Source organism: Curtobacterium sp. MCBD17_023 (assembly GCF_003224415.1).
Lineage (GTDB): Bacteria > Actinomycetota > Actinomycetes > Actinomycetales > Microbacteriaceae > Curtobacterium.
Genome location: NZ_QKLJ01000003.1, coordinates 397325 through 448079, shown reverse-complemented (window position 1 = coordinate 448079; position 50755 = coordinate 397325). Strand labels below are relative to the sequence as shown.

Below are 50755 nucleotides of genomic sequence, written 5' to 3'. Positions count from 1 at the left end.
AAGGGGTGGAGAACCAGCGATGTGCGGCTGGTGAGCGCTTGCGGGCCGTTCCCGGCTTGTGACAGTGATTCGGCACCGGTCCCGACATGGTTTGGGTGGGTTTCCCGTCGTTACCGTCCTGTTACATCCAGCCGGTGCGCCACGTTGGACAGGCCGATGCAGGCGGGGCACCCAACGGGGAGATTCGGCGGGACGAATCCTCCTGATCAGGCCTTTCCGGTCACGGAGGCTGCGATCGACGTGGCAGGATCGTCGGGTTCCGAGACGACGGTGTCTCCTCCGTCCGTCTCGAGAGGCACGACCCCATGTCGTTCTGGGCCCTGTTCCTGATCGCGATCGGCGTCTCCGCCGACGCCTTCGCCGTCGCGCTCGGCAAGGGCCTGCACATGAAGCGGTTCTCCGCGCGCCAGGCCGTCGTCATCGCACTCGTGTTCGGTGCTTTCCAGGCGCTCATGCCGCTGCTCGGGTGGCTGCTCGGCACCACCTTCGCCAGCGCCATCGCCGACGTCGACCACTGGGTCGCCTTCGGCCTGCTCGCGCTCGTCGGCGGGAAGATGCTGTGGGAGGCCTTCCACGGGCACGAGGACACCGACGAGGACACGGACCGGCTGAGCGTCCGGGAACTGCTCGTCCTCGCCGTCGCCACGAGCATCGACGCCCTCGCGGTCGGCATCACGCTGGCGTTCCTGCCCGTGTCGATCGGGTGGGCGGTGCTGCTCATCGGGGTCACGACCGCGGTGCTGAGCTACGTCGGCGTGGTGGTCGGCCGCCGGGTCGGTGCACGCTTCGGCAAGCCGGCGGAGATCGCCGGGGGCGTGGTGCTCATCCTCATCGGCGTGCAGATCGTGCTGGAGCACACCGGCGTCCTCGGCTGAGCCGTGTCCCCAGGGCGGACGGTGCCGAGAGCGGAGGAGGACGCTCAGACACCCAGCGGCGTCGGTGCGCCGAACCACAGTGCCAGCGGTGCGACCACGACGAGCAGTGCGCTGGCGAGCAGCACGGCGGTCGCTGCGGTCGGCGCCCGTCTCCCGCCGAGTGCGACGGCAGCGAGGACCAGCGCTGCCACCGAGCCGCACCACGGTCCGACGGCCAGGACCACGACGAGCGGCCACAGGAAGAGCGCCGTGTCCGCGCCGCGCAGCAGCACCGGCAGCCAGAGAGCTGCCCAGAGCACCAGGAACGCTCCGGCGGACACCGACGTCAGGACGGTCGCGACGACCAGCGCGGTTCCCCGAGCGCCGATCGGGCCGGTTGTCATGGACACAGCTGGAGCCTAGCGAGCCATCTCTCGGCGGCCGACGCCCTCACTGGTCGACGGAGCGACATCGCCGATGCTCCGCGCCGTCGGGGTACCGGCGGGGAGTGACCCGGCGCAGCTGGTCACCGGGTCTGGGCCGTCCGCCGGTGGAGCGCCCCGCTCCCGCCGACGAGCGGACCGCCCGGAGCGCCCCGGCGCACGGCCACCACCTCGGCCATGATCGCCAGTGCCATCTCCGCCGGTGTCTCCGCTCCGATGTCGAGCCCGATCGGGGAACGAAGCCGCGCGGTGTCGGGCGTCCCGAGGTCGTGCAGCACCGCCAGGCGCCGCTCGTGCGTCGCGCGGGACCCCATCGCCCCGACGTACCCGGCACCGCGGCGGAGGGCGAGGTCGAGCACCTCGGCGTCGAACCGGTCGTCGTGGGACAGCAGCACCACGACGGTGTCCGGCCCGATCGCGGTGTCGGCCAGCACCCGGGGCGGCCACCCCACGATCCGCTGCTGCGCCGCCGGGAACCGCTGGTCGGTGAGGAACACCGGCCGCGGGTCGACGACGGTGACCGCGTAGCCGAGCATGGCCGCGGTGTTCGTCACGGCGACGGCGAACTCGACGGCACCGACGACGATGCAGCGGGCGCGGCCGCCGGCGTACTCGGTGAAGACCCGCGTCCGGCACCCGTCCGCCGGACGCACGACCGCGCCGAGCGACGCGGGCTCCAGGGACACCGTGAGCGACGTCGGCGTCCCGGCGGCGGCGGCACGGAGCGCGTCGAGCACGACGGCATCGCTCGGCAGGACGCGGTGGACGAGGACTTCGACCCGCCCGCCGCACCGCAGCCCCGGCGCCCAGTCGGCAGCGGGGTCGGACGGGTCCTCGAACCCGAAGCGCTCGAGCACGGCGACACCGGTCGTCAGGACCTCCTCCGCCGTCAGGTACAGGGACCCCTCGACGCACCCGCCGGAGATCGTCCCGACGACCTCGCCACCGGGCAGCACCGCCATCGAGGTGCCGGTCCCGCTCGGCGAGCTGCCCTGCACGTCGACGGCGGTCGCGACGACGACGGGGTCGCCGGCGTCGAGGACGGCCAGGAGGCGCGGCGCCAGTTCGAACATCATGCACCTCCGGCATCGGCCGGGTCGGCGAGCAGCGCCCACACCCGGTCCCGGGTCATCGGGAGACGGTACGGCCGCACGCCGATGGCGTCCCGCACGGCGTTCGCGATGGCCGGGGCGACGGGGTTGTAGGGGGCTTCGCTCATGGACTTCGCCCCGAGGGGACCGAGCGGGTCGTGTGTGTCGGCGAACAGCACCTCGGTGCGTGGCACGTCGGACATCTTCGGCACCCGGTAGGACCGGAAGGCGTCGGTGGTGACCCGTCCGGTGTCGTCGAGCACGACCTCCTCGTACAGGGTCGAGCCGACCGCCTGCGCGGCACCGCCCTCGACCTGCCCCCGGAGCTGTTCCGGGTTGAGCACGGTGCCGGCGTCCACCGCCTGGACGCTCTGCAGGACCCGGACCTCACCGGTGGGGCGGTGCACGGCGACCCGGGCCCCGTGCACGGTGAACGCGAGTGACCGCGGTGTGCCGTCGTGGGTGCCGTGCGCGACGAGCGGACCGTCGACGAGCAGTTCCGCGTGCCCGACGAGTTCGTCGCCGACCCGCACACCCCCGGGCTCCACGGCGACCGCAGGCCCGAGCACGCCGGAGGCGGTCCGCGGGGTCCGGGCCGCCACGACCGCGAGTGCCCGCGTGGTCATGTCGTCGCGCAGTGCCTGCGCGGCCGCGTACAGGGCACGTCCGGCGACGACGACGCCTGCGGAGCCGAACGCACCGGTGTCGTACCGTGCGGCGTCGGTGTCGGACTGGTGCACCTCGACGCGGTCCGGGGTGGTGCCGAGCGCGGTGGCGACGAGCTGCGTGTGCACGGTCGTCGTGCCGTTGCCGAACTCGGCCGTGCCGACGCCGATCCGGTAGCGGCCGCCCGGCAGCAGCTCGACCGAGGTGTGCGCGTGGTGTCCCCGCGGCGGCATGGTCGCGATGGCCGCGAGCGCGACGCCGGTGCCGAACGCCCAGTCCGGGGAGCCGTCGGGCCCGGGACCGGTCAGGACCGGCCCGTCCGTCCGCGGGACCTCGGGCAGGGGACCGGCCAGGGCCTGTTCCACGAGGTCGAGGCACTGGTCGAGCCCGTAGCTGCCCTCCCACCGCAGGTCGGTCTCCTCGTGCGGGTCGGTCACGACGAGCGGGTCACCGGGCACGACGACGTTCCGCCGGCGGAGCTCGAGCGGGTCGATGCCGAGCTCCCGCGCCAGTTCGTCCATCGCGGACTCGATCGCGAACACCACCTGCCCGAGGCCGTACCCGCGGAACGCCCCCGATGGCAGGTTGTTCGTGTACACCGACTCCGCGTCCACCCGCTTGGCCGGGCACCGGTACACCGCGACGGACTCGCTGACCGAGTGGAACATGACGCCGATGCCGTGGTTGCCGTACGCCCCCGTGTCCATCGTCTGGTCGACGTGCATCGCGGTCAACCTGCCGTCGGTGTCGGCGCCGAGGCGGACCCGGACGCGCATGGGGTGCCGCGTCGGCGCGATCGTGAACTCGTCGCGTCGGCTGAACTCGTACTGCACGGTCCTGCCCGTGCGCAGCACGGCGAGCGTGACGAGGTCCTCGGTGAGCATCTCCTGTTTGCCGCCGAACCCGCCGCCGACCCGTTTCGTGACGACGCGCACCCGGGCCGGGTCGAGCGCGAAGACGCGGGCGATCTCGTCGCGGACCAGGAACGGGACCTGCGTGGCGGTCCGGAGCACGAGCCTCCCGTCCGGGTCCACCCACCCGCGGGTGGCGTGCGTCTCGAGGGCGGCGTGCGAGACCCGGCCGGTGCTCCAGGTGCCGTCGACGGTCGCGGCGGCGACCGCGAGGGCCGCTCCGACGTCGGCCGTCTCGCCGTGGAGGCTCGCCACGACGTTGCGCGTGGGCTCGGCGATCCGGTGCTCGGCCGACGTCTTGTCGCCGTGCAGGAGGGGTGCGCCCGGTCGGCGTGCGGCGTCCGGGTCGTGCACGCTCGGCAGGATCTGGTAGTCGACGCGGAGGAGCGCACACGCCAGCTCGGCGGTCCGGACGCTGTCGGCGACGACCGCGGCGACCCGTTGTCCGCGGAACCGCAGCACGCGGTCGAGGACCCGGGTGTCGTCCGGGTCGTCGAGTCGCGACTCGTGCCGTCCGGTGGAGAACAGGACGCCGGGGTCGTCCCGGTACGTCAACACCGCGTGCACCCCGGGGAGCGCCTCGGCCGCGGTGGTGTCGATCGCGGTGATGCGGGCGTGCGGGTGCGGGCTGCCGAGGACGGCGAGGTGCAGCAGGGCCTCGGTGGCCCGGACCGCGGGGGTGTCGGGGACGTCGAGCGTGTACTCCTCCTGTCCGGTGACGACGCGCATCGCGGCCGGGGCGCCGACGGACGTGCCGACCGCTGCGCCGGGGGTCGCGCACGCGGTGTTCACGACACCGTCGAGCGCGTCCTCGATCGCCCGGTACCCGGTGCAGCGGCAGAGGTTGCCCTTGAGCTTCCGGTGCCGGTCGGCGTGGTCGTCGTCGGTGAGCGTGGACGCGGTGACGACGAACCCGGCCGTGCAGAACCCGCACTGGAACCCCGGAGCCTCCGCGAACGCGCGCTGCACCGGGTGCGGGTGCTCCGGGGTGCCGAGGCCCGCTGCCGTCGTCACCGTCCGGCCGTCCATCCGGTGTGCGGGCGTGATGCAGGAGTGCACGGGCACTCCGTCGACGAGCACCGAGCAGGCACCGCAGTCACCGGCGTCGCACCCCTTCTTCACCGACGTCACGCCGTGCTGCCGGAGGAGCGTCCGGAGGACCTGACCGGGCTGCGGTGCGACCTCCATCGGGGTGCCGTCGACCTCGATCCTCATCGGGTCCCTCCCGCTGCGGCTTCGTCGCGGAGCTCGTGTGCGGAGCGGGTGCTGACCGCGCGGCGCCAGGCGGGGGACCCGTGCGGGTCGTCGTACCAGTGGTCGTCGGACCCGAGCGCGGCCGTGAGTGCGTCGTCGAGCCCGTCGGCCGTCGGGACCCCGGCGAACCGGAACACGATCGGGCGCGGGGTGGCCGCCGTGACCACGAGCACGAACTCCTGCGCGGACCACCGTGCGGTGACGAGGGACCCCGACCGGCCGTACGGGCTGAGCGACACGCGCCGGTACCCGGTCGTCGCTCGGAGAGCCGCCTCCGGGACCTCGAAGGACCGGATGACCTCGTCGTGGCGCAGGTCGAGCGTGCGCACGCCGAGGACGAGCCGCTCGACGGGCACCCGCCGCTCCCCGCCGTCGGGCGTCCAGATGACCGCGGTGGCGTCGAGCGTGACGAGCAGCGCCGTCATCGCACCCGCGGGCAGTCCCACGGCCACGTTCCCGCCGACGGTCGCGGCGTTCCAGACCTTGAACGACGCGAGCAGGGCGTTCGCGCACTGCTCGACGAGCGGCCATGCGCGCCACGACACATCCGGCCGCACGCGGAGCAGCGACGCGATCGTGCAGGTCGCGGCGACGGTCAGGGTGCCGGGCGCGCGTTCGACGTCCGGCCAGGCGAGCGTCGTCAGGTCGACGAGGCCGGTCAGGCCGGGCTGTTCCTCCGAGAACAGCCACGTGCCGCCACCGAGCGGGCGGTCACCGGGGGAGAACGCGAGGTCGTCGCGGTGCGACGGTGTCCGCACGGTGCGGACGGAGACGAGGTCCATGGACGGGTCCGATCAGGGCAGGGCGACGGGGGACGGTCAGCGCACCGACTCGTCGGCCGTGCGCGATCATGCCCCGGTTCCATGCCATGTCGGCAACCGTAGGGAACCGGTGTTTCAGCACCGTTTCGGGGAAGCAACAGCCGGTGGCGGTCGCCGCGCGGGAGCCGTGACCTGCTCGACCCCTGCCCGAAACACGGGGGTGCCATCCTCCGGGACATGACCGTTCCGCTGTCCACCCCCGTCGTCGTCCACGTGTTCGACCGACTCGACGACGCCGAGGCCCGTGCACTCGTGACGTCCTGGGCCGCCGTGCCCCGGTGGGTCGAGGCCGTGCTCGCCGGTCGTCCGTTCGGGACCGTCGGCGCCCTCACCGCGGCGGCCGACCGGCTCGCACGCACGTGGACCGACGCCGAGGTCGAGGCCGCGCTCGCCGAGCACCCGCGCATCGGTGACCGTCCCGTCGGTGACGGGGCGGCGGCAACGGCCTCCCGGCTCGAGCAGGCTGCGTCCGCCGGTGCCGACGCGGCCACCGCCGCGGCGCTCCGGCAGGGGAACGCGGACTACGAAGCGCGGTTCGACCGGGTGTTCCTGGTCCGGGCCGCCGGGCGGACCGCGGACCAGGTCCTCGCCGAACTCCGCCGACGACTCGGCAACGACGACGACACCGAACGCACCGAGGTCGCCGACCAGCTGCGGGAGATCGCCCTCCTCCGACTCGCCAGGAGCGTCGCATGAGCCACCTCACCACCCACGTGCTCGACACCACGCACGGTCGACCGGCCGCGGGCATCGCCGTCACGCTCGTCGACGCCGACGGGGTGCTCGTCGCGTCCGGCACCACCGACCCGGACGGCCGCATCGCCGCGCTCGGCCCGGACCGCCTGCCGCCGGGGGAGTGGACGCTGACGTTCGCCACCGGCGCGTACTGGGCCGGACTCGGCCTGCCGGCGTTCCACCCCCGCGTGGTCGTCGTGCTCACGGTGCCGGACGACGCCGGGCACCTGCACGTCCCCCTGCTGCTCAGTCCGTTCGCCCACTCCACCTACCGAGGGAGCTGACCCCGACCATGACCGACACCACCACGACCGGCACCACCACCAGCACGTCCGTCCCGACGACCGTGCACCTCGGCGCGAACCAGTACGGGAAGGCCGAGGTCCGCCTGGTCCGGGTCACCCGCGACACCGACCGGCACGAGATCGAGGACCTCACCGTCACCACGCAGCTGCGCGGCGCGGCGCTCGCCGACTCCTACACGGACGGCGACAACGCGAAGGTCGTCGCGACCGACACGCAGAAGAACACCGTGTACGCCTTCGCCCGCGAGCACGGCGTGCACAGTCCCGAGGAGTTCCTGCTCCGGCTCGCCCGACACTTCACCACGGCGTTCGACTGGTACGACGGCGCGACGCTCTCCGCCGAGCAGCACACGTGGGAACGCATCACCGTCGCGGGGCGCGAGCACGACCACGCCTTCGTCCGGGCCGGTGCCGGCACCCGGACCGCGGTCGTCCAGGTCGACGGCGACGACGTGCACGTCATCGCCGGCGTGACGGACCTGACAGTGCTCAAGTCCACCGGCAGCGAGTTCCACGGTTTCCCGCGGGACGGTTACACCACCCTGGCCGAGACCGACGACCGGATCCTCGCGACCTCGGTGACCGCCCGCTGGCGGTACCTGCCGGACGCGGTCGCGGCGGGCATCGACCACGACGCCGTTTACGCCGGCGTGCTCGAGACCATGCTCGCGACCTTCGCGGAACTGCACTCCCTCGCGCTGCAGCAGACGCTCTTCGCGATGGGCCGGGCGGCGATCGAGGCGTTCCCCGAGATCGCCGAGGTGCGCTTCTCGATGCCGAACAAGCACCACTTCCTCGTCGACCTCGCGCCGTTCGGGCTCGACAACCCGGGCGAGGTCTTCTTCGCCGCCGACCGCCCGTACGGCCTCATCTCCGGCTCGGTCGTCCGGGACGGCGTGGCCGAGGCGCCCGCTGCGTGGACAGCGCTGCCCGGGTTCGTGTGACCGGGGCAGTTCCCCGGTGAGCGACCGCGCCGGGGGCACCACGGGCCTCCTGCTGGCGGCGGGGGCGGGCACCCGCATGGGCGTGCCGAAGGCCCTGGTCCGCGACGCCGGCGGGCGACCGTGGGTCACCACGGCGGTCGACACGCTGCTCGCCGGCGGGTGCGACGCGGTCGTCGTCGTGCTCGGGGCGTCCGCCCGGGAGGCCCGTCCGCTGGTCCCGGACCGGCCGTCGGTCCGCACGGTGGTCGCCTCCGCGTGGGCGGAGGGGATGGGGGCGTCGCTCGCCGCCGGGCTCGCCGTCGTCAGGGAGGACGACGAGACCGCCTCCGTGCTGGTGTCCCTCGTCGACCTGCCGGACCTGCCGGTCGCGGCGGTCCGGCGCGTGCTCGACGTGCCGGGTGATCGTCGTAGGGCCCTACGCCGAGCCGTGCACGACGGACGCCCGGGGCACCCCGTCCTCGTGGGGCGGGTGCACTGGGGGCCGCTGGCGGCGGTGCTCCACGGGGACCTCGGAGCTGGCCCGTACCTGCGGTCCGCCGGCGCCGAGCGGGTCGAGTGCGGCGACCTGTGGGACGGCCACGACCACGACCGGCCGGGACCCGGCCGCCGGTGAGCCGGGCGTGGCACGCAGACGGGAAGCCCGGTACCACCGGTACCGGGCCTCCCGTCTGCGCAGGTGACGACTACGCGACCGACGCGCGCACCTCGGCGAGGGTCGGGTAGTCGGTGTAGCCCTCGGCGCCCTGACCGTAGAAGAGCTCCGGCCGCGGCTCGTTGAGCTCGGCGTCCTGTTCCCAGCGCTCGGCGAGGTCCGGGTTCGCGATGGCCGGGCGGCCGACGGCGATGGCGTCGGCGATGTCCTCGTCGACGACCATGACCGCCTCGTCGCGGGTGGTCATCGCGCTGAAGCCGGAGTTGACGACGAACGGCGCACCGGCGGTCCGACGGATGTGCTGCACCAGGTCACCGGCGGGGTCGGCGTGCAGGACGTCGATGAAGGCGAGGCCGAGCGGTGCGAGCCCCTCGGCGATCGCGCTGTAGACGGCGCGCACGTCGTCGGCGTCGTCCTCGACGACACCCTGGATGCCGTGCGCCGGGGACAGGCGGATGCCGGTGCGGTCGGCGCCGATGGCCTCGGCGACTGCCGTGGTGACCTCCACTGCGAAGCGCGCGCGGTTCTCCGGCGAGCCGCCGTACTGGTCGGTCCGGGTGTTCGAGTGGGTCGACATGAACTCGTGCACCAGGTAGCCGTTCGCCCCGTGCACCTCGACGCCGTCGATGCCGGCGGCGACGGCGTTGCGGGCGGCCTGCACGAAGCCCTGGACGGCCTCGGCGACCTCGTCGGTCGTGAGCTCGTGGGGGACGGGCATGTCGGCCTTCGAGCCGTCGGCCAGGTGGGTCTGACCGGGGGCTGCGACGGCGCTCGGGCCGACGATGCGCGGGGTCTGCGCGATCGCGGGGTGCGAGACGCGGCCGCCGTGCATGAGCTGCATGACGATGGTGCCGCCACGCGCGTGCACGGCGTCGGCCACGCGGCGCCAGCCGGCGATCTGCTCCTCGGTCTCGATGCCGGGCTGCCCGGGGTACGAGCGGCCCTCCTGGACGGGCCAGGTGCCCTCGGTGACGATCATGCCGAGGCTCGCGCGCTGCGCGTATTGCTCGACGAGCAGGTCGTTCGGGACGCCGTGCTCACCGGCGCGGGTGCGCGTGAGCGGTGCCATGACGATGCGGTTGCTGAGTCGGAGGGCGCCGAGGGCGGCGGGTTCGAAGAGCTTCACGTGAAGCGGGAACACGAGCGCCGTGTTGCGTATTCCGACTTCACGCGCCGCAGCGGTCCGTCGGCGTCAGCGGCGCGGGCAGACGAGGGTGGAGGAGCGCACCTGGCCCTCCGGCCGGATCACGGTGTGCAGGGACAGCGGCTGGTGACAGATCGGGCACTCGCGGTCGACGGTCCGGTCGTCGATCCCCTCGGGGTGGCCGGCACCGATCTGTGACGGGCCCATCTTGTCGATCAGCGTCGTGTTCCAGCGTTCGTACCACCGGGCGAAGCGTCCCATGGCTGCCTTCCGTTCGTACCCTGATCGTTAGTGTACTCGCTGTTCGCCTCAGACTGCGTCGACGACCTCCAGGAGTGCGGTGAGTTCGTCCTTGAGCGCCTCGAGCCGTGCGACCGGCCATCCCAGCCGTGCCGCGACGGTGACCGGGACTGCTTCGGCGCGGTCGCGGAGTGCGCGCCCCGCGGTCGTCAGCGACACCGCGAGCTGTCGTTCGTCCTCGGTGCTCCGGCCACGACGGACGTAGCCCGACGCTTCCAGCCGCTTCAGGAGCGGGCTCAAGGTCGCGGACTCCAGACGAAGCTCGGTCGCGATCTCCCGCACCGAGCGCGGGTCACGCTCCCACAGGGCGAGCATCACGAGGTACTGCGGGTGGGTGAGGCCCATCGGTTCGAGCAGCTCGCGGTAGAGCCCGACGACGCTCCGGCTCGTGGCCGCGAGGGCGAAGCAGAGCTGCCGGTCGAGGGAGAGCGGGTCCGTCGCGGTGTTCGCCATGCAGCCACCGTACCCTTCGTGCACGAAGAGACGCATGAGCGGTGCCCGCGACCGGACGCACAGGAGGCCCGGTGCCGGTCTCGTGGACCGGCACCGGGCCTCCAGGCGGTGGCGCTGCTGCCTACGCGCGGTGCGCCGGCGGGTGTCCCGAACCGTGCGTCGGCGCGTCCGGCTCCGCCGGAGCGGCGTGCGACCCGTGGTGGCCGCCGCCGGACTGCGCATCGCCGACGGGGTCCGTCGCTGCCTGTCCGGCGTCGGCCTGTCCCGTGGCGGCCGGGGTGCTGCCGTCCGCGACGGAGCGGTGCCCGGTGACCGGCTGCATGCGCTCGAGCTTCGCGCCCTCCACGTCCACGTCCGGCAGGATCCGGTCGAGCCACTTCGGGATCCACCAGGCGCTCCGACCGAGCAGGTGCATCACGGCCGGGATGAGCAGCATGCGGACGACGAACGCGTCGAGCAGGACACCGAACGCCAGACCGAACCCGATCGGCTTGATGGTCGAGGACTCCGAGAAGATGAAGCCCGCGAACACCGAGATCATGATGATCGCGGCCGCCGTGACCACCGCGCGGCCGGCGTGCAGCCCGCGCTGCACCGCGACCTTCGCGCTGGCCCCGTGGGCGTACGCCTCACGCATGCCGGAGACCAGGAAGAGCTGGTAGTCCATCGCGAGCCCGAACAGGATGCCGATCTCGATGATGGGCAGGAAGCTCAGGATCGGTGCCGGGTCGTGCACGCCGAACACGCTGCCGAGCCAGCCGAACTGGTAGATCGCGGTCAGGCCACCGAACGAGGCGAGCACGGACAGGATGAACCCCGCCGTCGCCGTGATCGGCACCAGGAACGACCGGAACACGATGATGAGGATGATCAGCGACAGGCCGACCACGACCGCCAGGTAGAGCGGCAGCACGTTCGCGAGCTTCTCGGACACGTCGATGTTCGCACTGGCGTTGCCCGCGACGCCGAGTTCCACCCGTCCGTCATCGGTCGAGACGCTCTGGGCGCGGAGGTCCTTGACGAGCTCCTCGGTCGAGACGCTGTCCGGGCCGCCGTTCGGCTTCACCTGGAAGGCGATGATCGTGCGGTCCTTCGACGCGCCGATCGGGAGCACGGCGTCGACGTCGTCGTTCTCCGCGAGCGCCTGGCCGATGGTGACCTCGGTCGCGGTGACGTCGTCCTCGCTGACCGCCTGCGGCAGTGTCGCGACGACGAGCAGCGGACCGTTCTGACCGGCGCCGAACTCCTGCTCGAGCGTCTTGTACGCCTTGTACTGGCTGGACTCGACCGCCTCGGACGACCCGGCGGGCAGACCGAGTCGCATCTGCGTGGCGGGGAGGGCGATCGTGCCGAGGACGGCGACGCCCGCGATGAGGGTGATGACCGCGCGCCAGGTCGACATCGGCTTGTTCGGCACCCGGACGGACCCGGTGTTGCCGATCTGCTGGCGCTCCTTCTTCCGCAGGATCCGGAGGCCGAGCAGCGACAGCAGTGCCGGCGTGAACGAGGTCGCGATGAGGATGGCGAACAGGACCGCCACCGCCCCGACCGTGCCCATCAGGCCGAGGAACGGGATGCCCGTGATGTTCAGCGCCAGGAGCGCGACGATGACCGTCGTGCCGGCGAAGACCACGGCGTTGCCCGAGGTGCCGTTCGCGAGCCCGATGGACTCGTGCACGCCCATGCCCTGCTTCAGCTGCGTCCGGTGCCGGTTGAGGATGAACAGCGAGTAGTCGATGCCGACGGCCAGGCCGAGCATCACCCCCAGGACCGGCGTGACCGAGATGAACTCGACGAGGTCCGAGAACGAGAGCGACGCGAGGGTGGCGACGCCGACGCCGAGCACCGCGCTGAGGAGCGGGATCGCGGCACCGATGACGGTGCGGAGCATGAGGAACAGCACGAGCGCCGCGATGACGACGCCGATGATCTCGCCCGGTCCGAGGATCGAGGGCACGCCCTGCGCGATGTCGTTGGACACGTACACGTCGACGCCGCTGATCGTCGCCGCCTCGGCGCGGTCGGAGATCTCCTGCTTGGTGGTCTGCGGGACCTCGTAGGTCGACTTCGTGAACTGCACCGTGCCGATGGCCGCGGAGTCGTCCGACGAGACGAAGCGGATCTCCTTCGACAGGTCGAGCAGGTCCGAGCCCTGTTCGAGGTCACGCTCGCTGTCCTCGAGTTTCTGCGTGTTCTGGTCGATGGTCTTCTGCGCGTCGGCGAGCTGCTGCTCGCCCGCGGTGAGCTGCTGCTGCTGGGCGTCGATCTGCGCCTGTGCCTGCTCGAGCTGCTGCTGGCCGGCCTGTGCCTGCGCCTGGGCGGCGGGGCTCGCAGCCGCGGCGGCACCGGCGGCGCTGGCCTGGGCCTCCGCCTGGGCCTTCTGCGCGTCGAGCTGGGCCTGGGCGTCCGCGATCTGCTGCTTGCCGGACTCCAGCTGCTCCTTCTGGGCGTCGAGCTGCGCCTGACCGTCTTCGAGCTCCTTCCGGCCGTCGCTGATCTCCTTGCGCCCGTCGACGATCTTCTGCCGCTGGTCGTCGAGTCGCTGCTGCGTCGCGAAACCGTCGGTCGTGCCCTTGACACCCGGCAGGTCCTCGAGGTCCGTCAGGAACGCCTGCACGTCGTCCCGCTGGGCGCTCGTGAAGGCCCCGCCGTCCTTCGTCTGGAAGACGATCGTCCCGTTGCCGCCGTTCGCGCTCGGGAACTTGTCGGCGAGTTCGTCCTGCACCTGGCTGGTCTTCGTGCCGGGGATCGAGATCGCGGAGGAGATCGTGCCCGAGAACAGGCTGAAGGTGACACCGGCGATCGCCATGAGCACGATCCAGGCGATGATCACCGTCCAGTGTCGGCGGGCCGCGAAGCGACCGAGGCGGTAGAGGAGACCGGCCATGCTGGGCGCCGTTCCTTTCGTGGTGGAGGGTTGTTGGTCGGAGTGGGGTGCGCCGGTGGACCCCGGGGGAGTGGTCGGTGGAGCAGGTCAGGATTCGGGGAGGTAGCCGCTGCGGACGCTGTGCACGAGCCGCCCGAGCAGTGCGTCCCAGGCGGCCCGGGCGTCGTCGTCGAGCCTCGGTCCGGTGGTCGTGAGCCAGTGGTCGGCGATCACGACGATGCCGCTCATCAACGAGTCCACCAGCAGGGCGGTGTCCAGGGCATCAGCTGCGGGATGGCGACGGGCGACCTCGCTGCGGAGGCGTCCCGTGACGCGCGCGAAGGCGGTCTGCGTCAGGGCGGTGGCCTTCGGGTCGTCGCCCTCCGGCTCGCCGAGGATCCGGTGCAGGCGGACGATGGCGCTCGGCAGGTCGGTGCCGCGGGCGGCCGACTCGAGCTCGTCGAACATCGCCGACCGTGAGCCGTCCCCGACCGGCGTGCTGGCGATCTCGGCCAGGAACCGGTCGATGATGACGGACAGTGCCTCCTCGCACACGGCCAGGCGTACCTCGTCGAGCGAGGCGAAGTGGTTGAAGACGGTGCGCCGGGCGACGTCGGCGCGTGCCGCGAGTTCGTCGACGCTGAACTCGCCGCCGCGGTCTTCGATGAGCTCGCGGGCAGCGCCGAGGATCGCCTCGCGGTGCCGTGCCTTGAGGGCAGCACGGCGATCGGGCGAGCGGGTCACGACGACGACGCTAGGTGCATCGATGCACTCGGTGCATCTTCGCCGGGCCGATCCACAGGAACGTCCCCCGGTCGACTCAGCGCGATGCGCGCCGGTGTCGTCCGTGTCGCTGCAGCAGTGCCACCCAGCGGGGGAGGCGGCGATCGCCGGCGACGACCGCCTCCGCGGTGGGGGACGGTGCGAACGCGAACCAGGGGCAGTTGGGGCAGACGTGCAGCCACTCGTGGACGGCGAGCCCGACGCCGTAGTACTGGTTCCGGGCGACGCGGAGCGGGCGTGAACACCGGGGACAGGACAGCTTGCCGCCGTCCCGGTCGATCGCGATCGATGGGGTGGTGTCTGCAGTGGTGCGTGCATCGTCGACAGCAGTCATGGCCCGAACCTCTCCGGTGTCCCGTCACGCTCCGTTGCGTGGCTGTGCGGAGAGGATACGACGCCTCCGGCCGCGTCGCACACCCGATCACCGCCGTGTCCGATGGACGCGGGGCCGGGCGTGCGGCGCTGCCGGTGCGGGTGGTGTCAGCGGAGCTGACGGAACGTCGCGCGGATGTCGGCGACGAGCAGTTCCGGCTGCTCGAGCAGGGCGAAGTGGCCGCCGCGGGCGACCTCGCTGAAGTGCACGAGGTGCGTGTACCGACGTTCGGCCCAGCGGCGGGAGCGTCGGACGTACTCGCCCGGCATGATGCTCAGGCCGACCGGGACGGTGAGCGGTGCCTCCACCGTGCCGGGGTTCGCCCACCCCGTCCGGTTCGCCTCCCAGTACATCCGCGCCGAGGAGGCCGCGGCGTTCGGGAGCCAGTAGAGCATCACGTCGTCGAGCACCTCGTCGCGGCTGAACAGCCGCTCGGCGTCGCCGTGTTCGTCGTGCGAGCCGCCGACGTCCTGGAACATCGCGTAGATCCACGCGGCGAGGCCGGCCGGGGAGTCGCTGAGTGCGTAGCCGATGGTCTGGGGGCGCGTCGCCATCTGCTGCGAGTACGCGGACAGTTCCTGCCAGTAGTGGCCGCTCTCCTGGAGCATCGCCTGCTCCTCCGGGGAGGCGTTCCGGACTTCGTCGTCGGTCGGCATGAAGAGCGCCATGTTGAGGTGGATGCCCGCGAGCCCGATCCCCTCGGCGGCTTCGAGCGCGGCGAGTCCGGCGGTCACGGTCGCGCCGAGGTCGCCGCCCTGTGCGAACCAGTCCGTGTACCCGAGACGGTGCATCAGCACCGACCACGCACGTGCGGTGCGCGCCAGGTCCCAGCCCGGGGTGGTCGGCTTCCCCGAGAACCCGAACCCGGGCAGGCTCGGGATGACGAGGTGGAACGCGTCCTCCGGCGCGCCGCCGTGGGAGACCGGGTCCGTGAGCGGCCCGATCGCGTGCCGGAACTCGAGGACGGAGCCGGGCCAGCCGTGAGTGAGGAGCAACGGCCGCGCTCCCGGCTCAGCCGATCGGACGTGCAGGAAGTGCACGTCGAGCCCGTCGATCGTCGTCGTGTGCTGGCCCCATCCGTTCAGGAGCGTCTCGACCCGTCGCCAGTCGTAGTCGGTCGCCCAGTGCTCGACCAGGGCGCGGATCTTCTCGAGCCGCGGTCCCTGCGAGGTGTCCGGCACGGTCTCCCGATCTGGCCACCGGGTGGCGAGCAGGCGCTGCCGGAGTTCGTCGAGTTCCTCCTGCGGGACGTCGAGGGTGAAGGGGGTGATCGCGGCCTGGTCGCTCATGGTGGTCTCCTCGTCGGGGAACGACTTGCTCCCGCTCGGAGATGATCTTTGCACAAGACGATCTCGGAGGTGTACCGTCTGCTGTATGGACGATCGAGTGACGGCAGGTGACCTCCCTGAGATCGACTGGGACGCGCAGGGCATCGAGACCGAGCTCGGTTGGGCCGTCCCCCTCGTCCTCCAGGAGTACGTCCGGCTCGGGAGCGTGGCGGTCGCGGACGTCCCCGGCGGTCCCCGCGGCTACCAGGTGCTCGTGGCGACCACGACGGAAGAAGCCTCCTCGCAGCTCCTGCTCGCGAACCGACTCGGCATCGACAAGACCCAGATGACCTACGTCATCGACGCGCTCGAGGCCGGCGGGTTCGTCGAACGCCGACCGGACCCGACCGACCGCCGTGTCCGTCAGGTGCACCCGACCGACGCCGGGCGCGCCCTGCTCAGCCGCACCCGCCGGACCCTCAGAGCTGCCGAGGAGGTCCTCATGCGGCACCTCGAGCCGGACGAACAGACAACGATGCGTCGGCTCCTGGCCCGCGTCGCGCTCGCCGCCGGGGCAGGGACAGCAGGAGCGCGCGGGGACGACCCCGCGTTCGAGCACCCCCTCGCCGTCCCGGAGCGATCCCGGCGGCGCACGCAGACCACCACCTCGTCGACCACCCCACAGTGAGGCCACTCCCCATGACCAGTACCGTCCTCGTCGCCGGCGCCACCGGCGACCTCGGCCAGCGCATCGTCCGCGAACTCCTGGAGCGTGACATCCGCGTCCGGGTCCTCACCCGCCCCGGGAGCGGGACTGCCACCGACCTCTTCGGCGCCGACCCGCGCGTCGACGTGGTCGCCCCGGCGTACACGGACCACGCGGCCCTCACCGAGGCCGTGGCAGGGGTCGACGTCGTCGTCTCGGCCGTCAGCGGGACCCGTCCCGTGATCGTGGACGCGCAGCGCGCCCTGCTCGCGGCGACCGTCGCGGCCGGCGTGCCGCGCTTCATCCCGTCGGACTACTCGGCCGACTACCGACGCATCACGCCCGGCACGAACCGCAACTTCGAACTCCGACGCGAGTTCGCCGCCGAGGTCGACGCCGCGCCCGTCCGCGCGACGTCGATCCTCACCGGCATGTTCACCGACCTGCTCACCGGCCAGGCGCCGATGATCCTGTTCGGGCGGCGCCGGGTCCTGTTCTGGTCCTCCGCCGACCAGGTCCTCGACTTCACCACGAAGGACGACGTCGCCCGCGTGGTGGCCCTCACCGCGTTGGACGACGACGCCCCGCGCGTCGTCGAGACGGCGGGCGACCACATCTCGGCACGGGACGTCGCGCACATCATGAGCGAGTTGACCGGGACCGCCTTCCGCCTGCAGTGGGCCGGCACGACCGGGACGCTCTCCGCGATGAGCGCGGTCGGGAAGCGGCTGTCGGGGAACCCGGACGAGACGTTCCCGGCCTGGCAGGGGATGCAGTACTTCGTGAGCATGTTCAGCGGGGAGGCGCAGCTGCGGCACGTCGACGACGACCGCTACGGTCCGCACACCTGGACGACCGTCCGCGACGTGCTCCGAGCACACCTCGAGCCGAACGCGACCCGGTGACGGAGGGGCCGTGACGCCCCGGACGGAGGACCGTTAGCGTGGCGGCCATGACGCAGATCGACCTGACCGGCCGGACCGCACTGGTGACCGGCTCCACGCAGGGCATCGGACTCGCGATCGCCGTGGACCTGGCCCGCGCCGGGGCGTCGGTGGTCGTGAACGGACGCGGTTCGGACGGGGTGCAGCGGGCGATCGGTTCCGTCCGCGATGCCGTCCACGGGGCGCAGGTCGTCGGTGTCGCCGCCGACCTGTCCACGGCGGACGGCGCGGCCGCGGTGCTCGACGCGCACCCGCACGTCGACGTGCTCGTCAACAACCTCGGGATCTTCGGCAGCCGCGACCCGTTCGCGATCACCGACGACGAATGGCGCCACTACTTCGAGGTGAACGTCCTCTCCGCGATCCGCCTGATCCGCTCCTACCTGCCCGCGATGACCGAGCACGGGTACGGGCGCGTGGTGTCCATCGCGAGCGACTCCGCCGTCGTCACCCCGGCCGAGATGATCCACTACGGCATGACGAAGACGGCACTGCTGGCCGTGACGCGGGGGTTCGCCAAGGCCGTCAAGGGCACGGGCGTCACCGTCAACACCGTGATCGCCGGACCGACCCACACCGCCGGCGTCGAGGACTTCGTCGCCGAGCTGGTCGGCACCGACCTGCCCTGGGACCAGGCACAGCGCACGTTCATGCGGGAGCACCGGCCGCAGTCCCTCGTCGAGCGCCTGCTCGAACCGGAGGAGGTCGCCCACATGGTGACCTACCTCGCGTCGCCGCTGGCGTCCGCCACGACCGGTGGTGCGCTCCGCGCGGACGGCGGGTACGTCGACGCGATCCTGCCGTGACCGGGCGACGGGGCGGGCACACCCGGGTGGCAGCGCTCGCCGCGGTGGTGGCCCTGTCGCTCGGCCTCGCCGGGTGCCAGGACGCAGCTGCGTCCGATGCGACGCACAGCCCGTCCGGGACGGCCGCCGCGACCTCCGGACAGTCGACGCCGACGCCGACGTCGACTCCGGCAAGGATTCCGGCACCGACGACGGACGCGGCCGCCGAGCGGGCCTTCGCGGCACTCGAGACCGAGCACCACGCCCGGCTCGGCGTCGTCGCGATCGACACCGGCAGCGGGGTCGGTGTCGCGCACCGGGCGGACGAGCGGTTCGCGTTCGCCTCGGCGGCGAAGGTGTTCATCGCCGCGACCGTGCTCGACGCCGCCGCACCGGACGACCTCGACGCCGTCGTGCCGATCGGCCAGGGCGACGTGCTCTCGTACGCGCCGGTCACCGGTCAGCACGTCGGCTCGGGCATGACGGTGCGCGCACTGCTCGCGGCGATGGTGCGTTCGAGTGACAACACGGCGGCGAACCTGCTCGTGGCCAGGGTCGGCGGGCCGGCTGCCGTGCAGCGGTGGCTCCGCGGCATCGGGGACGACGTGACCCGGGTCGACCGCGTGGAACCGGACCTGAACGAGGCCGTGCCCGGTGACGAGCGGGACACGACCACTCCGGCCCAGTTCGCCGCCGATCTCCGCACGGTCCTGCTGGGCGCCCTCGACCCCGACGACCGCGCGTTGCTCGTCGGCCTGATGCGCGGGACGACGACGGGGGCGGGGACGATCCGCGCGGGCGTGCCCGAGGGCTGGACGGTCGCGGACAAGACCGGCACCGGGTCGTACGGCGTGCGGAACGACGTCGGGATCGTGACACCGCCCGGGCGTGACCCGATCGTGCTCGTCGTGATGACGGGCCACGACACCGCGGACGCCGAACCGGACGACGCGCTCGTCGCCGCTGCCACCCGCACCGCCCTGCGGGGCTGATCCCCGTCGGTCAGCGGGGGAGCACCGCCGACCACCGCTCGACGGCGTCGTAGGCGCGCTCGCGCACCGGCGCCGCCGAGAGCACGACGTCGTGCAGCGCGCCGTGCAGTCGGCGGACCGTCACCTCGTCGCCGAGTGACAGTGCGCGTCTCGCGACGGCGTCGACGTTGAGGGCCACGTCGGCGTGGGACATGCCCTCGTTCCACCGCGGCTGCAGCATGCTCTTGTCGCTGAGCATGACGAGCACCGGGACCGTGAGGCCGAGCCCGTGCGCGACCCGCTCCTGCCCGGCGAACACCGCGGCCAGCCAGCCCGGGTGCAGCGGGAAGCCGCGTTCGGGCCGCCACCGCTGGTCGTACGTCCACGACCCCTCGGCCGAGCTCGACACCGTGCGCGTGTAGAAGCCGGGGTCGACCGCCGGCATCGGCGCGAGGGGGTTCCGCTTCGCACCCAGCTTGATGACCGGCGCGACGACCGCCCGCCCGATCGCGTCGGCCTGGAACTCGAGCCACGGGCTGTTCAGCACGAGTCCGTCGACGAGCGCCGGGTGCCGCGCTGCCCAGAGCGCCAGCGTGAGCCCGCCCGTGGAGTGGCCCATCGGCACGAGCCGCCGGCGCTGCCCGGGGTGCTCTGCCCGGATCGCGTCGAGCGCGGCGGCGATGTCCTCGTCGTAGGTGGCCAGGTCGCCCACGTGCCCGGGCGTCTGGTGCGGCCGCAGGCTCCGCCCGTACTTCCGCAGGTCGAGGGCGTGGAAGCGGGCGCCGAGCCGTTCGACGCGCTCGGCGAGCTCGGTCTGGAAGAAGTAGTCCGACCACCCGTGCACGTACAGGACGTCGACGTCGTGCAGCGGACCGGCGTGGGGTCGGAGCCGGTCGGTCATCGTCCGCCGCCGACGGACCAGGGTGGCGACGACCGGGCCTTCGGCGTCCTCGCCGAGCGGGAGCTCGAGTCGCTCGTACGGCGGGCCGAGGACGTCCTCGTGCCACCCCGCGTCGGTCATGCCTCGTTCCTACCGCACGACGCTGCGCGACGACGGACGGGAGGTCCCCACCGGGCACGGCCGCGACGCCGCTGGCGCGTCGCCGCGGTACCGGCCGGCGTGGGCCCACCGCACCTTCTGGTGGCGGGCCTCCCGTCCGTGGTCGTGGGGTCGCTCAGGCGACCGGCTCGCTGTCGTCGAGCCAGCCGGCGAGCTTCGTCATGTAGTCGGCCTGCGAGGCGTAGTCGAGCGCCGGGAAGGTGAAGCTGTGCACCTGACCGGCCTGCAGGGCCGGGTCGTCGGCGAACGTGGGCTGCTTCTCGAGGTCGGCCACCTGGTAGCCCTGCTGCGACAGCAGGATGACGTCGGCCGAGATCTGGCCCGCGTTCTCCCAGCTGTAGATGCCCCAGTAGAAGCCCTTCGGCTTCGGGGTCACCAGGTCGACGCCGAAGTCGCTCCACATCTGCAGCGTGGGCTCGTCGGACGGGCGGGTGACGTAGGCGCCGTCACCGTCGGCGTACATCGAGACGACGGACAGGCCGCTCTTCTCGGACGCGGTCCGGAGGGTCTCCTTCGCCGTGTCGAACTGCTGCTCCGCGGACTCCACGGCGGACTCGTCGGCGCCGAGGTCCTCGGCGAGGTCGGCGATGTCCTCGATGACGTCGAGGCCCTTGCCGCCCCACTTGACCGTCGCGACGGGGGCGATCGCCTCGACCTGCTCCTGCTGCTCCTTGTCCTTGAAGCCGTAGGCCGGCTGCGAGGCGTCGAGCGTGCCCTCCGCGTCGGTCGGGTAGACCGAGGTCACGACGAGGTCGGGCTTCAGCGCGGCGAGCTGCTCGAGGTCGATGTCGCCGTAGGCGGTGCCGAGCTGCGTGATGCCGTCCTGGTCGAGGTCGTCGAAGCGGGCGTCCTTCGCCATCGGGAGCTGGCCGAAGGTGCCGACCGGGCGGAGGCCGTACTCGATGAACGAGATCGCGATGTCGTTCAGGACCACGACGCGCTCCGGCGTGTGGTCGACCTTCACCGTCGTGCCCATGGCGTCCTCGTACGACCAGGCCCCGGACGACGCCTTCGCGTCGTTGCCGGTGTCGTCGGAGGCACCGGTGCCGGAGCACCCGGTGAGGATGAGGGCCGTCGCGGTGACGGCGGTCAGGAGGGCGGCACGAACGGAGCCGCGGCGGGGAGTGTTCACGTTAGGTGAGCCTAACCTAACCAGGAGTTCCGCACCAGTCCGGGTCGCCCTCGGCCTCAGTCCGCGTTCCCGTCCGCCTCCGGCACGACCATCGGCGAGCCGGTCACCGGGTCCGGGACGACCCGCGCGTGCAGCCCGAACGCCCGCTCGAGCAGTGCCGGCGTGAGGACGTCGACCGGGGACCCGTCCGCGACGACCCCGCCGTCGTGGAGCACCACGAGGCGGTCGGAGTAGCGGGCGGCCAGCGTGAGGTCGTGGAGCACCATCACGACCGTGGCGCCCTGCTCCCGGTTGATCCGACGCACCAGACGCAACACGTCGAGCTGGTGCGCGAGGTCGAGGTAGGTGGTGGGTTCGTCGAGCAGGAGCGTGTCCGCCCGCTGCGCCAGGACGAGCGCGATCCAGGCGCGCTGCCGCTGCCCGCCGGACAGGCTCGCGACGTCGCGGTGGGCGACCTCGGTCAGACCGGTCGCGGCGATGGCGTCCTCCGCCACGGCGGCGTCCTCGGCGGTCCAGGGTCGGGCCCACGACTGGTGCGGGTTCCGGCCGCGCATCACCAGGTCGAGCACGCTCGTCCCGGCGGGCGCGAGGGGCGACTGCGGGAGGATCGCGAGCTTCCGCGCGACCGCCCGGTTCGCCTCCTTCCGGATCGGCGCACCGTCGAGCAGCACCTCGCCGGACTGGGGCTTGAGCACGCGGCCGAGCGCCTTGAGGAGCGTCGACTTGCCGCAGCCGTTCGCGCCGAGGAACGTCGTCACCGTGCCCCGCTCCACCGCCAGGTCGAGGTCGCGGAGCACCGGGTGCTTGTCGTACCCGACGGACAGGCCACGGGCCTCCAGGACGGGTCCGGCGTGTACGCGGTCCGGCGTGGTCACGGCCGCGGGGGCCGGCGGGGTCGTCGTGGTCATCGGGACATCTCCTTGCGGTGACGGATGAGGAGCCAGATCAGGTACGGGGCGCCGATCACGGTGGTGACGATGCCGACCGGCACCTGCCAGGGGAACGCCGACCGGGCGAGCAGGTCCGCGCCGAGCACGAGCACCGCCCCGAGGGCCGCCGACAGCAGCAGCGGCGGCCGGTTCGTCCCGGCCAGTCGCACGGCGATCTGCGGCACGACGAACGCGACGAACCCGACCGGGCCCGCGGCAGCGACCGCCGCGGCCGTGAGGACGACCGCCAGGCCGATGACGAGCAGCCGGTGCCGCTGCACGCCGAGGCCGACGCCGGTGGCGACCTCGTCCCCGAGCTGCCCGATCCCGAGCGCCGCCGACGTGGCGAGCGCGATCGGGACGCCGACCGCGGCGATGACGAGGAGCGGCCACACGGTCGTCCACGACGTGCTCGAGAGACTGCCGACGAGCCACTGCGACGCCGCGGTCGCCTGGGTGATCTTCGCGCGGACGAGCAGGTAGCTCGTGACCGCGTCGAGCGTCGCGCTCACCCCGATGCCGACGAGGATCAGGCGGTGGCTCTGCACCCCGCCACGCCAGCCCAGGCCGTAGACGACCGTGGCGGCGACGAGCGCCCCGATCGTGGCGGCGACGGGGATGCCGCCGCCGAGGACCAGGGCGCTCACCGAGTAGCTGCCCCCGCCGAGGACGACCGCGGCCACGGCGCCAACGCTCGCGCCCGAGGTCACGCCGATGATGTCCGGCGTCCCGAGCGGGTTGCGCGTGAAGGTCTGCGTCAGGGCTCCGGCGACCGCCAGGGTCACGCCGACGAGGGCCCCGGTCAGGACGCGGGGGAGGCGCAGGGTCGTCACGATGAACGACTCCGGCCCGGACTCGAGTCCGAGCAGCGCCCGCACGACCGTGCCCGGTGCGATGAAGGTCGAGCCGATCGCGACGCCGAGCACGACGAGGAGCAGGGCGGCGACCACGGCGACGACCGAGGTGGTGAGGACCCGCGGACGCCAGGCGAGCCCGATCGGCCCGATGCGGATGCCCTTCCGGGCCCCGGTCGGTGTCGCGGCGGGCGCGGTCGTGGTCGCCGCGCTCACAGGGACACCAGCGATCGACGGCGTGCGACGGCGACGAACACCGGTCCGCCGATGACGGCGAGCACGATCCCGACCTCGACCTCGGCGAACCCGCCCACGAGTCGGCCCACGACGTCGGCGAGCAGGACGAGCGCGGCGCCGAGCAGCGCCGAGGCGGGCAGGGTCCAGCGGTGGCCGGTGCCGACGACGGCCCGGGCGACGTGCGGGACGGTCAGCCCCACGAACGCGACCGGACCGGCGGCCGCCGTCGCACCTGCGGCGAGGAGCGTGATGCCACCGAGGCCGACGAGCCGGGCGGTGAGCAGGTCCTCCCCGAGTCCCTTCGCGAGCTCCGAGCCGAGGCCGAGCGCGTCGAGGGCGCGGGTGTTCCAGATCGCGAGCACGAGTCCGACGGCCATGAACGGCCACGCGGCCTGCAGGACGTCGAGCTGTCGGCCGGACAGTGACCCGACCACCCAGAGCCGGTACGCGTCGAGGGACTCCTGGTCGGTGAGGACGATGAACGAGGTCAGGGCGCCGAGCAGCGCGGACACCGCGGCGCCGGCCAGGGCGAGGGGGACGGGGCTCGCGGTCCCGCTGCCGGCGACCGTGACGGAGAAGACGACGACGCTGGCGACCAATGCGCCGACCAGGGCGAACCAGACCGAGGCGCCGGTGCTCGTGACACCGAAGACGTACACGCCGAGCACGACGGCGAGGCCGGCGCCGGCGGAGACGCCGAACAGCCCGGGGTCGGCGAGCGGGTTCCGCGTGTGCCCCTGCATGAGGAGCCCGGCGATCCCGAGCGCGGCGCCGACGCTCGCGCCGATCAGCGTGCGGGGGATGCGGGAGCCCCAGACGACGGCCTCGTCGGTGCCCGAGCCGCTGCGGGTGAGGCCGGCGAGCACCCGGTCCACGCCGATGTGGTTGCTGCCGAGGAGCATGCTCGCGACCGCTGCGCCGAGCACCAGCACCGCCAGCCCGAGCAGGACGCCGACCCGACGACGAGCCGTCCGCCGGTGGACGCCGGTGGCACCGATCACCGCTCCGGGAGGGGCAGCGGGCGCGGTTCGGACGGCGAGGGGAGGGGGTGGCACGGGAGCCATATTAGGTTAGCCTTCCCTCATGGCGAAGATCCCGAGGCTGATGCCCGAGAACCCGCGGCTGTTCCGGGCGCGGGTCGTCCGTACCGAACGGCACACCCCGTCGGTCCACCGCGTCACCATCGCGAGCGACGAGATCCGCGACTTCCCGTTCCTCGGCTTCGACCACTGGTTCCGCCTGTTCCTGCAGCGCCCCGAGCAGGACGCCTTCCGGATGCCCGAGCTCGACGGCGCCACGTGGTGGCCGCAGTACCTCCGCGTCCCCGAGGAGTCGCGACCGCACTGCGCCAACTACACCGTCGCCGGACACCGGCCGGAGCTCGGCGAGATGGACATCGACTTCGTCGTGCACACCGACCAGGACGGCGGACTCGAGGGCCGCGCGGCGATCTGGGCCTGCAGCGCCCGACCCGGTGACGAACTCGCCCTGCTCGACCAGGGCTGCATCTTCGACTGCCCCGACGACGCCAGCGAGGTCGTCATCGCCGCCGAGGAGACCGGCCTGCCCGCCGTCGTCGGCATCGCCCGCTCGCTCCCGCGCGACGCCGTCGGCCGCATCATCCAGGAGGTCCCGACCGCGGACGACGTCCGCGACCTCGACGCCCCCGCCGGGGTCACCGTGACGTGGCTCGTGCGCGGCGACGCCACCGCGGTGCCCGGTCGTGCGGCGCTCGCCGAACTGCAGCGGCACGTGCCCTGCGACGACCGCGGCTACGCCTTCGTCGTGGGGGAGTCCCGACTCGCCACCGAGGGCCGCCGCCACCTGCACCGCGCCGGGCTGCCCAAGTCGCGGATCACGTTCTCCGGCTTCTGGAAGCACGACGCACGGATGCCCGTCCCGGCCTGAGCGGCGCGCGTATCCTCGCGCCATGAGCTGCCGCCTGAGCGAACTGGTCCTCAACTGCGACGACCCCGAGGCGCTGTCGCGCTTCTGGTGCGCCGTCCTCGGCTACGTCGAACTCGGCGCGGACGAGGACGGCATCGAGATCGGCCCGGCGTCCGGCTTCGGCGGCGCTGCGCCCACGATCATCCTCTCCCGCGTGCCGCACGCGAAGACCCAGCCGCTGCGCCTGCACCTCGACGTCAACCCGGTCGACCGCGACCAGGACGCGGAACTCGAGCGGCTCCTCGCACTCGGTGCCCGTCCGGCGGACGTCGGGCAGACGGGCGACGAGTCGTGGCACGTGCTGCAGGACCCCGAGGGCAACGAGTTCTGCCTGTTGCGCACGCGGCTCGCTCCGCTCGCCTCCGCCTGAGACCACCCACGACGGACGGGAGGCTCCCCACCGAGTGGTGGGGAGCCTCCCGTCCCATGGGGTCCGGACCACGGTCCGGGCCGGCTCAGCCCTTCAGGCCGGAGCCCGTGACGCCCTCCACGATCTGCCGCTGGAAGACCAGGTAGAGGATGATGAGCGGCAGCGCCGCGAGGAGCGCGCCCGCCTGGATGTCGGCGTACCGCTGGCCGAAGCTGCCCTGGACCGTGGCGAGCCCGACCGGGATCGTCATGAGGTCCGGGTTCGACAGCACGAACAGGGGCAGCAGCAGGTTGTTCCACACCCCGACGAAGGTCAGGATCGTCACCGCGGCGATCACCGGACGCGACAGCGGCAGGATGACCGACCAGTAGACCTTCCAGATGCCGGCACCGTCGATGCGTGCCGCCTCCTCGAGCTCCTTCGGGATGCCGTCGAAGAACTGCTTGAAGATGAACACCGCGATCACCGCCGGGACCTGCGGGAAGATCACCGACCAGTAGGTGTTCAGCAGGCCGACCGCGTTGAGCTCCTGGAAGATCGGGATGATCAGGACCTGCGTCGGGATCATGATGCCCAGGATGATGAGCAGGAACGCCACGTTGCGGCCGCGGAACACGAGCCGGGACAGCGCGAAGGCCGCCATCGAGGCGAACAGCACCGTGAGCACCGCGGTGATGACGCTCGTGATGCCGCTTGCGAGGTACCAGTTCCAGATGTCGCCCGACTGGAACAGGGACGAGTACGAGTGCACCGTCGGGTTCCAGTCCGACAGGATCTTGCCGGCGCCGAGCGCGGCCACCCCGTTGTCGGAGAGGGACGTCTTCAGCGCGAACAGGCTCGGGATGAGCCAGATGATCGCGAAGACCGTCAGGACGACGCCGGAGGCGATGGTGAAGCCCCTGCCGGAGACACCGATCTTGGCGGCGCTCGTCGGGGCGGCCGAGGAGACACCGGTACGGAGCTTGGCACGGCCGGTGGTGATGCTCTCGGTGGTGGTCATCTCAGGCCCCGATCTCACGCTTGGCGGCAGCGCGCTCGACGAGCTGCCGGATGACCGCGATCGCGACGATCACGATGAACAGGAGGACGGACGCCGCGGACGCCGCGCCGAGTCGGTTGTCGGTGAAGCCGACGCCGGTGATGAGCTGCAGCGAGACCTGGGTCGAGATGCCCGGGCCGCCGTTCGTCATCAGGTATACCTGGTCGAAGATCTTCAGGGACGCGATGATCTGCAGCAGGATGACGAGCGTCGTGGTGCGGCCGAGCAGCGGCAGCGTGATGGACTTGATCTGCTGCCAGTTCGAGGCACCGTCGACCGCGGCCGCTTCGTACAGCTCACGCGGGATCTCCTGCAGGCCGGCCAGGTACAGCACGAAGTTGAAGCCCAGCGTCCACCAGACGGTCGCGATCGCGACGCCGATCATCGCCGTGTTCGGGCTGGAGAGCATGCCCGAGCCCGGGGTCATGCCGAGCGCGGTCTGCAGGCTCGCCCACAGGCCGGTGCTCGGCGTGAAGATGAACACCCAGATGAGGGAGATCGTCGCCGAGGGCAGGATGAACGGCAGGAAGAACGCCAGGCGGAAGAACCACTGCCCCTTGTTCATCCGGTTCGTCAGCACGGCGAAGACGAACGCCAGGATCACCAGCGGCGGCGTCGTGTACAGGGTGAACTGGAGCGTGTGCCAGAGCGACGACCAGAAGTCGCTCCGCCCGAGCATCTCGGCGTAGTTCGCGAACCCCGCGAAGCTGCCGAGCCCGGTGCGCACGGTCGAGGTGTTGAAGAAGCTCGTGACGATCATCCAGATCGTCGGGCCGAGCAGGAAGGCCACGTAGAACAGGCCGAAGGGGGCGAGGAACAGCCACCCGCTGCGGCCCTGGCCGCTGGTGATGCTGGTCCGGTGTGAGCGGAGCCGCCGTGGTGCAGTGGCCGCATCCGTGGGGCGGTCGAGGACTGGTGCTGTGGTCACGTCATCGTGCCTTTCGCGGGGTGTTCACGGTGTTCGCGCGCCTGGTCACAGGGGGCTCGGGGTGTTGAGGTAGGTCGCCAGCTGGCTCTTGATGGCGCGGAGTGCCTGGGCCGGGCTCGAGCTGCCCTGCTGCACGAGCGCGAGCTGGGCGCCGACGGTGCCCTCGAAGGTCGACCCGGACCCGCCGTACCAGGCGGCGTCGTCGAAGACCGCCGTCTCGGCCGCGGCGGCGTAGTTCGACTGCGGGGTGAGCTCCTTGTACGCGGTGCTGTCGAAGGTCGGCATGTACGCGGGCACGTGGCCGCCCTCGGCCCAGGTCAGGCTCTGCTCGAGCATCTGCTTGATGAAGAGCATGTGCTGCTTGCGCTGCTCGGGCGTGCGGTCCTTCTTCGGCAGGATGAAGGTGTGCGCGTCGGCCTGCGTGGCGGGCTTGTCGTACAGCTGCGGGATCGGCGCCATGCCGAACTCGAGCCCCTTGATCGACTGGGCGGTGCTGATCTCCCACTCGCCCTGCATGAAGAAGCCGGCCTTGCCGTCGAACATGAGCGACTGCGCGGTGGCGTAGTCGAGGGCCTTGTTGAGCCACCCTTCCTTCACCCACTTCTGGGTGCGGCTCGTGACCTCGTTGTAGGCGTCCTCGTTGACGGTGAGCTTCGCGCCGCCGTCGCTGATGAACGGCGTCGCGCCCTCGATCTGGTTGTACATCGTCCAGAAGAAGCGCCACGGGGTCGCGGTCTCGGGCACGACGTTCGCGACGTTCAGCGCGTTGCCGCCGGTGACCTTCGACACCGCGGCGAGGGCACGCTCGAAGTTCTCCATCCCGTCCAGGTTCGTGAGCTGGTCGTCGCTGTCGAGCAGACCGGCCTTGCGGCAGACGTCGACGTTGTAGAACAGCACGAACGGGTGCGTGTCGAGCGGGATCGCGATGTTGTTGCCGTCGGTCTTCTGCGCCGTCCAGGCCTTCTGGTTGAAGTCGCTCGCCTTGAGACCCACGCTCGCCAGGTCGTCGGCCGTGATCGGGTCGAGCAGGTCGCCGTCCCAGAGCGGCTTCGCGCGGGTCAGGTGCGCGATCGCGACGTCCGGCGGCTTGTTCCCGACGGTCGCCAGTGTCACCTTCGAGTAGTACGGGTTGCCCCACGCGAACGTCGTCGCCTGCAGGGCGGAGGAGCCGCCGTGCTGCTTCGCGTACCCGTCCTCCATGGTCTTCATGCGGACGCCGTCACCGCCACCGAACAGGTTCCAGAAGACGAGCGTCTCGGGGGCGAGCGGGGTTCCGGCGAGCCCGGCGGAGAGGGGGCTTGCGCAGGCGGCCAGCGGCAGCACGGTGGCCGCCGCGGCTCCGGCGGCGAGCAGGCTCCTGCGGGTGAACGCGGACCCGCGGGGTGGCGGGACGGGACGGTTCGGCATGGCATCACTCCATCGGGACGGGCCGAAGCGGGACGTCATCCAGGGGAGGAGTGCTGTCCCGTTCTCGGGGCGTCGGTGCCCCGTGAGCGCTCACGTTAGCGCCGCGCCGTCGGGCGCGCCAGCCCTTCCGTCCCGTGTCGACACCCGATAGCGTTTCCCTCAGGTGAGCGCTCACTTCCGTGACGCCGCGGAACACAACTGCTCGACGCACAGCCTGATCGAAGGAGATCATCCATGCCCCGCACACACCTCGTCCTCGACTCCGCGTTCACGGTGGGCCCGGTGCGGCGCCGACTGTTCGGCGGGTTCGTCGAGCACCTCGGGCGGCACGTCTACGACGGCATCCACGAGCCCGCGCACGAGTCGGCCGACGAGCACGGCTTCCGGAAGGACGTCATCGAGCTGGTCAAGGAGCTCGGCGTCACGACCATCCGCTACCCCGGCGGCAACTTCGTCTCCGGCTACAAGTGGGAGGACGGCGTCGGCCCCGTCGACCAGCGTCCCCGCCGGCTCGACCTGGCCTGGCACTCGACCGAGACGAACGAGGTCGGCCTGCACGAGTTCCAGCAGTGGCTCGACTCGGTCGGCTCCGAGCTGATGCTCGCCGTGAACCTCGGCACCCGCGGCACCGCCGAGGCGATCGAACTCCTCGAGTACGCGAACATCCCCGGCGGGACGGCCCTGTCCGAGCAGCGCCGGGCGAACGGCAAGGACGAGCCGTTCGGCATCACGATGTGGTGCCTCGGCAATGAGATGGACGGACCGTGGCAGCTCGGCCACAAGAACGCCGAGGACTACGGCAAGCTCGCGGCGATGACCGCCAAGGCCATGCGGCAGATCCAGCCCGGTCTGGAACTGGTGGCGTGCGGGTCGTCGGGCGCGTCGATGCCCACGTTCGGCGAGTGGGAGCGCACCGTCCTCGAGCACGCGTACGAGGACGTCGACTACATCTCGGCGCACGCGTACTACGAGGAGGACGACGACCTCACCTCGTTCCTGGCGTCCGGCGCCAACATGGACCACTTCATCAAGACGGTGACGACCGCGGCGGACCACGTGCAGGCGCACAAGAAGTCCGACAAGCGCATCGACATCTCGTTCGACGAGTGGAACGTCTGGTCGATCACGAAGTGGGAGGAGAAGGCGAAGACCTTCACGCTCGAGGACTGGCCGGTCGCCCCGCGCCTGCTCGAGGACGTCTACACGGTCGCCGACGCCGTCGTGCTCGGCGGGCTGCTCATCTCGCTCCTCCGCCACGCCGACCGCGTCGCCTCCGCGTCGATCGCCCAGCTCGTCAACGTCATCGGCCCGATCATGACCGAGCCCGGGGGCGAGGCCTGGCGCCAGACGACGTTCTTCCCGTTCTCGGTGACGTCGCGCCTGGCCCACGGCACGTCGCTGAACGTGGTCGCGTCGGGCGACACGGTCGACGGCGGCAAGCACGGCACCGTGCCCGTCGTCGACTCGGCCGCCACCGTCGAGGACGGCCGCGCCGCGGTGTTCCTCGTCAACCGCCACCAGACCGAGAGCACCACGGTGACGATCGACCTCGCCGGCCTGTCGGTCGAGGGCGACGTGCACGCCGAGGGCATCTGGGACGACGACCTGCACGCCGTGAACGACCTGACGGACACCGCCCGCGTCGGCCTGAAGACGAACGAGTCCGTCCGCCGCGAGGGCGACACGATCACGATCGAGCTCCCGCCCGTGTCCTGGACGGCGATCTCGATCGGTTGAGCGCCTCGGTGCACGCTGCGTGCGGCGGGCGCCGAGTGAGCAGAGGACGCCGGGTCCCCGCGGGGCCCGGCGTTCCTCGTGTCCGGCGGCCGGCGCCGCCGCGACCCGGCGCCGCAGCGGTGCTTCGGGCGCGCGGGTACGGATGCGCCTGCCGGACCCGGCCGCCGAGCCGACAGATGTCCCCAGGTCTTCAGTGCCGGACTGTCGGTTCCGCGCACCGATCGGGCCGGGAGGCACGTGGCGGCCCGGTGCCGCGCCTCCTGACCGACCGGGCCAGGGCCGGCCTCTGGCCTGTCGGCCGATCCGGTCGCCGAACCGACAGATGTCCGCGGACCTTCCGCGGCGGACTGTCGGTTCGGCGCACCGGTCGGGTCGGGAGGCCCGCGGAGGCACGTGGCGGCGCGGCGGCCGCACCTGCGGTCCGGCGCTCAGCGCGCGGGCGGCGCCGCGGTGCTCGCGCGCTCGACGAGCCGCACCGGCACGAGGTCCGTCGCCGCGGTGGCGGCGCCACCCTCGATCTGCCTGAGCAGGGTCGCGACCGCGCGGCGCCCGACCTCGTCGAAGGACTGGTGCACGGTGGTGAGCGGCGGCCAGAACGAGTCGGACTCGGGGGAGTCGTCGAACCCCACCACGCTCAGCGTCGACGGCACCGGACGACCGAGTTCGTGGCAGGCGCGGAACACCCCGAGCGCGGTCTGGTCGTTCGCCGCGAAGACCGCCGTGATCTCGGGACGGGCCGCGATCGACACGCCCGCGCGGTAGCCGGAGGAGGTGTTCCAGTCGCCCTCGAACACCGGGGGGACCGTCCGCCCGGCGGCCGTCAACGTCGCCGCCCACGCTGCCTGGCGCCGTGCGGCCGAGTACGACGACGCCGGCCCGGAGACGTGCCAGACGGTGTCGTGCCCGAGGTCGAGCAGGTGCTGCGTGGCGAGCCGGGCGCCGTCGGCCTGGTCGGTGTCGATGGCCGGGTGCTCGGTGGTGCCGGTCGAGTCGACGACCACCATGGGCACGCCGTCGGGCAGGGCGACCTCGGCGGTGTCGATGACGTGCGACTCGATGATGATGACGACGCCGTCGACCGCCTGTTCGTGCAGGCGGGAGAACGCGCTGCGGACGCCCTCCTCGGTCCGGGAGGCCATCGGCAACAGCGTGATCGTGAAGTCCGCCGCGCCCGCGGCGTCGGCGATGGCCTCGAGCGTGCGCATGTTGCCGAACGACGCCAGCGTGAACATGATCACGCCGATGGTCCGGAAGCGCCCGGAGCGCAGGGCCCGGGCGGCGCGGTTCGGGCGGTACCCGAGCTCGGCCATCGCCTGCTGGACGCGTGTCCGGGTCTCGGGGCTGACGTTGTCGAAGCCGCGGGCCACGCGGGACACGGTCTGCATGGAGACCCCGGCGGCCTCGGCCACGGCGGAGAGCGACGGCGCCCGACGGGGGGAGGCCGCCGGGTCGGTGGTGGTCGAGATGGTCACGCGCCCCCTTCGTGCGGACGGCCGAGGTCGGCGTCCGTGCGCGACCGGTGCTGCGAACGCTAGTGCATGTTGACGTTGCCATGCTATGGTCGCCTCGTTCGATGTTGACGTCAACATCGGTCGGTCCGGGCAGCACGGAGTCGTGCTCTCCACCGGACGACCGACCGGCACATCGACGGCTCGCAGGACACGACGAAGGAGTCACATGAGCACGCTCACCGCGCGGAGCCCCGAGGCCGCGCCGCGACGGAGCGAGGGCACTGCTCCCGCCCCGCGTCGCCGTGGGAAGCCCCGGGGCCGCATGACCGGCTGGCTCTTCGTCGGCCCGTTCGTCGCCGTCCTCGTCCTCATGCTCATCGTTCCGATCGGGTACGCGCTCTGGCTCAGCCTGTTCCGCGACCAGCTCATCGGCGGCAACCAGTTCGTGTGGTTCGCCAACTACGTCCAGCTCTTCCAGGACGCCAAGTTCTGGTCCGGCTTCGGCCGGGTCGCGGTCTTCCTCGTCGTGCAGGTGCCGATCATGCTCGGCCTCGCCCTCGTCGCCGCCCTCGCGCTCGACAGTGCGCGGCTCTGGGGCACCGGGTTCTTCCGCATCGCGGTGTTCCTGCCCTACGCGGTCCCGGGCGTCGTCGCGGCGCTCATCTGGGGCTTCATCTACGGCAACCAGTTCGGCCTCACCGGTGCGGCGAACGACGCGATCGGCATCGACCTGCTCCAGCCGTTCAGCCCGACCTGGGTCCTCACGTCGATCGGCAACGTCGTCACGTGGGAGTTCCTCGGCTACAACATGCTGATCTTCTACGCGGCCCTCCGCACCGTCCCCGGCGAGCTGTACGAGGCCGCCGAACTCGACGGCGCGGGCCCGATGCGCACGGTCTTCTCGATCAAGCTCCCGGCCCTGCGCGGCCCGATGGTCATCGCCACGATCTTCTCGATCATCGGCAGCTTCCAGCTCTTCAACGAGCCGAACCTGCTCAAGACGCTCGCCCCGAACGTCATCGGCAGCGCCTTCACCCCGAACATGTACGCCTACTCGCTGTCCTTCAGCGGGCAGCAGTTCAACTACTCCGCCACCGTCGCGATCGTCATGGGCGTCATCACCGCCGTCATCGCCTACGTCGTGCAGGTCCGCGGCACTCGACAGGAGAACCGATGAGCACCCTGCAGGGTCCCGCACCCCTCACCGTCACCGAGGCGACCACGACGCAGCGCGACCCGCGTGAGCGACGCACCCGAGCCTCCCGGAAGGCGGCGCAGCCTGTCGACGGACGCAAGGTGAAGCGCTCCGGCCTGCTCACCGCGGTCATGGTCGTCTTCGTCGTGTACTCGTTCGCGCCGCTGTTCTACCTGCTCGTCAACAGCACGAAGACGCAGGCGTCGCTGCTGTCGACGTTCGGCCTGTGGTTCGGCGGGGACTTCCACCTCTGGCAGAACATCGTCGACACCCTCACCTACAACGACGGCATCTTCGTGCAGTGGCTCGGCAACACGCTGCTCTACGTGGTCGTCGGGGCCGGTGGAGCGACGCTGCTCGCGACCGTCGCCGGGTACGGCATGGCGAAGTTCCAGTTCCCGGGTCGTCGCGCCGTGTTCGCGATCGTCCTCGGCGCGATCGCCGTCCCGGGCACCGCCCTCGCCGTCCCGACGTTCCTGCTCTTCTCGCAGGTCGGCCTGACGAACACCCCCTGGGCGATCATCCTGCCGTCGCTCATCAGCCCGTTCGGCATGTACCTGATCTGGACCTACGCGGTCGAGGCGATCCCCACCGAACTCATCGAGGCCGCCCGCATGGACGGAGCGGGGGAGTTCCGGATCTTCTTCACGATCGCGCTGAAGCTCCTCGCTCCCGGTGTCGTGACGGTCCTGCTCTTCGCGGTCGTCGCGACCTGGAACAACTACTTCCTGCCGCTCATCATGCTGAGCGACCCGAAGTGGTACCCGCTGACCGTCGGCCTGAACCAGTGGAACGCGCAGGCCACCGGGTCCGGCGCGGAGCCGATCTACAACCTCGTCGTCACCGGTTCGCTCCTCACGATCATCCCGATCGTGGTCGCGTTCCTCTTCCTCCAGCGCTTCTGGCAGTCCGGCCTCGCGGCCGGGTCCGTCAAGGCCTGACCCGCCACCCGTCCCCGGTCCGCACACCGGACCGGCCGGGAGGCCCGGCACGAGTCCGCCACGGACCGCGCCGCACCCCGCACCACCCCCGCATTCCGCAGCAGTTCTCCACAACGAAGTGAAAGGCACCACCATGCAGAAGCGTCTCCGGCGCGGGCTCAGCGCCCTCGCCATCGGCGTCACCGCCGCCATGGCCCTCGCGGCCTGCTCGTCCGGCGGCTCCGGCTCCGGCGGCTCGTCCGACGACATCGCGACGGCACTCGACGAGGGCGGCACGCTGACCTACTGGTCGTGGACGCCGTCCGCGAAGGACCAGGTCGCCGCGTTCGAGAAGGCCTACCCGAAGGTGAAGGTCAAGCTCGTCAACGCCGGTACCGGTGCCGACCAGTACACGAAGCTGCAGAACACCGTGAAGGCCGGCTCGGGCGCCCCCGACGTCGCCCAGGTCGAGTACTACGCACTGCCGCAGTTCGCCCTGTCCGAGTCGCTCCTCGACCTGAGCTCGTACGGGTTCGGCGACCTGAAGGACAAGTTCGCCGCGAGCACCTGGAACTCGGTGTCGATGGACGGCAAGGTCTACGGCCTGCCCCAGGACTCCGGCCCCATGGCCATGTTCTACAACAAGAAGGTGTTCGACGAGTACGGCATCGAGGTGCCGAAGACGTGGGACGAGTACGTCGCGGCGGCGAAGAAGCTGCACGAGGCCGACCCCGAGAAGTACCTGGCCGCGGACTCCGGCGACGCGGGCTTCACCACGAGCATGATCGCCCAGGCCGGCGGCACCCCGTTCACCACCGACGGTGAGAAGGTGACGATCAACCTGCAGGACGAGGGCACGAAGAAGTGGACCGAGACCTGGGACCAGCTCGTCGAGCAGGGTCTCGTCGCGAAGACCGTCGGCTGGACCGACGACTGGTACAAGCAGCTCGGCAACGGCCAGATCGCCACGATGATCACCGGCGCCTGGATGCCCGGCAACCTCGAGGCCAGCGTCGCCGACGCGAAGGGTGACTGGCGCGTGGCACCGATGCCGACCTACGACGGTGGCCCCGCGCAGACCGCGAACAACGGCGGCAGCGCCCAGGTCGTCATGGAGCAGTCCGAGAACCCGGCTCTCGCTGCCGGCTTCCTCAAGTGGCTGAACTCCTCGAAGGAGTCCACGGGAATCTTCATGGAGTCCGGCGGGTTCCCGTCGACCACCGCGGACCTCGAGTCCTCGGCGTTCCTGGAGGAGAAGCCGGAGTACTTCGGCGGCCAGCAGATCAACAAGGTGCTCGTCGACGCGTCGAAGTCCTCGGACAACGACTTCGCCTACCTGCCGTACCAGGTGTACGCGAACAGCGTCTACGCCGACACCGTCGGGCAGTCGTACGAAAAGGGCACGTCGCTCGAGTCGGGTCTCGAGGCCTGGCAGGACGCGCTCGTGAAGTACGGCAAGGACCAGGGCTTCACGGTCTCCACCAAGTAGCAGCACCCCACCGACGCGGCCGTGCGGGCTTCCCGCACGGCCGCGTCCCCCTGCCGCCCCCTCCCAGAAAGGCGCGAGATGCGCTTCGCCATCGGCGACACCGACTTCCTGCTCGACGGGCAGCCGCACCGCGTGCTCTCCGGCGCGATCCACTACTTCCGCGTCCACCCCGACCTGTGGGCGGACCGGATCCGCAAGGCCAAGCTCATGGGCCTCAACACCGTCGAGACCTACGTCGCGTGGAACGCGCACGAGGCGACGCCGGGCACCTTCGACTTCACCGGCGGTCTCGACCTCGGCCGCTTCCTCGACCTCGTCGCGGCCGAGGGCATGCACGCCGTCGTCCGCCCCGGGCCGTACATCTGCGCCGAGTGGACGAACGGCGGGCTGCCGTTCTGGCTGTTCACCGACGGCACCGTCGGGATCCGCCGCGACGAGCCGCAGTTCCTGGCCGCCGTCGGACGCTACCTCGACGCCCTCGCGCCGATCCTCGTGCCACGACAGATCGACGCCGGCGGACCGATCGTGCTCGTGCAGGTCGAGAACGAGTACGGCGCGTACGGATCCGATCCCGTGTACCTGCAGAAGCTCGAGCGCATGCACCGGGACATCGGGCTCACCGTGCCGTTCACGAGCGTCGACCAGCCGATGGACTCCATGCTCGAGGACGGGTCGCTCCCGTCACTTCACAAGACCGGGTCGTTCGGCTCCCGGTCCGCCGAGCGGCTCGCCCGCCTCCGTCAGGCGCAGCCCACCGGTCCGCTGATGTGTTCCGAGTTCTGGGACGGGTGGTTCGACAGCTGGGGTGAGCACCACCACACCACGCCGGCGGCAGCCAGCGCCGAGGACCTCGACGTCCTGCTCGCCGCGGGTGGCTCCGTGAACATCTACATGTTCCACGGCGGGACCAACTTCGGCTTCACCAACGGCGCGAACGACAAGGGCGTGTACCGGCCCATCGCCACGTCCTACGACTACGACGCCCCGCTCGACGAGGCCGGCCGTCCGACCGACAAGTTCCACGCCTTCCGTCAGGTCATCGCGCGCTACGCGCCCGTGCCGGAGCTGCCGCCGACGATGCAGCCCGGCGGGTCCGGTCGGCTCGCGATGCACGACGACGGACGGGAGGCCCGACCCGCCCCCGCCGGGGACGTTGCCGTCCGCCTCGACCGCGTCGTACCGCTCGCCAGCCTCCTGCCGACGATCACGTCCTGGACCACGCACGAGACGCCGCCGACGTTCGACGAGCTCGGCGCCGCTTCCGGGTTCGTCCTGTACCGGACTGAGGTCGACCTGCCGGAGGGCGGCGTCCTCACGGTCGCGGAGGAGGTCCGGGACCGTGTGCTCGTCAGCCTCGCCGGACGTCCGGTCGGCGTCCTCGAGCGCGAGCACCACGACCGTGCCATCGCCCTGCCGCCGGCCACGGGCCTCCTGGAACTGCTCGTGGAGGACCAGGGGAGGGTCGACTACGGTCCCCGCATCGGCGAGCCGAAGGGCCTCGTCGGCGCGGTGCGCGTCGACGACGACGTCCTCACGCACTGGACGGTGTCGCCGCTCGCACTCGATCCGCTGCCGGACGCAGCCGTCGCAGTGCTCCGCGGGGCACCGGCGTCCGCGGGGGAGACCCTCGCCGGGCCGGCGTTCGCCTCCGGCACGTTCGACCTCCCCGCGAGCGGGGCCACGCTCGACCGGTACCTCGCCCTGGACGGCTTCCGGAAGGGCGTGGCGTGGGTGAACGGCTTCTGCCTCGGCCGCTACTGGTCGCGCGGACCCCAGGGCACCCTCGCCGTCCCCGGTCCGGTGCTCCGAGCCGGACGGAACGAGGTCGTCGTCCTCGAGGTGCACGCCGCGGCATCGCGCACGGTCTGCATGTGCGTCGAGCCGGAGCTCGGACACACCGAGGCCTGACGGAGCGGATCCGTGACGACGAACGGCCCCGGGGGATGCCCGGGGCCGTTCGTCGTGGTCGTGCGGTCAGCAGGTCGGTTCGGGCACGAGCACCGCGATCCGGCCGACGCGCACGAGCGGCACCCCACCGCGCTCACCCAGCCGTTCGCCGGCGAACCGGACGAGCACGCCGGACTCGGTCCGCTCGGCCTCGACGAGCGCGGCCGCCTGGGCCGGTGTGACCAGCAACTCCCACGGGCGGCGGACGCCCGCGTTGTCCTCGGAGCACAGCTCCAGCAAGACGCCGACCCGCGTCCCCGTCGGCCCCTCGGTGGTGGTCGTCCCGGTGCGCAGTCCCACCAGCGCGCCCGTGTGCGTGACGATCTCGTTCATGGTTCCCCCTCGTTCTCGGCGTCCTCGCCGCGATGAGCTTACGGCTGCGAGGATCCCTCGCACCTCATCCGGAAGGTGGGGAAACGGGACGTGTCGTCCGCCGTTCGGCTGACGGCAGCATCGGAGGCGGTGCCGGGTCCGCCGCCCGGGTCGCGCAACGTGCCGTCGGTCGTCCGCCGGAGTCGCACGAGCTGCCGGGTCGGCTGGCTCGGAGCGGCGGTTCGTGCGACCTCGGCGCGACAGGCGCTACCGCTCGTCGAGACCGTCGAGGTCCGCGAGGGCCTGCTCGGCCTGGGCCAGGCGCTCGGACTCCGGTCGGGTCCACCACTCCGGGCCGCGTTCCCCGAGGCCGTGCTTCGCGAGCCCGTTGCGGTGACGGGCAGCTGCGACTGCGTCCTCGTCGCCGGCCCGTCTCGCCTGCTTCACGGCGTTGCGACCACGGCCGAGGTGGGACCGGAGGCGTGCGGCGACGTCCTCGGGGAGGGCCGGGTCGGTCCGTCGCCAGCGCCGTCCGTCCACGACGAAGTAGTGGTCGTCCTCCACGCCGGCGGTCATGCCGTCGAGTCTGCACGAGGCACCTCCAGAGGTGTCGGTGGTGACCGGTAGAACGGTGGGTGATGACCGAGTCCCGCATGCGCCCCCTGCTCGACGTCAAGCGCATCTACGCCGAGGACGCCGCCCTCGAACTGCCACGCGGGCAGGAGATCGTCGGGCAGTGGCCGGACGCCGAGATCGTGCCCGTCGCGTCGCACTGGCAGATCCCCGAGGTGCACGGCGACGAGCGGAACGTCTCCCGCTGGGTGCGGATCAAGACCGAGGCGCTCGTCCTCGGCGTGAAGAAGTCCCTCGTCACGAGGCCGAACGGCCGCTCGGCGGACTTCATCGCCCCGTCGACCGCGAACGGGTGCGCGATGGCGTGCGCGTACTGCTACGTGCCGCGTCGCAAGGGCTACAGCAACCCGGTCACCGTCTTCGCCAACATCGAGCAGATCACCAAGCACCTCGCTCGCAACATCCAGAAGCACGGGCAGAAGACCGAGCCGAACCAGTGCGACCCCGACGCGTGGGTGTACGACATCGGCGAGAACAGCGACTGTTCGGTGGACGCCATGCTCAGTGACAACGTCCGCGACCTCTGCGACCTGTTCCGGATGACACCGACGGCGAAGGCCTCGTTCGCGACGAAGTACGTCAACCGCGACCTGCTCGACTGGGACCCGATGGGGCGCACCCGCATCCGCTTCTCGCTCATGCCACACGAGACGGCGAAGGTGACCGACATCCGGACGTCACCGATCGCGGAACGACTGGCCGCCGTGAACGACTTCGTCGAGGCCGGGTACGAGGTCCACCTGAACTTCTCGCCCGTCATCCTGACGCCGACGTGGGAGGCCGACTGGGCCGCACTGCTGCGGGAGGTCGATGACGTGCTCTCCCCGGCTGCGAAGGCGCAGCTCGCGGCCGAGGTGATCTTCCTCACCCACAACGAGCAGCTGCACGAGGTGAACCTCGGCTGGCACCCGAAGGCGGAGGACCTGCTCTGGCGTCCGGACCTGCAGGAGCAGAAGCTGTCCCAGAACGGTGCTGTCAACATCCGGTACCGCGCGGCGATGAAGGCGCGGCACATCGAGCGCTTCCGCCAGCTCGTCGACGAGAACCTGCCCTCCTGCCGCATCCGCTACGCCTTTTGATGAGGTCCCGGGCAGGCTGGCGTCATGACACTCTCTGCGCGCGAACTGGCCGGGCGGATCTGCATCGGCGTCGCTGCGGTCGCGGCCCCCGTGGGCGCCTTCGTCTTCGACTACAACGAGACCCACGTGAAGAACCCGGCCTGGCCGCCGCACGCCAAGTTCCACAACGCGCAGACGATGTCACTCGCGGTGGCGTTGGCCGGCCTCACCGTGTGGCGCCTGCGTCCCGCGGTGCGTGACGTCGGTCTCGCGAGCAGCATCGCCTCGACCTACTGGGTGACACAGGTGACGAGCCTCGCCTTCCCCGGCACGGCGCTGGCCGATCCCGGAGTGCAGTACCGCGACGTCAAGGGCGACCAGCGCGTCCCGATCATCGCCTGCCTCGCGCTCGTCGCCGTGGGGACACTGCTCGCCCGTCGGCGTCCCTGACCCGAGCGGCCGATTGATCGAGTGGGTGTACACAGAACGTGCACACGTGTACCACTTATGTGTACGCATCGCCTGATGCAGCTCACCGCTCCTCTCGCCACGCTCGTCGGGCCGACCCAGGCCGATGCCCTCCGTGTCCTCGCACAGACCGACGCCGGCATGACCGGGCGCCAGGTCGCGCGAGTCGCTGGTGCCGCGCAACACACCGGCATCAAACGAGCGCTCGACAAACTGGAACATGCCGGACTGGTGTGCGTCGAACGCGGCCTCCAGCACTCGGCCTACCGGGTGAACCGTGACCACCTGCTGTGGCCCGCCGTCGAGCTCGTGCTCGGCGCCGGGGCGGAACTCGAGCGACGGATCCACGACTTCCTCGCCGGGGTCGATCCGTCCGTCCTCTCCGTGTCGATCTTCGGGTCCGTTGCGCGGGGAACGGCCACCGACGAGTCGGACGTGGATCTGCTCGTGGTCTTCGACACGGAGACCGATCTCGACGTCGTGGTGCAGCTCGGCGATCTGGTCCACCGCTGGACCGGCAACGAGTGCCAGGTGTTCGACGTCACCCGTGCTGACCTGGAGCGGTTCGCCGCCGAGGGCGACCCGCTCGTCGGCTCGTGGCGTGCGGATGCGCGCACCGTCTTCGGTCCGGACATCAGGACGTTGGTCTGATGTCGGTCCGGACGCGCGCCATGGACCGAGCAGCGGTCCGCAGGCGGCGCGACGAAGCGGAGGCGTACTACGAGGTGGCCGTCCTCTGCGCCGCGTCCTCGTCACATGCCGACTGGAAAGCCGCCGGCGCGAACGCCGTGCTCGGTGGCATCCGCTCGCAGACGAACCGCCTCGTGGTCGCGCTCGAACGCCTGGTCGTCACGATGCGGCAGAAGACCGACCCGACCAGCTGAGCCGGATCGATGCGGGCATCGCCCATGCCCTGGCCATCGTGACCCTGGGCGGTGCGTTCGGCAGCCTCGGGGTGCTTCCCGACGGCGCGCCCGGCAGGGTCTGAGCCTCGCGTACCCGGGCCGGCACCACGGCCTCAGCGCGGACGGCGGATCCGGATCGGGCCCTTCGCGGTCGACGGGTCGACGACGTTCCCGCCCTGGGTGATCTCGACCTCGCCACGTGCGACCATCCGCCGGGCGGCGCGACGCGCGGGTTCCATGAGGTCGCGCCAGTCCTCACCGCCGACGGCACGGGCGGCATCCGACGGGCAGATGCTCGAGGTCAGCGCGCGGGCGTCGAGCAGCGCGTCGATCGTGTGCTCGAGGGTCCGGTCCGTGTCGTCGAGCCCGTGGCGTCGGCACGCGTCTGAGCACCACTTGGTGTCCGGGCCGGCGGTGTCGGGCATGCGCCGACCGCAGGACGCGCACGTCCGTTCCGCGTGCGCGGCCTCGAGTCGGCGTGCGTCGTCCTCGGTCCGGATGGCTCGTCCCATGCGCCCATGATCGTCCCGGCCACCGACGCGCTTCCAGGCTGGCGGTACCCCGGTCCACGGTCCTGGCCAGGGCCGCCTGGCAGCATGCATGGATGGACACAGCAGCCGAGCCGAACCCCGCCGCCGCGACGAGGCCGAGCGAGCCCGCCTGGGTCGAGCACGTCATGTGGTGGCACGTCTACCCGCTCGGCTTCGTCGGTGCGGAGGTCCGGCCCGGCACCACGGTCGACGCACGTCCCGTGGAGCACCGGCTCGGGCACCTGGAGGGCTGGCTCGACCACGTGGTGGACCTCGGCTTGAACGGACTGCTGCTCGGGCCGGTCTTCGCGAGTTCGTCGCACGGCTACGACACGGTCGACCACTTCCGGATCGACCCCCGACTCGGCGACGACGCGGACTTCGACCGCCTGGTGGCCGCTGCGCGCGAGCGGGGGGTCCGTGTGCTGCTCGACGGCGTCTTCAACCACGTCGGCCGTGAGCACCCGGCGTTCCGCCAGCTCGAGACGGCGGGACCGGACGCCGACACCGCGGGCCTGTTCGCCGTCGACTGGTCGGGCTGGCAGCCGGGGCAGCCGGTACCGGTCGGGTCGTTCGAGGGGCACGACATCCTCGTCACACTCGACCACGCGTCGCAGCAGACCGAGGACCTCGTCGTCGCGGTCATGACGCACTGGCTGGAGCGTGGCATCGACGGCTGGCGGCTCGACGCGGCCTACGCGGTGCCGCCGGCGTTCTGGGCCCGGGTGCTGCCACGCGTGCGCGAGCGGTTCCCGGACGCCTGGTTCTCAGGCGAGGTCATCCACGGCGACACCGCGGCGATCGTCCGGGAGTCGACGATGGACTCGACCTCCCAGTACGAGCTGTGGCAGGCCATCTGGCACGGCATCGCCGACCGGAACTGCTTCGAACTGGCGCACGCGATCGAGCGGCACGACGAGTTGCTCGCGACCTCCGCCCCGAGCACGTTCGTCGGCAACCACGACGTCACCCGGATCGCGAGCGCGGTGGGGGAGGGGTTCGTCGGCCACGCCGTCGCGGTGCTCTTCACCGTCGCCGGCACGCCGTCGGTGTACGCGGGCGACGAGTTCGGCTGGACCGGCGTCAAGGAGCAGCGCGAGGGCGGCGACGACGCCGTCCGCCCCGCCTTCCCGGGGACGCCGCCGGAGCCGAGCGGGACCGCTGCCGAGCTGGTGCACGCGCACCAGGCGCTCGTCGCCCTCCGGCGTCGGCACCCGTGGCTGCACCGCGCGCACACGGACGTGGTGCACCTGACGAACGAGACGCTGGTCCTCCGGACCGCGACCGACCGGGAGGCCGTGGTCACCGCCCTGAACCTCTCGCCCGAGCCGGTGGTGCTGCCCGCGGCCGACGCGACGCGCGTCGAGGCGGGCCGGGCCGACCTGTCGGAGGGCGGGCTGCGCCTCACGGCCGGCGCCTGGGCGGTCCTGACCGCCTGACCTGCCGTCGGGACGGCAACGCGAAAGCGACAGATCTCCGTGGAAGTTCCACGGAGATCTGTCGCTTTGGGGAGGAACCGCGGGTGCTACTTCCGAGCGGAGGCCGCGCGGCGCTTGTTGAAGACGTCGAACGCCACGGCGGCGAGGAGCACCAGGCCCTTGATGAGCTGCTGGAACTCGGAACCGACACCGAGGATCGACATGCCGTTGTTGAGCAGACCGATGATGAGACCACCGACGATCGCGCCCGGGACCGTACCGATGCCACCGGTGACGGCAGCGCCACCGATGAACACGGCCGCGATGGCGTCGAGCTCGAAGCCGTTGCCCGCGCTCGGCGAGGCGAGGTTGAGCTGGCCGGTGAAGACGACGCCGGCGAGGGCCGAGATGACACCCATGTTCACGAACAGCAGGAACGTGACGCGCTTCGTCTTGACACCCGACAGCTGTGCGGCCAGCGGGTTGCCGCCGATCGCGTAGATGTGACGACCGAAGACCGCGCTGCGCATGACCATCGAGTACGCGATGACCAGGACGCCGAGGATCACGAGGACGATCGGGGTGCCGTTGTAGCTGGCGAGCAGCAGCGCGATGAAGATGACCAGCGCGACGGTGAACGCCATCTTGGTGATGAACCATGCGAACGGCTCGTCCTCGAGCTGGTACTTGCGACGGGTCGCACGACCACGGAAGCCGGTGATGACGAGGATCGCGGCGGCGGCGAGGCCGAGGATCATCGTGAGCGGCTCGTAGCCCGAGGTGCCGAAGGACGGCAGGAAGCCGGAGCCGAGCGAGCGGAAGCCGTCCGGGAAGGGCGAGATCTGCTGGTTCTGCAGGGCGATCTGGGCGGCACCGCGGAAGGCGAGCATGCCCGCCAGGGTCACGATGAACGCCGGGATCCCGAAGTAGGCGATCCAGAAGCCCTGCCACGCGCCGACCAGGGCGCCGAGGACCAGGCAGAGGACGACGGCGACCGGCCAGGGGATGCCCCACTGCGTGATCATGACGCCGGCCATGGCACCGGTGAACGCGACGACCGAACCGACGGAGAGGTCGATGTGGCCGGCGATGATCACCATCACCATGCCGATCGCGAGGATCAGGATGTAGCTGTTCTGGACGATCAGGTTCGAGACGTTGATCGGGGCCAGCGTGATGCCGTTCGTCGTCACCTGGAAGAAGATGACGATGACGATCAGCGCGATGAACAGGCCGATCTGTCGGAGCTGCCCGGTGAGGTAGCTGGCGGCGGACTTAAGCGCGTTCATTGACTGGGGTCTCCCGTTCCTGGGTCATGTACTGCATGAGGACTTCCGGCGACGCCTCGGAGCGCGGGACGTCGGCGGTGATGGTGCCCTCGGAGAGCGTGTAGATGCGGTCGCAGATGCCGAGCAGTTCGGGGAGTTCGGAGGAGATGACGATGATCCCCTTCCCCTGGTCCGCGAGCGCGTTGATGATCGTGTAGATCTCGTACTTCGCGCCGACGTCGATGCCGCGGGTCGGCTCATCGAGGATGAGCACGTCCGGGTCGGAGTACATCCACTTCGACAGGACGACCTTCTGCTGGTTCCCGCCGGAGAGCTTGCCGGTCACCGCGTTCACGGTCGGCGCCTTGATGTTCATGTTCTTGAGGAACTGGCGCGCGACGGTCGTCTCCTCGGAGCCGTTCACGAAGCCCCACTTGGCGAGCTTGCCGAGTGCCGAGCCGGAGACGTTCCGCTTGATGTCGTCGATCAGGTTGAGGCCGTAGCGCTTCCGGTCCTCGGTCGCGTAGGCCAGGCCGTTGTCGATCGCGGCGGTGACCGTGTTCGTCTTGATCGGGGTGCCGCGCTTGTAGACGGTGCCGCTGATCCCGGTTCCGTACGAGTGTCCGAAGACGCTCATCGCCAGCTCGGTGCGGCCGGCGCCCATCAGCCCGGCGATCCCGACGATCTCGCCGGCGCGGACGGTGAGGTTCGCCTGGTGGATGATCTCGCGGGAGGCGTCGAGCGGGTGGTGGACGGTCCAGTCCTCGATGCGCAGGAGCTCTTCGCCGATCTTCGACTCGTGCTCCGGGTAGCGGGTGGAGAGGTCGCGTCCGACCATGCCGCGGATGATGCGGTCCTCGGAGACCTCGCCGGCGTGCATGTCGAGGGTCTCGATGGTCTGGCCGTCACGGATGATCGTGACCTTGTCCGCGATCGCCTTGATCTCGTTGAGCTTGTGGCTGATGATGATCGCCGTCATGCCCTCGGCCTGCAGCGAGCGGATGAGCTCGAGCAGGTGCGCGGAGTCGTCGTCGTTCAGCGCGGCGGTCGGCTCGTCGAGGATGAGGAGCTTGACCTCCTTCGACAGTGCCTTCGCGATCTCGACGAGCTGCTGCTTGCCGACGCCGATGTCCGTGATCTTGGTGATCGGGTTGTCCTTGAGGCCGACGCGCTTCAGGAGCGCCGCGGCCTCGAGGTTCGTCTTGTTCCAGTCGATGAAGCCGCCCTTGGCGCGCTCGTTGCCGAGGAAGATGTTCTCGGCGATCGACAGGTAGGGGCTCAATGCGAGCTCCTGGTGGATGATGACGACGCCGGCGTCCTCGGAGTCGTTGATGGTCGAGAACGAGACGGGCTTCCCGTCGAGCAGGATCTCGCCGTCGAAGCTGCCGGCCGGGTAGACGCCGGACAGGACCTTCATGAGCGTGGACTTGCCCGCGCCGTTCTCACCGCAGATCGCGTGGACCTGGCCCCGTTCGACCTGGAGCGAGACGTTCTGCAGGGCCTTGACGCCGGGGAACGTCTTGGTGATGTCGCGCATCTCGAGGATGGTGTCCGCCACGGGACCGCCTTCCGTTGGGCGCCGGCACGGCGCGCGAGTGGGTGGGGACGGGCGGGAGGCCCGGTGCCAGCCCGGCACCGGGCCTCCCGTCCGGAGAGGAGTTGCGACCTACTTGAGGTCGGCGTCCGTGTAGTACCCGGAGTCGACGAGGACCTTCTCGTAGTTCTCCTTGGTGACGACCGTCGGCTGGAACAGGAACGTCGGGACGACCTTGACCTTGTTGTCGTAGGTCTTGGTGTCGTTGACCTCGGGCTTCTTGCCCGACAGCAGGTCCTGGGCCATCGACGCGGACTTGTCGGCGAGCTGGCGCGTGTCCTTGTAGATGGTCGAGTACTGCTGGTCGTTCATGATCGACTTGACCGAGGCGGCCTCGGCGTCCTGGCCGGTGATCACCGGGAGCGGGCGGTCGCCCGAACCGTAGCCGGCACCCTGGAGCGCCGAGATGATGCCGATCGAGATGCCGTCGTACGGGGAGAGCACGCCGTCGAGCTTGGTGCCGCCCGAGTACGACTTCGCGACGAGGTTCTGCATGCGGGACTTGGCGAGCGCCGGGTCCCACTGCTGCGTGGCGGCCTGCGTGAAGCCGTCCTGGCCAGAGCCGATCTTCAGCGTGCCGTCCTCGAGGTACGGCTTGAGGGTGTCCATGGCGCCGTTGAAGAAGAACGTGGCGTTGTTGTCGTCGGGCGAGCCGGCGAAGACCTCGATGTTGAAGGGGCCCTTCTCGTCGGTCTTCTTGCCGTCGGCGTCGAGGAGTCCGAGGCCGGTCAGGAGCGAGGTCGCCTGGTCGACGCCGACCTTGTAGTTGTCGAACGAGACGTAGTAGTCGACGTTCTTGTTGCCGGTGAGCAGGCGGTCGTAGGAGATGACCTTGATGCCGGCGTCGGCCGCTGCGTCGAGCTGGTCGGACAGCGAGCCACCGTCGATGGACGCGACGATGAGGACCTTCGCGCCCTTGGTGATCATGTTGCTGACCTGCTGGACCTGCTGCGGGATCTTGTTGTCCGCGTACTCGAGGTCGACCTTGTAGCCGGCCTTCTCGAGGCTGCTCTTGACGGCGTCGCCGTCCTTGATCCAACGCTCGGAGACCTTGGTCGGCATCGCGACGCCGACGAGGGCGCCCTTGTTGCCGTTGCCCTCGTCGCCGCCGTCAGAGCTGGTGGCACCGCGGCCGCCGGCAGAGCAGGCGGCCAGGGAGAGGGCGAGACCGAGAGCGGTGACGCTCGCGACGATCCTGCGCTTCTTCATCGAAGTACCTCTGTTCCTCTCGCGTCGACGTCGACGCGCTCGGGTGCGGGGCTGCTGTGTCCCGCTGGGGATGTGATGCTCCAAGTGAGCGCTCACATCATGTTGGTTCTGGTACACGGTGTCAACTCGTCGTGACCGGATCGGTATGTCGCCGCCCCGGACGGGCGCCGCGGTACGGTGACCGGGTGACCACGACGACGACGCCGAACGGCAGGCCCCGCAAGGCCCCGACGATCTTCGACGTCGCCGAGCGCGCGGGCGTCTCGCACCAGACCGTGAGCCGCGTGATCAACGGGGACCCGACGGTCCGTGACGGCTTCCGGTCGCGTGTGACCACCGCGATCGGGGAGCTCGGCTACCGTCCGCGCGCCGCTGCCCGGGCCCTGGCCGGTGGCCGGAGTCGTGCACTCGGCCTGGTGAGCGCGGGGGACGCGCTGTACGGACCGTCGAGCACCGCGATCGGGTTCGAGCGGGCCGCGCGCACCGCCGGGTACCACGTGCTCCTCTCGACGCTGCCCGACGACCCCCGGCCGGTCGACCTGTCCGAGGCGCTCACGACGCTGCTCGCCCAGGACGTCGCCGCCGTGGTGCTCGTCGCCGCGGACAACCGCGTGCTCGACGCCCTCGGCTCGTTGACCATGGCCGTGACGGTGCCCGTCGTCGTCGCGAACGCCGTGCAGCGGGACGCCGTGCCGACCGACCTGGTCGTGCCCGGCAGCGGCGGCGCCACCGTCTCGGCCGTCGCCATCGACCAGGCCGCCGGCACGACCATGGCGCTGCAGCACCTGTTCGACCGGGGGCACCGACGGATCGTGCACATCGCCGGACCCGGCGTCTCGCAGGAGGGCGAGGTGCGCCGTGCCACCTACGAGCGGACCATGCGCTCCCGCGGTCTGACCCCGGTCGTGCTCGACGGCGACTGGACCCCGGCGAGCGGGTTCGCGGCCGGGCGGTCCCTGGACGTGACGGCGGTCGACGCGGTCTTCGCGGGGAACGACCAGATGGCGCTCGGCGTCCTGCACGCCTTCGCCGAGGAGGGGCTGCGTGTCCCCGACGACATCGCCGTCGTGGGCTTCGACGACATCCCGGAGGCGGCGCACTTCACCCCGCCGCTGACCACCGTGCGCCAGGACTTCCAGGCGATGGGGGAGCGCGTGCTCGCCTCGGCCCGGGCGCTGCTCGAGGGCGGCCAGCACGACGAGGCGCTGCTGCAGCCGGAGCTGGTGGTGCGGCGCTCGTCCTGACGGGGGATCAGCTGCGGCGCGTGTCTCCCGGCCGTTCGATCGCGAGACCGCTGCACGCCCGCAGGTGGCGATCCACCCGGAGGGCGAAGCCCGGACAGCCGGCGCGCTCGAGAGCCGTCGCCAGACCTGCGTGCCGTGCCGGTCGCGCGGACCAGTACTGGTTCATCCGTCGAACCGTGCCCCGGACGTGCCACGACACGGCATCGTCGACGATCAGGAAGAACTCGTCGCACCTCAGGACCTCGTACGGCAGGTCATCGAGGTCGTGGAACCCCCGGTCCTCGGTGAGCAGGACGTCCGCGTGCGCCGCCACCGCCGCGGCGTGGACGTGCTGGTCCTTCGGGTCCGCGCCGCTCCAGGGGGTTCCACCCGGGAAGTCGTCAACGAGCTCGTCGATGCTCGCGATGATCGCGGCCCGCAGCCGTGTCGTGGCGCCTCCGTCTCGCTGCGGGTGGAGTTCCCGGAGCCGCGCGATCGTCTCCGCGAGGACGTCCTCCGTGGTGTGGAGTTGGAACATCGACGGGATCTCGGCGCGCAGCAGGCACACCCAGTCACGGAGGGTCCTGCTCACCCACACGTTGGCATCGACGAACACGCGCTTCGGCATCGGACCAGGGTACCGCTGCCATGTCACATCTCAGTCGAAGGCTTCGCCCGCTGCGAGGAGTTCGGCCGCGGCGGCGACCCGAGCCTGCCGCCGACGTTCGCGGAGTGCGAGGACGTCGTCGCGACGGAGTCGGGTGTGACTGCCGACCTTGCGGGCGGGGAGGTCCCCGCGGTCGACGAGCTTCATCAGCGTCGGGCGGGACACTCCGAGCAGCTGTGCTGCCCCGGTCGTCGTCAGGTCCGCGGTGACGGTCCGGATGTCGACTTCGGCCCCGTCCGCCGCGGCGTGCAGGAACGTCACCAGGGCCCCGGTCAGGGCTGGTGGCACGGGCAGGGTCGTCCCGTCGTCCAGCTCCAGGAGTGCGGCCGTGACCACGCGGTCACCGGCGTCCCCGACGACCCGCACGGCATCGCGCCGGACCGTCGGGTCTGCAGCGAGGTCCTCCTTCGTGGCGAGCGCCTTCGCGGGTGTCATCGTGTCTCCGGTTCCTGATTCGTGGACCTGGCTCTTCCGTCGGGATCGACGGTACGGGGTTGCACTTGCAAGTGCAACCCCGAGGGCTCGTCGTGCTGCCCGTCAATCGCCGTCGCCGTTCCGCCGACACGGCCGACGAGTTGTCCGCGTGAGCGCTCACGCGCTACGGTGTGAGCGCTCACTCGACGGCGAGAGCAGGAGGCCCCCATGAGCGACGACCGGACCCGCGAGATCGCGGACGGCCGCACGACCCTCGGCATCGAACTCGGTTCGACCCGCATCAAGGCGTGTCTGGTGGGGGAGGACCTGACGGTCATCGCCTCCGGTTCGCACGAGTGGGAGAACGAGTTCGTCGACGGACGCTGGACCTACCCGCTGGCAGCCGTCGAGACCGGTGTCCGTGCCGCGTACGCCGCGCTGGTGGCGGACGTGGAGGAGCAGCACGGCTCCGTCCCGACGGCCTTCCGCGCGGTCGGCGTCTCGGCCATGATGCACGGCTACCTGCCGTTCGACGCAGCGGGCGACCTCCTCGTCCCCTTCCGCACCTGGCGCAACACCTCGACGGGCCCGGCCGCCGCCGCGCTCAGCGACGCGCTCGGGTTCAACATCCCGCTCCGCTGGTCGGTCGCGCACCTGTACCAGGCCGTCCTCGACGACGAGCAGCACGTCGCGCACATCGACGGCATCACGACCCTCGCCGGGTACGTGCACCGCCGCCTGACGGGCCGGGACGTGCTCGGGGTCGGCGACGCCTCCGGGGTGTTCCCGATCGATCCGGCGACGCAGGACTACGACGCCGCGATGCTCAGCGCCGCACAGGACCTCATCGGTGTCCCCGACCTCCGGGCGCTGCTGCCCGAGGTGCTCGTCGCCGGCCAGGACGCCGGCACGCTCACCCCCGAGGGCGCGGCGTGGCTCGACGCGACCGGGACGCTGCAGCCCGGTGCTCCGCTCTGCCCGCCGGAGGGCGACGCCGGCACCGGCATGGTCGCCACGAACGCCGTCGCCCAGCGCACCGGCAACGTCAGCGTCGGCACGAGCATCTTCGCGATGGTCGTCCTCGAACGGCCGCTGTCGACCCCGCACGAGGAGCTCGACGTCGTCACGACACCCGCCGGCGACGC

51 protein-coding genes (1 of these 51 only partly in view) are annotated in these 50755 nt (G+C 71.2%); 23 read left to right on the top strand and 28 right to left on the bottom strand.

Going from position 1 to position 50755, the window contains the following annotated elements:
- Positions 1-305 precede the first annotated feature (305 nt).
- The gene (locus DEI84_RS06940) at positions 306-875 is read left to right on the top strand and encodes a manganese efflux pump MntP family protein (protein WP_110824819.1); all 570 of its coding nucleotides are present in this window, start codon (positions 306-308) and stop codon (positions 873-875) included.
- A gap of 44 nt (positions 876-919) precedes the next feature.
- Here the strand turns inward: DEI84_RS06940 and DEI84_RS06935 are convergent, their stop codons facing one another.
- The 4 genes from DEI84_RS06935 to DEI84_RS06920 form a co-directional block, all read right to left on the bottom strand.
- Positions 920-1264, bottom strand: coding sequence for a hypothetical protein (locus DEI84_RS06935; protein ID WP_146236322.1), 345 nt, complete (start codon positions 1262-1264; stop codon positions 920-922).
- Positions 1265-1380: 116 nt separating this feature from the next.
- Positions 1381-2373 (bottom strand): XdhC family protein, encoded by a 993-nt coding sequence (locus DEI84_RS06930; RefSeq protein WP_110890171.1) that lies wholly within the window; start codon positions 2371-2373, stop codon positions 1381-1383.
- Positions 2370-5180, bottom strand: coding sequence for a molybdopterin cofactor-binding domain-containing protein (locus DEI84_RS06925; RefSeq protein WP_110890170.1), 2811 nt, complete (start codon positions 5178-5180; stop codon positions 2370-2372). Before DEI84_RS06925 ends, DEI84_RS06930 begins: the two co-directional genes overlap by 4 nt.
- Positions 5177-6001, bottom strand: a complete 825-nt coding sequence (locus DEI84_RS06920; RefSeq protein WP_110890169.1) for a xanthine dehydrogenase family protein subunit M — start codon at positions 5999-6001, stop codon at positions 5177-5179. The genes DEI84_RS06925 and DEI84_RS06920 overlap by 4 nt, the downstream gene beginning before the upstream one ends.
- Positions 6002-6217: 216 nt before the next feature.
- Between DEI84_RS06920 and uraD the strand changes: the two genes are divergently transcribed.
- Genes uraD through DEI84_RS06900 form a run of 4 tightly spaced genes read left to right on the top strand, consistent with a single transcriptional unit; the run spans position 6218 to position 8637 of the window.
- Positions 6218-6736: a 2-oxo-4-hydroxy-4-carboxy-5-ureidoimidazoline decarboxylase gene (gene uraD, locus DEI84_RS06915; RefSeq protein WP_110824814.1), complete on the top strand. Its 519-nt coding sequence runs from the start codon at positions 6218-6220 to the stop codon at positions 6734-6736.
- Positions 6733-7059 carry a hydroxyisourate hydrolase gene (uraH, locus tag DEI84_RS06910; RefSeq protein ID WP_110890168.1) on the top strand — a complete coding sequence of 109 codons (327 nt, stop codon included), beginning with the start codon at positions 6733-6735 and terminating at the stop codon, positions 7057-7059. Before uraD ends, uraH begins: the two co-directional genes overlap by 4 nt.
- A gap of 8 nt (positions 7060-7067) precedes the next feature.
- Positions 7068-8024 (top strand): factor-independent urate hydroxylase, encoded by a 957-nt coding sequence (gene pucL, locus DEI84_RS06905; RefSeq protein WP_110890167.1) that lies wholly within the window; start codon positions 7068-7070, stop codon positions 8022-8024.
- A 16-nt stretch (positions 8025-8040) separates the two neighbouring features.
- Complete coding sequence (locus DEI84_RS06900) at positions 8041-8637, top strand: NTP transferase domain-containing protein (RefSeq protein WP_258371714.1); 597 nt, start codon at positions 8041-8043, stop codon at positions 8635-8637.
- A gap of 70 nt (positions 8638-8707) precedes the next feature.
- Here DEI84_RS06900 and DEI84_RS06895 read toward each other — a convergent pair whose 3' ends face one another.
- From DEI84_RS06895 to DEI84_RS06870, 7 genes are all read right to left on the bottom strand, one after another.
- On the bottom strand, positions 8708-9802 hold the full coding sequence (locus DEI84_RS06895; protein WP_110890166.1) for an alkene reductase: 1095 nt from the start codon (positions 9800-9802) through the stop codon (positions 8708-8710).
- A 66-nt stretch (positions 9803-9868) separates the two neighbouring features.
- On the bottom strand, positions 9869-10081 hold the full coding sequence (locus DEI84_RS06890; RefSeq protein ID WP_110890165.1) for a hypothetical protein: 213 nt from the start codon (positions 10079-10081) through the stop codon (positions 9869-9871).
- Between the two features lie 48 nt (positions 10082-10129).
- On the bottom strand, positions 10130-10573 hold the full coding sequence (locus DEI84_RS06885; protein ID WP_110890209.1) for a MarR family winged helix-turn-helix transcriptional regulator: 444 nt from the start codon (positions 10571-10573) through the stop codon (positions 10130-10132).
- 121 nt (positions 10574-10694) lie between these two features.
- Positions 10695-13460 carry an MMPL family transporter gene (locus tag DEI84_RS06880; protein WP_110890164.1) on the bottom strand — a complete coding sequence of 922 codons (2766 nt, stop codon included), beginning with the start codon at positions 13458-13460 and terminating at the stop codon, positions 10695-10697.
- Between the two features lie 87 nt (positions 13461-13547).
- Positions 13548-14183, bottom strand: coding sequence for a TetR/AcrR family transcriptional regulator (locus DEI84_RS15625; RefSeq protein ID WP_181420373.1), 636 nt, complete (start codon positions 14181-14183; stop codon positions 13548-13550).
- Between the two features lie 76 nt (positions 14184-14259).
- The gene (locus DEI84_RS15620) at positions 14260-14556 is read right to left on the bottom strand and encodes a hypothetical protein (RefSeq protein WP_181420372.1); all 297 of its coding nucleotides are present in this window, start codon (positions 14554-14556) and stop codon (positions 14260-14262) included.
- Between the two features lie 146 nt (positions 14557-14702).
- Positions 14703-15884, bottom strand: coding sequence for an epoxide hydrolase family protein (locus DEI84_RS06870; protein WP_110890162.1), 1182 nt, complete (start codon positions 15882-15884; stop codon positions 14703-14705).
- 85 nt (positions 15885-15969) lie between these two features.
- Here DEI84_RS06870 and DEI84_RS06865 point away from each other — a divergent pair, with 85 nt between their 5' ends.
- From DEI84_RS06865 to bla, 4 genes are read left to right on the top strand one after another with little or no spacing between them, the layout of a single operon-like run.
- A complete protein-coding gene (locus DEI84_RS06865; RefSeq protein ID WP_110890161.1) occupies positions 15970-16551 on the top strand; it encodes a MarR family winged helix-turn-helix transcriptional regulator in 582 nt (193 codons plus the stop codon).
- Between the two features lie 11 nt (positions 16552-16562).
- On the top strand, positions 16563-17474 hold the full coding sequence (locus DEI84_RS06860) for an NmrA family NAD(P)-binding protein (protein ID WP_110890160.1): 912 nt from the start codon (positions 16563-16565) through the stop codon (positions 17472-17474).
- Between the two features lie 47 nt (positions 17475-17521).
- Entirely contained in the window at positions 17522-18319 is a 798-nt protein-coding gene (locus DEI84_RS06855) for an SDR family NAD(P)-dependent oxidoreductase (RefSeq protein WP_110890159.1), read from the top strand.
- A complete protein-coding gene (gene bla / locus DEI84_RS06850; protein ID WP_258371713.1) occupies positions 18316-19290 on the top strand; it encodes a class A beta-lactamase in 975 nt (324 codons plus the stop codon). Before DEI84_RS06855 ends, bla begins: the two co-directional genes overlap by 4 nt.
- Positions 19291-19300: 10 nt before the next feature.
- On the opposite strand, the gene DEI84_RS06845 is transcribed toward bla, so the two are convergent.
- The 5 genes from DEI84_RS06845 to DEI84_RS06825 form a co-directional block, all read right to left on the bottom strand.
- On the bottom strand, positions 19301-20290 hold the full coding sequence (locus DEI84_RS06845; protein ID WP_110890158.1) for an alpha/beta hydrolase: 990 nt from the start codon (positions 20288-20290) through the stop codon (positions 19301-19303).
- Between the two features lie 154 nt (positions 20291-20444).
- Entirely contained in the window at positions 20445-21461 is a 1017-nt protein-coding gene (locus DEI84_RS06840) for an ABC transporter substrate-binding protein (RefSeq protein ID WP_110890157.1), read from the bottom strand.
- A 56-nt stretch (positions 21462-21517) separates the two neighbouring features.
- Positions 21518-22369 (bottom strand): ABC transporter ATP-binding protein, encoded by an 852-nt coding sequence (locus tag DEI84_RS06835; protein WP_110890156.1) that lies wholly within the window; start codon positions 22367-22369, stop codon positions 21518-21520.
- Positions 22366-23460, bottom strand: coding sequence for an iron ABC transporter permease (locus tag DEI84_RS06830; protein WP_258371712.1), 1095 nt, complete (start codon positions 23458-23460; stop codon positions 22366-22368). Before DEI84_RS06830 ends, DEI84_RS06835 begins: the two co-directional genes overlap by 4 nt.
- The gene (locus tag DEI84_RS06825; RefSeq protein ID WP_258365907.1) at positions 23457-24536 is read right to left on the bottom strand and encodes an iron ABC transporter permease; all 1080 of its coding nucleotides are present in this window, start codon (positions 24534-24536) and stop codon (positions 23457-23459) included. The genes DEI84_RS06830 and DEI84_RS06825 overlap by 4 nt, the downstream gene beginning before the upstream one ends.
- 28 nt (positions 24537-24564) lie before the next feature.
- Here DEI84_RS06825 and DEI84_RS06820 point away from each other — a divergent pair, with 28 nt between their 5' ends.
- Together DEI84_RS06820 and DEI84_RS06815 are read left to right on the top strand one after the other, a co-directional pair.
- Positions 24565-25389 (top strand): siderophore-interacting protein, encoded by an 825-nt coding sequence (locus DEI84_RS06820; RefSeq protein WP_110890155.1) that lies wholly within the window; start codon positions 24565-24567, stop codon positions 25387-25389.
- A gap of 22 nt (positions 25390-25411) precedes the next feature.
- Positions 25412-25798 carry a VOC family protein gene (locus tag DEI84_RS06815; protein WP_110890154.1) on the top strand — a complete coding sequence of 129 codons (387 nt, stop codon included), beginning with the start codon at positions 25412-25414 and terminating at the stop codon, positions 25796-25798.
- Between the two features lie 85 nt (positions 25799-25883).
- Here DEI84_RS06815 and DEI84_RS06810 read toward each other — a convergent pair whose 3' ends face one another.
- The 3 genes from DEI84_RS06810 to DEI84_RS06800 are packed head-to-tail and all read right to left on the bottom strand — an operon-like array spanning position 25884 to position 29172.
- Positions 25884-26798: a carbohydrate ABC transporter permease gene (locus DEI84_RS06810; RefSeq protein ID WP_110824795.1), complete on the bottom strand. Its 915-nt coding sequence runs from the start codon at positions 26796-26798 to the stop codon at positions 25884-25886.
- 1 nt (position 26799) lies between these two features.
- Positions 26800-27765 carry a carbohydrate ABC transporter permease gene (locus DEI84_RS06805; RefSeq protein ID WP_110890153.1) on the bottom strand — a complete coding sequence of 322 codons (966 nt, stop codon included), beginning with the start codon at positions 27763-27765 and terminating at the stop codon, positions 26800-26802.
- A 45-nt stretch (positions 27766-27810) separates the two neighbouring features.
- Complete coding sequence (locus DEI84_RS06800) at positions 27811-29172, bottom strand: extracellular solute-binding protein (protein ID WP_110824793.1); 1362 nt, start codon at positions 29170-29172, stop codon at positions 27811-27813.
- Between the two features lie 234 nt (positions 29173-29406).
- Between DEI84_RS06800 and DEI84_RS06795 the strand changes: the two genes are divergently transcribed.
- Entirely contained in the window at positions 29407-30909 is a 1503-nt protein-coding gene (locus DEI84_RS06795; RefSeq protein WP_110824792.1) for an alpha-N-arabinofuranosidase, read from the top strand.
- A gap of 428 nt (positions 30910-31337) precedes the next feature.
- Here DEI84_RS06795 and DEI84_RS06790 read toward each other — a convergent pair whose 3' ends face one another.
- A complete protein-coding gene (locus tag DEI84_RS06790; protein ID WP_375537646.1) occupies positions 31338-32294 on the bottom strand; it encodes a LacI family DNA-binding transcriptional regulator in 957 nt (318 codons plus the stop codon).
- A 292-nt stretch (positions 32295-32586) separates the two neighbouring features.
- Between DEI84_RS06790 and DEI84_RS06785 the strand changes: the two genes are divergently transcribed.
- The 4 genes from DEI84_RS06785 (at position 32587) to DEI84_RS06770 (ending at position 37872) form a co-directional block, all read left to right on the top strand.
- Positions 32587-33537 carry a carbohydrate ABC transporter permease gene (locus DEI84_RS06785; RefSeq protein WP_110890151.1) on the top strand — a complete coding sequence of 317 codons (951 nt, stop codon included), beginning with the start codon at positions 32587-32589 and terminating at the stop codon, positions 33535-33537.
- On the top strand, positions 33534-34496 hold the full coding sequence (locus tag DEI84_RS06780) for a carbohydrate ABC transporter permease (RefSeq protein WP_110890150.1): 963 nt from the start codon (positions 33534-33536) through the stop codon (positions 34494-34496). Before DEI84_RS06785 ends, DEI84_RS06780 begins: the two co-directional genes overlap by 4 nt.
- Before the next feature lie 133 nt (positions 34497-34629).
- Positions 34630-35964, top strand: coding sequence for a sugar ABC transporter substrate-binding protein (locus tag DEI84_RS06775; RefSeq protein WP_110890149.1), 1335 nt, complete (start codon positions 34630-34632; stop codon positions 35962-35964).
- A 78-nt stretch (positions 35965-36042) separates the two neighbouring features.
- The gene (locus DEI84_RS06770; protein WP_110890148.1) at positions 36043-37872 is read left to right on the top strand and encodes a beta-galactosidase family protein; all 1830 of its coding nucleotides are present in this window, start codon (positions 36043-36045) and stop codon (positions 37870-37872) included.
- 66 nt (positions 37873-37938) lie between these two features.
- Here the strand turns inward: DEI84_RS06770 and DEI84_RS06765 are convergent, their stop codons facing one another.
- Together DEI84_RS06765 and DEI84_RS06760 are read right to left on the bottom strand one after the other, a co-directional pair.
- A complete protein-coding gene (locus DEI84_RS06765; protein WP_110890147.1) occupies positions 37939-38244 on the bottom strand; it encodes a hypothetical protein in 306 nt (101 codons plus the stop codon).
- A gap of 246 nt (positions 38245-38490) precedes the next feature.
- A complete protein-coding gene (locus DEI84_RS06760) occupies positions 38491-38799 on the bottom strand; it encodes a biopolymer transporter Tol (protein ID WP_110890146.1) in 309 nt (102 codons plus the stop codon).
- Between the two features lie 62 nt (positions 38800-38861).
- Between DEI84_RS06760 and DEI84_RS06755 the strand changes: the two genes are divergently transcribed.
- The 4 genes from DEI84_RS06755 (at position 38862) to DEI84_RS06740 (ending at position 41266) form a co-directional block, all read left to right on the top strand.
- Positions 38862-39935 (top strand): spore photoproduct lyase family protein, encoded by a 1074-nt coding sequence (locus DEI84_RS06755; protein WP_258371710.1) that lies wholly within the window; start codon positions 38862-38864, stop codon positions 39933-39935.
- 24 nt (positions 39936-39959) lie between these two features.
- A complete protein-coding gene (locus DEI84_RS06750; protein WP_220032872.1) occupies positions 39960-40364 on the top strand; it encodes a DUF6640 family protein in 405 nt (134 codons plus the stop codon).
- A 75-nt stretch (positions 40365-40439) separates the two neighbouring features.
- The gene (locus DEI84_RS06745) at positions 40440-41033 is read left to right on the top strand and encodes a nucleotidyltransferase domain-containing protein (protein WP_181420371.1); all 594 of its coding nucleotides are present in this window, start codon (positions 40440-40442) and stop codon (positions 41031-41033) included.
- Positions 41033-41266 (top strand): hypothetical protein, encoded by a 234-nt coding sequence (locus tag DEI84_RS06740; RefSeq protein ID WP_110890144.1) that lies wholly within the window; start codon positions 41033-41035, stop codon positions 41264-41266. Before DEI84_RS06745 ends, DEI84_RS06740 begins: the two co-directional genes overlap by 1 nt.
- Before the next feature lie 134 nt (positions 41267-41400).
- Here DEI84_RS06740 and DEI84_RS06735 read toward each other — a convergent pair whose 3' ends face one another.
- The gene (locus tag DEI84_RS06735) at positions 41401-41799 is read right to left on the bottom strand and encodes a DUF3253 domain-containing protein (protein WP_110890143.1); all 399 of its coding nucleotides are present in this window, start codon (positions 41797-41799) and stop codon (positions 41401-41403) included.
- Between the two features lie 92 nt (positions 41800-41891).
- On the opposite strand from DEI84_RS06735, the gene DEI84_RS06730 reads away from it, so the two are divergent.
- Positions 41892-43256, top strand: coding sequence for an alpha-amylase family glycosyl hydrolase (locus DEI84_RS06730; protein ID WP_110890142.1), 1365 nt, complete (start codon positions 41892-41894; stop codon positions 43254-43256).
- A gap of 86 nt (positions 43257-43342) precedes the next feature.
- Here DEI84_RS06730 and mmsB read toward each other — a convergent pair whose 3' ends face one another.
- The 3 genes from mmsB to chvE form a co-directional block, all read right to left on the bottom strand.
- Positions 43343-44524 (bottom strand): multiple monosaccharide ABC transporter permease, encoded by a 1182-nt coding sequence (gene mmsB, locus DEI84_RS06725; RefSeq protein ID WP_110824778.1) that lies wholly within the window; start codon positions 44522-44524, stop codon positions 43343-43345.
- The gene (mmsA, locus tag DEI84_RS06720) at positions 44511-46040 is read right to left on the bottom strand and encodes a multiple monosaccharide ABC transporter ATP-binding protein (RefSeq protein WP_375232113.1); all 1530 of its coding nucleotides are present in this window, start codon (positions 46038-46040) and stop codon (positions 44511-44513) included. Before mmsA ends, mmsB begins: the two co-directional genes overlap by 14 nt.
- A gap of 129 nt (positions 46041-46169) precedes the next feature.
- Entirely contained in the window at positions 46170-47306 is a 1137-nt protein-coding gene (gene chvE / locus DEI84_RS06715) for a multiple monosaccharide ABC transporter substrate-binding protein (protein ID WP_110890141.1), read from the bottom strand.
- A gap of 185 nt (positions 47307-47491) precedes the next feature.
- On the opposite strand from chvE, the gene DEI84_RS06710 reads away from it, so the two are divergent.
- Positions 47492-48550 carry a substrate-binding domain-containing protein gene (locus tag DEI84_RS06710; protein ID WP_181420370.1) on the top strand — a complete coding sequence of 353 codons (1059 nt, stop codon included), beginning with the start codon at positions 47492-47494 and terminating at the stop codon, positions 48548-48550.
- 7 nt (positions 48551-48557) lie between these two features.
- Here DEI84_RS06710 and DEI84_RS06705 read toward each other — a convergent pair whose 3' ends face one another.
- Entirely contained in the window at positions 48558-49157 is a 600-nt protein-coding gene (locus tag DEI84_RS06705; protein ID WP_110890139.1) for a PIN domain-containing protein, read from the bottom strand.
- Positions 49158-49187: 30 nt separating this feature from the next.
- Positions 49188-49631, bottom strand: a complete 444-nt coding sequence (locus DEI84_RS06700; RefSeq protein WP_110890138.1) for a helix-turn-helix domain-containing protein — start codon at positions 49629-49631, stop codon at positions 49188-49190.
- A 207-nt stretch (positions 49632-49838) separates the two neighbouring features.
- On the opposite strand from DEI84_RS06700, the gene DEI84_RS06695 reads away from it, so the two are divergent.
- Positions 49839-50755, top strand: the 5' portion of a protein-coding gene (locus tag DEI84_RS06695) for a xylulokinase (RefSeq protein WP_110890137.1). 769 nt of this gene lie beyond the right edge of the window; only the first 917 of its 1686 coding nucleotides appear in the window; its start codon is at positions 49839-49841; its stop codon lies off the right edge, out of view.

Excerpts from the sequence above, each read along its gene's own strand:
- mmsA (WP_375232113.1), bottom strand. The coding sequence starts at position 46,040 with ATGCGCGACATCACCAAGACGTTCCCCGGCGTCAAGGCCCTGCAGAAC.
- DEI84_RS06795 (WP_110824792.1), top strand. The coding sequence starts at position 29,407 with ATGCCCCGCACACACCTCGTCCTCGACTCCGCGTTCACGGTGGGCCCG.
- chvE (WP_110890141.1), bottom strand. The coding sequence starts at position 47,306 with ATGAAGAAGCGCAGGATCGTCGCGAGCGTCACCGCTCTCGGTCTCGCC.
- DEI84_RS06920 (WP_110890169.1), bottom strand. The coding sequence starts at position 6,001 with ATGGACCTCGTCTCCGTCCGCACCGTGCGGACACCGTCGCACCGCGAC.
- DEI84_RS06700 (WP_110890138.1), bottom strand. The coding sequence starts at position 49,631 with ATGACACCCGCGAAGGCGCTCGCCACGAAGGAGGACCTCGCTGCAGAC.
- DEI84_RS06770 (WP_110890148.1), top strand. The coding sequence starts at position 36,043 with ATGCGCTTCGCCATCGGCGACACCGACTTCCTGCTCGACGGGCAGCCG.
- DEI84_RS06845 (WP_110890158.1), bottom strand. The coding sequence starts at position 20,290 with ATGACCGACGCGGGGTGGCACGAGGACGTCCTCGGCCCGCCGTACGAG.
- DEI84_RS06860 (WP_110890160.1), top strand. The coding sequence starts at position 16,563 with ATGACCAGTACCGTCCTCGTCGCCGGCGCCACCGGCGACCTCGGCCAG.
- DEI84_RS06930 (WP_110890171.1), bottom strand. The coding sequence starts at position 2,373 with ATGATGTTCGAACTGGCGCCGCGCCTCCTGGCCGTCCTCGACGCCGGC.
- DEI84_RS06785 (WP_110890151.1), top strand. The coding sequence starts at position 32,587 with ATGAGCACGCTCACCGCGCGGAGCCCCGAGGCCGCGCCGCGACGGAGC.
- DEI84_RS06765 (WP_110890147.1), bottom strand. The coding sequence starts at position 38,244 with ATGAACGAGATCGTCACGCACACGGGCGCGCTGGTGGGACTGCGCACC.
- DEI84_RS06815 (WP_110890154.1), top strand. The coding sequence starts at position 25,412 with ATGAGCTGCCGCCTGAGCGAACTGGTCCTCAACTGCGACGACCCCGAG.
- DEI84_RS06880 (WP_110890164.1), bottom strand. The coding sequence starts at position 13,460 with ATGGCCGGTCTCCTCTACCGCCTCGGTCGCTTCGCGGCCCGCCGACAC.
- DEI84_RS15620 (WP_181420372.1), bottom strand. The coding sequence starts at position 14,556 with ATGACTGCTGTCGACGATGCACGCACCACTGCAGACACCACCCCATCG.
- uraD (WP_110824814.1), top strand. The coding sequence starts at position 6,218 with ATGACCGTTCCGCTGTCCACCCCCGTCGTCGTCCACGTGTTCGACCGA.
- DEI84_RS06755 (WP_258371710.1), top strand. The coding sequence starts at position 38,862 with ATGACCGAGTCCCGCATGCGCCCCCTGCTCGACGTCAAGCGCATCTAC.
- DEI84_RS06820 (WP_110890155.1), top strand. The coding sequence starts at position 24,565 with ATGGCGAAGATCCCGAGGCTGATGCCCGAGAACCCGCGGCTGTTCCGG.
- DEI84_RS06750 (WP_220032872.1), top strand. The coding sequence starts at position 39,960 with ATGACACTCTCTGCGCGCGAACTGGCCGGGCGGATCTGCATCGGCGTC.
- DEI84_RS06730 (WP_110890142.1), top strand. The coding sequence starts at position 41,892 with ATGGACACAGCAGCCGAGCCGAACCCCGCCGCCGCGACGAGGCCGAGC.
- DEI84_RS06780 (WP_110890150.1), top strand. The coding sequence starts at position 33,534 with ATGAGCACCCTGCAGGGTCCCGCACCCCTCACCGTCACCGAGGCGACC.
- uraH (WP_110890168.1), top strand. The coding sequence starts at position 6,733 with ATGAGCCACCTCACCACCCACGTGCTCGACACCACGCACGGTCGACCG.
- DEI84_RS06835 (WP_110890156.1), bottom strand. The coding sequence starts at position 22,369 with ATGACCACGACGACCCCGCCGGCCCCCGCGGCCGTGACCACGCCGGAC.
- DEI84_RS06855 (WP_110890159.1), top strand. The coding sequence starts at position 17,522 with ATGACGCAGATCGACCTGACCGGCCGGACCGCACTGGTGACCGGCTCC.
- DEI84_RS06925 (WP_110890170.1), bottom strand. The coding sequence starts at position 5,180 with ATGAGGATCGAGGTCGACGGCACCCCGATGGAGGTCGCACCGCAGCCC.
- DEI84_RS06775 (WP_110890149.1), top strand. The coding sequence starts at position 34,630 with ATGCAGAAGCGTCTCCGGCGCGGGCTCAGCGCCCTCGCCATCGGCGTC.
- DEI84_RS06740 (WP_110890144.1), top strand. The coding sequence starts at position 41,033 with ATGTCGGTCCGGACGCGCGCCATGGACCGAGCAGCGGTCCGCAGGCGG.
- DEI84_RS06890 (WP_110890165.1), bottom strand. The coding sequence starts at position 10,081 with ATGGGACGCTTCGCCCGGTGGTACGAACGCTGGAACACGACGCTGATC.
- DEI84_RS06940 (WP_110824819.1), top strand. The coding sequence starts at position 306 with ATGTCGTTCTGGGCCCTGTTCCTGATCGCGATCGGCGTCTCCGCCGAC.
- pucL (WP_110890167.1), top strand. The coding sequence starts at position 7,068 with ATGACCGACACCACCACGACCGGCACCACCACCAGCACGTCCGTCCCG.
- DEI84_RS06870 (WP_110890162.1), bottom strand. The coding sequence starts at position 15,884 with ATGAGCGACCAGGCCGCGATCACCCCCTTCACCCTCGACGTCCCGCAG.
- DEI84_RS06735 (WP_110890143.1), bottom strand. The coding sequence starts at position 41,799 with ATGGGACGAGCCATCCGGACCGAGGACGACGCACGCCGACTCGAGGCC.
- DEI84_RS06705 (WP_110890139.1), bottom strand. The coding sequence starts at position 49,157 with ATGCCGAAGCGCGTGTTCGTCGATGCCAACGTGTGGGTGAGCAGGACC.
- mmsB (WP_110824778.1), bottom strand. The coding sequence starts at position 44,524 with ATGAACGCGCTTAAGTCCGCCGCCAGCTACCTCACCGGGCAGCTCCGA.
- DEI84_RS06885 (WP_110890209.1), bottom strand. The coding sequence starts at position 10,573 with ATGGCGAACACCGCGACGGACCCGCTCTCCCTCGACCGGCAGCTCTGC.
- DEI84_RS06810 (WP_110824795.1), bottom strand. The coding sequence starts at position 26,798 with ATGACCACCACCGAGAGCATCACCACCGGCCGTGCCAAGCTCCGTACC.
- DEI84_RS06865 (WP_110890161.1), top strand. The coding sequence starts at position 15,970 with ATGGACGATCGAGTGACGGCAGGTGACCTCCCTGAGATCGACTGGGAC.
- DEI84_RS06800 (WP_110824793.1), bottom strand. The coding sequence starts at position 29,172 with ATGCCGAACCGTCCCGTCCCGCCACCCCGCGGGTCCGCGTTCACCCGC.
- DEI84_RS06760 (WP_110890146.1), bottom strand. The coding sequence starts at position 38,799 with ATGACCGCCGGCGTGGAGGACGACCACTACTTCGTCGTGGACGGACGG.
- DEI84_RS06790 (WP_375537646.1), bottom strand. The coding sequence starts at position 32,294 with ATGCAGACCGTGTCCCGCGTGGCCCGCGGCTTCGACAACGTCAGCCCC.
- DEI84_RS06745 (WP_181420371.1), top strand. The coding sequence starts at position 40,440 with ATGCAGCTCACCGCTCCTCTCGCCACGCTCGTCGGGCCGACCCAGGCC.